The 57,671-nt window shown below is 36.0% G+C and carries 44 protein-coding genes (1 of these 44 only partly in view); 40 read left to right on the top strand and 4 right to left on the bottom strand.

Going from position 1 to position 57,671, the window contains the following annotated elements:
• From BN1243_RS22580 to BN1243_RS08460, 3 genes are all read right to left on the bottom strand, one after another.
• Window positions 1-805: the 5' portion of a sulfatase-like hydrolase/transferase gene (locus BN1243_RS22580; RefSeq protein ID WP_062105926.1), read on the bottom strand. It extends 233 nt beyond the left edge of the window; only the first 805 of its 1,038 coding nucleotides appear in the window; its start codon is at window positions 803-805; the stop codon falls past the left edge of the window.
• A gap of 144 nt (window positions 806-949) precedes the next feature.
• A complete protein-coding gene (locus tag BN1243_RS08465) occupies window positions 950-3,166 on the bottom strand; it encodes a helix-turn-helix domain-containing protein (RefSeq protein ID WP_062105924.1) in 2,217 nt (738 codons plus the stop codon).
• Between the two features lie 39 nt (window positions 3,167-3,205).
• Window positions 3,206-3,823 (bottom strand): YesL family protein, encoded by a 618-nt coding sequence (locus tag BN1243_RS08460; protein WP_062105922.1) that lies wholly within the window; start codon window positions 3,821-3,823, stop codon window positions 3,206-3,208.
• A 269-nt stretch (window positions 3,824-4,092) separates the two neighbouring features.
• Here BN1243_RS08460 and BN1243_RS08455 point away from each other — a divergent pair, with 269 nt between their 5' ends.
• From BN1243_RS08455 to BN1243_RS08425, 7 genes are all read left to right on the top strand, one after another.
• Window positions 4,093-5,478, top strand: coding sequence for an alpha-L-fucosidase (locus tag BN1243_RS08455; protein WP_062105919.1), 1,386 nt, complete (start codon window positions 4,093-4,095; stop codon window positions 5,476-5,478).
• A gap of 27 nt (window positions 5,479-5,505) precedes the next feature.
• Entirely contained in the window at window positions 5,506-8,622 is a 3,117-nt protein-coding gene (locus BN1243_RS08450; RefSeq protein ID WP_062105917.1) for an alpha-mannosidase, read from the top strand.
• A gap of 152 nt (window positions 8,623-8,774) precedes the next feature.
• Entirely contained in the window at window positions 8,775-11,063 is a 2,289-nt protein-coding gene (locus tag BN1243_RS08445; protein ID WP_062105915.1) for a glycoside hydrolase family 3 N-terminal domain-containing protein, read from the top strand.
• Between the two features lie 311 nt (window positions 11,064-11,374).
• Window positions 11,375-12,337 (top strand): ABC transporter permease, encoded by a 963-nt coding sequence (locus BN1243_RS08440; protein ID WP_062110512.1) that lies wholly within the window; start codon window positions 11,375-11,377, stop codon window positions 12,335-12,337.
• Between the two features lie 20 nt (window positions 12,338-12,357).
• On the top strand, window positions 12,358-13,251 hold the full coding sequence (locus tag BN1243_RS08435; protein WP_062105913.1) for a carbohydrate ABC transporter permease: 894 nt from the start codon (window positions 12,358-12,360) through the stop codon (window positions 13,249-13,251).
• A gap of 102 nt (window positions 13,252-13,353) precedes the next feature.
• A complete protein-coding gene (locus BN1243_RS08430) occupies window positions 13,354-14,931 on the top strand; it encodes an extracellular solute-binding protein (RefSeq protein ID WP_062105911.1) in 1,578 nt (525 codons plus the stop codon).
• Between the two features lie 147 nt (window positions 14,932-15,078).
• Window positions 15,079-15,909 carry an amidohydrolase family protein gene (locus BN1243_RS08425; RefSeq protein ID WP_062105909.1) on the top strand — a complete coding sequence of 277 codons (831 nt, stop codon included), beginning with the start codon at window positions 15,079-15,081 and terminating at the stop codon, window positions 15,907-15,909.
• A 61-nt stretch (window positions 15,910-15,970) separates the two neighbouring features.
• On the opposite strand, the gene BN1243_RS08420 is transcribed toward BN1243_RS08425, so the two are convergent.
• On the bottom strand, window positions 15,971-16,993 hold the full coding sequence (locus BN1243_RS08420) for a LacI family DNA-binding transcriptional regulator (RefSeq protein WP_062105907.1): 1,023 nt from the start codon (window positions 16,991-16,993) through the stop codon (window positions 15,971-15,973).
• Between the two features lie 386 nt (window positions 16,994-17,379).
• Here BN1243_RS08420 and BN1243_RS08415 point away from each other — a divergent pair, with 386 nt between their 5' ends.
• The 33 genes from BN1243_RS08415 to BN1243_RS08260 all read left to right on the top strand — a co-directional run.
• Complete coding sequence (locus tag BN1243_RS08415; RefSeq protein WP_062105905.1) at window positions 17,380-18,720, top strand: ABC transporter substrate-binding protein; 1,341 nt, start codon at window positions 17,380-17,382, stop codon at window positions 18,718-18,720.
• Window positions 18,721-18,901: 181 nt separating this feature from the next.
• Complete coding sequence (locus tag BN1243_RS08410; protein ID WP_230200144.1) at window positions 18,902-19,876, top strand: sialidase family protein; 975 nt, start codon at window positions 18,902-18,904, stop codon at window positions 19,874-19,876.
• Between the two features lie 572 nt (window positions 19,877-20,448).
• Entirely contained in the window at window positions 20,449-21,804 is a 1,356-nt protein-coding gene (locus BN1243_RS08405) for an ABC transporter substrate-binding protein (RefSeq protein WP_062105902.1), read from the top strand.
• A 680-nt stretch (window positions 21,805-22,484) separates the two neighbouring features.
• Window positions 22,485-23,795, top strand: coding sequence for an alpha-L-fucosidase (locus BN1243_RS08400; protein ID WP_062105900.1), 1,311 nt, complete (start codon window positions 22,485-22,487; stop codon window positions 23,793-23,795).
• A gap of 288 nt (window positions 23,796-24,083) precedes the next feature.
• Window positions 24,084-24,956 carry a sugar phosphate isomerase/epimerase family protein gene (locus tag BN1243_RS08395; RefSeq protein WP_062105898.1) on the top strand — a complete coding sequence of 291 codons (873 nt, stop codon included), beginning with the start codon at window positions 24,084-24,086 and terminating at the stop codon, window positions 24,954-24,956.
• Window positions 24,957-25,223: 267 nt separating this feature from the next.
• Window positions 25,224-26,195 carry an ABC transporter permease gene (locus tag BN1243_RS08390; RefSeq protein ID WP_062105867.1) on the top strand — a complete coding sequence of 324 codons (972 nt, stop codon included), beginning with the start codon at window positions 25,224-25,226 and terminating at the stop codon, window positions 26,193-26,195.
• Between the two features lie 26 nt (window positions 26,196-26,221).
• Complete coding sequence (locus BN1243_RS08385; RefSeq protein ID WP_062105865.1) at window positions 26,222-27,115, top strand: carbohydrate ABC transporter permease; 894 nt, start codon at window positions 26,222-26,224, stop codon at window positions 27,113-27,115.
• 108 nt (window positions 27,116-27,223) lie between these two features.
• Window positions 27,224-28,867 carry an extracellular solute-binding protein gene (locus BN1243_RS08380; RefSeq protein ID WP_062105863.1) on the top strand — a complete coding sequence of 548 codons (1,644 nt, stop codon included), beginning with the start codon at window positions 27,224-27,226 and terminating at the stop codon, window positions 28,865-28,867.
• Window positions 28,868-29,220: 353 nt separating this feature from the next.
• On the top strand, window positions 29,221-30,192 hold the full coding sequence (locus BN1243_RS08375) for an ABC transporter permease (RefSeq protein WP_062105867.1): 972 nt from the start codon (window positions 29,221-29,223) through the stop codon (window positions 30,190-30,192).
• 26 nt (window positions 30,193-30,218) lie between these two features.
• The gene (locus BN1243_RS08370; protein ID WP_062105865.1) at window positions 30,219-31,112 is read left to right on the top strand and encodes a carbohydrate ABC transporter permease; all 894 of its coding nucleotides are present in this window, start codon (window positions 30,219-30,221) and stop codon (window positions 31,110-31,112) included.
• Between the two features lie 108 nt (window positions 31,113-31,220).
• Window positions 31,221-32,864: an extracellular solute-binding protein gene (locus BN1243_RS08365; protein ID WP_062105863.1), complete on the top strand. Its 1,644-nt coding sequence runs from the start codon at window positions 31,221-31,223 to the stop codon at window positions 32,862-32,864.
• A 281-nt stretch (window positions 32,865-33,145) separates the two neighbouring features.
• Window positions 33,146-34,093: a sulfatase-like hydrolase/transferase gene (locus BN1243_RS08360; RefSeq protein WP_456061825.1), complete on the top strand. Its 948-nt coding sequence runs from the start codon at window positions 33,146-33,148 to the stop codon at window positions 34,091-34,093.
• Window positions 34,094-34,108: 15 nt separating this feature from the next.
• Window positions 34,109-34,894, top strand: a complete 786-nt coding sequence (locus BN1243_RS08355) for an ABC transporter permease (RefSeq protein WP_062105894.1) — start codon at window positions 34,109-34,111, stop codon at window positions 34,892-34,894.
• A 26-nt stretch (window positions 34,895-34,920) separates the two neighbouring features.
• Window positions 34,921-35,814 (top strand): carbohydrate ABC transporter permease, encoded by an 894-nt coding sequence (locus BN1243_RS08350; protein WP_062105865.1) that lies wholly within the window; start codon window positions 34,921-34,923, stop codon window positions 35,812-35,814.
• A 108-nt stretch (window positions 35,815-35,922) separates the two neighbouring features.
• Window positions 35,923-37,566, top strand: coding sequence for an extracellular solute-binding protein (locus tag BN1243_RS08345; RefSeq protein WP_062105863.1), 1,644 nt, complete (start codon window positions 35,923-35,925; stop codon window positions 37,564-37,566).
• Window positions 37,567-37,883: 317 nt separating this feature from the next.
• Window positions 37,884-39,365, top strand: coding sequence for a sulfatase family protein (locus tag BN1243_RS08340; RefSeq protein ID WP_069201842.1), 1,482 nt, complete (start codon window positions 37,884-37,886; stop codon window positions 39,363-39,365).
• A 718-nt stretch (window positions 39,366-40,083) separates the two neighbouring features.
• Window positions 40,084-41,055, top strand: coding sequence for an ABC transporter permease (locus BN1243_RS08335; RefSeq protein WP_230200142.1), 972 nt, complete (start codon window positions 40,084-40,086; stop codon window positions 41,053-41,055).
• Between the two features lie 28 nt (window positions 41,056-41,083).
• Window positions 41,084-41,980 carry a carbohydrate ABC transporter permease gene (locus tag BN1243_RS08330; protein WP_062105890.1) on the top strand — a complete coding sequence of 299 codons (897 nt, stop codon included), beginning with the start codon at window positions 41,084-41,086 and terminating at the stop codon, window positions 41,978-41,980.
• A 102-nt stretch (window positions 41,981-42,082) separates the two neighbouring features.
• Window positions 42,083-43,687 (top strand): ABC transporter substrate-binding protein, encoded by a 1,605-nt coding sequence (locus BN1243_RS08325; RefSeq protein ID WP_062110505.1) that lies wholly within the window; start codon window positions 42,083-42,085, stop codon window positions 43,685-43,687.
• Between the two features lie 71 nt (window positions 43,688-43,758).
• Entirely contained in the window at window positions 43,759-43,989 is a 231-nt protein-coding gene (locus BN1243_RS22575) for an alpha-L-fucosidase (protein ID WP_326569863.1), read from the top strand.
• Window positions 43,986-44,225, top strand: a complete 240-nt coding sequence (locus BN1243_RS08320) for an alpha-L-fucosidase (RefSeq protein ID WP_062105888.1) — start codon at window positions 43,986-43,988, stop codon at window positions 44,223-44,225. The genes BN1243_RS22575 and BN1243_RS08320 overlap by 4 nt, the downstream gene beginning before the upstream one ends.
• Window positions 44,226-44,324: 99 nt before the next feature.
• On the top strand, window positions 44,325-45,953 hold the full coding sequence (locus tag BN1243_RS08315; protein WP_062105885.1) for an ABC transporter substrate-binding protein: 1,629 nt from the start codon (window positions 44,325-44,327) through the stop codon (window positions 45,951-45,953).
• A 1,008-nt stretch (window positions 45,954-46,961) separates the two neighbouring features.
• Entirely contained in the window at window positions 46,962-48,362 is a 1,401-nt protein-coding gene (locus BN1243_RS08310) for a sulfatase family protein (protein ID WP_062105884.1), read from the top strand.
• Between the two features lie 244 nt (window positions 48,363-48,606).
• A complete protein-coding gene (locus BN1243_RS08305; RefSeq protein ID WP_062105881.1) occupies window positions 48,607-48,945 on the top strand; it encodes a UxaA family hydrolase in 339 nt (112 codons plus the stop codon).
• Entirely contained in the window at window positions 48,932-50,092 is a 1,161-nt protein-coding gene (locus BN1243_RS08300; RefSeq protein WP_062105879.1) for a UxaA family hydrolase, read from the top strand. Before BN1243_RS08305 ends, BN1243_RS08300 begins: the two co-directional genes overlap by 14 nt.
• 30 nt (window positions 50,093-50,122) lie before the next feature.
• The gene (locus BN1243_RS08295; protein WP_062105877.1) at window positions 50,123-50,941 is read left to right on the top strand and encodes an SDR family NAD(P)-dependent oxidoreductase; all 819 of its coding nucleotides are present in this window, start codon (window positions 50,123-50,125) and stop codon (window positions 50,939-50,941) included.
• Entirely contained in the window at window positions 50,938-51,711 is a 774-nt protein-coding gene (locus BN1243_RS08290) for an SDR family NAD(P)-dependent oxidoreductase (protein WP_062105874.1), read from the top strand. The genes BN1243_RS08295 and BN1243_RS08290 overlap by 4 nt, the downstream gene beginning before the upstream one ends.
• A gap of 22 nt (window positions 51,712-51,733) precedes the next feature.
• Window positions 51,734-52,624, top strand: coding sequence for a fumarylacetoacetate hydrolase family protein (locus tag BN1243_RS08285; protein ID WP_062105871.1), 891 nt, complete (start codon window positions 51,734-51,736; stop codon window positions 52,622-52,624).
• A gap of 17 nt (window positions 52,625-52,641) precedes the next feature.
• Window positions 52,642-53,070: an L-fucose mutarotase gene (gene fucU / locus BN1243_RS08280; RefSeq protein ID WP_062105869.1), complete on the top strand. Its 429-nt coding sequence runs from the start codon at window positions 52,642-52,644 to the stop codon at window positions 53,068-53,070.
• Between the two features lie 161 nt (window positions 53,071-53,231).
• A complete protein-coding gene (locus tag BN1243_RS08275; RefSeq protein ID WP_062105867.1) occupies window positions 53,232-54,203 on the top strand; it encodes an ABC transporter permease in 972 nt (323 codons plus the stop codon).
• A 26-nt stretch (window positions 54,204-54,229) separates the two neighbouring features.
• A complete protein-coding gene (locus BN1243_RS08270) occupies window positions 54,230-55,123 on the top strand; it encodes a carbohydrate ABC transporter permease (RefSeq protein WP_062105865.1) in 894 nt (297 codons plus the stop codon).
• Window positions 55,124-55,231: 108 nt separating this feature from the next.
• Complete coding sequence (locus BN1243_RS08265; RefSeq protein ID WP_062105863.1) at window positions 55,232-56,875, top strand: extracellular solute-binding protein; 1,644 nt, start codon at window positions 55,232-55,234, stop codon at window positions 56,873-56,875.
• A gap of 281 nt (window positions 56,876-57,156) precedes the next feature.
• A partial coding sequence (locus BN1243_RS08260) for a sulfatase-like hydrolase/transferase (protein WP_230200140.1) occupies window positions 57,157-57,671 on the top strand: 515 nt, incomplete at its 3' end.

The following is a 57,671-nucleotide window of genomic DNA, read 5'->3' as shown; positions in this document are numbered from 1 at the left end:
AGCTAACGCTTGCAAAATAATGTTTCACATAAGGCTCGAACGTATTCCATTCGGATGAGCGAGCTCTTTTAACATTATGAATAGATGGTTTATTAGTAGAATCATCATAAAAGTTTGGCCACGGTTCCAGGTCCAAATCGCGGTATAAATCTAAATGTTTAGTAGGTGCTATATAGGGTTCGTGCGGCCCCCAAAAGTTTAATTGAAAATAAAAGGGATTCTCCTCGTGTCGAAATTGGTCAATGTAATGAATAGCTTGATCAACTAAAAAATATTCAACGGTCGTTTCGATTGGAGAAACAACCTCTGCAGCAGAATGACCTTGATAATGGCCAGATATTATATTTTTGAGTTGAACATTAAGCCCTTTTTCCTGCAGATAGTCATGGTATTGAGAATAACTATGTCCGCCAGCACCATGTCCTGGAAAATCATCGCCTTCATAACCGACAGAAGTTGGACCGGAACCAAGATGCCACTTGCCTGTATAGCCAATCTTGTAATTTTGCTTTTTCAATTGATTGCTAAGTAACTCAGGGGTATTCGGTAATTCATCATAACGGCAACCAGGCTCTGACGTATTGTTTCTCATTTCATGATTGTGAGGGTATAGCCCTGTTTGTAAGGAGGCGCGAGCAGGTGTACAAACAGGACAGCTTGCATATGTATTGTTAAAAATTACACTTTCTTTCGCTAACTCGTTAATATTTGGAGTTTGACATACTTTTCCGCCATAAGCTTTTAAAGTATCAATACGCTGTTGATCGGTGAGAATAAAAAGTATATTCGGCTGTGAGTCTTTCATCGTTCTCCGCCTAAAAAAGTAACTCAATTTTATTATTTTATGATAAAAATTGAGCCTCAAACCTACAGTCATAAACTTGAAGCTCAATTTTTTATAATAAAGCTAATGTTTACTCTAAATTACTTCAGTCTTACTTGCTCTTTTTCATGTCTTCGAATGAATATTCCGATACTCACTAGGCGTTAAACCAACAGACTTTTTAAACTTCCTTGTAAAATTCGGAGCATCAATATAGCCGACATTTGAAATAATATCCTTAATAGGAAGGGCAGTTTCAATTAGCTGTTTCTTTACTTCGTTTAAACGTAATTCCCAAACATACTGGGAAAATGTTTGCGTTGTTTCTTCCTTAATGAATCGACTTAAATAGGAAGCGGACAAATTAAAATCTTTAGCGATATTTTCTAAACTTAGATCGTAATCGCGATAACGGTTGTTAATATATTCTAGTATATCTAGCTGTAACTGATTCTTTTGATCTTCTTTCTTTTCAGAAATTTTCGCGCAGATTTCATTAGTTAAATCAGATAATGTTTTCTTGAAATGTTGTAAGTTTGTTTCATCCATTTGATAATAAACGTTTTTTAGATTTAAAGAAATTCCTGTTTCACTAGCGATTTTTATAATTGTATTCATGATGTCATATTTCATATGTTTCACCAGATGAATAGGGGCTTTATTCGTTTGTAACCAAGTTATAAGTGAGTTGATCGCTTCGTCAGCTACTTCAGTATTTCCCTGTTTACAGCTCTGGGTTAACTTTAGTAAATCTGTTTTTGGCAGCCAAATAGTTTCTTGTTGCTCTTTAATTTCTTCAAAGTAGACTAGATCACCTTTTTGGTTGGCTGTTCCATATTCAAAAGCGGCAGATGCTTCTATAAAAGAACGATTGATGAAATTCTTACCTTGGTAAGTTTTCCCAATCCCGATGCAAGAGAATGTCTCGGTTGTTAACAGCTCTTTAAAATGAGATAAAAACTTATTTTTTTCCGCATTCGTTTTAATCTTACCATTAATAATAAAAGTCATGACTTTATCATTGATTAATTCGACACCGTAAATTTTAGCTGATTTTAATAATTGGCTTGCCGCTAATTCCAAGCCTTTCATATCCATATCCCTTAATTGTTCATTAGAAAGAGCAGTCACTACTACAAAGGATTGTGGTCCGCTGAAATCTAATTGAAGAGAATCGAATAATTCTTTTGATTGATTGACTGTTTTCGTTTGGCCCTTTAATAAAGTAGTTAAACATTGATCACGAATTAGAGGTTCCTGTTTACTATATTTGTTATTTAAGTCGTCATGCTCCGAATATAAGTTTTCAATGGCAGTACTTAAATTCAATAAATCATTTTTATTATTAAATTGGTAGTTTTTGTCCGTACGATTGATTGTATCGACCATTTTCTGGATAGGATGGAAATTTTTTAATGCAACATATATCGTGAAAATGGAAGCTGCAACGGCAATACATAATAATATTAGTAACATTAAGGTTTTAAATTCAGATACTTTACTGAAAAACTGTTTAGTTGGTAAAGCCATAACGTATGACCAGTTACTCATTTCCGATTTTACTTTTACGATTGAATAATTGACCTTATCTATTTTCAATTCTTGAATAGCGGTTTCATCATTAAGAATATCTTGGATTTGTGTCGAAGTTAATTCAGAATTATTGTTAGAATAAGTTGAAATAGGCTGATCGTTTTGATCAAAAATAAATACGTTACCGTCATAACTACCCAAAATATTATTGATCATATTATGAAAAAATGTGTTTTCTAATTTCATAATAACAATTCCGTGAGAACTAACGGATCCAGGTGGCAACGGATACAAAAAAGTTGGACTAGAGCCAAATGGTTTAATGTCAGTTGAAATGCTTGGGTATTCAATACTATGGAGAGTCTTCGTAAATGAGTTCCATGAAGATTCGCCTAAACTTGATCGATATTCCAAAAAAGTATCAATACTCATATGACCATCTGCAGAGAATAGATTATCCTGATTAAAATAATATAGATATAAATCATCGATAATAGAACTATTATTTTTGTATTTCTCTATTTCATCTATTGCCTCGGGGCGAAACTCGTGTTTACTAACCCGATAGGAAGATAATTTTGGGTCAATTGAGATAAGTGCACCGATATTATTCAACTCATTGATCCTGCCATCAATCATACTTTTTATATTGTTTAGGTTATTAATATTGGCTAATTCCGTTTCTGCTCGTAAACTTTTTACAGAATTAAAGTAGAAAATCATGGAAATCATGGAGAACGGAACTATGAAAATTAATAAATATGAAAAAATATAAGATAAAAGTAATCTGTAAGTAGATTTATATTTCATAGAATGGTGCTCCTTTAACCATATTTCCTAAGATGTCTCTTATTTGTTCTTTTGTTCTAACTTTGTAAAGGCCATAAAACAAAACCACATAATGGGAAGCGATACAATCGGTACTCCCATAAAAAAGTAAATAACAGGTATTTTAATTAGTAAAATATAAGCACAAAAACTCCAAAGTAAAAGTGCAAGTGTATTGATCGGTTGAGCTAAAGCAAGTAAGAATGATTGTTTAATATATTGCAATGGTTTTAGAGCATAGTGAGACATGACTGGAAATAGGTACAAACATACGACGAAAAAAACGAAACATAAAATCAATAATAAAACATGAAGGGGAGCAAATTTCAAAAACTCTTGTGAAATTTTGAGATCAATATAAAGGAAGCCACCCACTAAAGCCATAACAAGCCCAACGATATTAGCACTCTTCCATGAATTTTTAAAGAAGTGAAAGAAATTGGGGATGATGGAGAGATCCGTTTCTTTCTTTAGCCATCTTCTTACAATTGAAAAAACCGCTACAGTAGCCGGCATGAATCCCAATATACCCAGTCCTAAGACGGTAAAAACTACCCAAAGTATTTGAAGTAGCATGAACCGAAAAATCCATTCTGCTACTGTGTAAAAGACCCCTATAAAGCCCCTTCTATCAAGCATTTATCATCACCATATCTCTCAGAAGATTATTAAACTATGTAATTTTAATGGTAGAAAATAAAAAAAAAATTGTCAAGTTAACAATTCTTCCAATAGGTCAAAACAACGACTTTCGAATGTGTAATATATGTCTTTACTATGTATTATATGTTTTTAGTTTACTAGGTTGCAATAATATTTTTTAAGTATGTAAGTATTTTACACATTTACAATGTAAGCGTATGTACTTATGATGAAACTGTAGAAGACTATTTATTGGAGGGAAGGGTATGTCAGAGACTGTTAATGAACAGGTAGAAGAAAAAGAAGTCGAGAACGGCGTTCATAGTTTTAGTAACGAGAAAAAATGGGTGAAACCAGAAGATCCAGCGCTACTAGAGCAAATTGAATGGTTTAAAGATCAAAAACTAGGATTTATGATGCACTGGGGACCTTATTCCCAATTAGGATTAGTTGAATCTTGGGCACTTAGTGATCATGATGCTGACTGGTCACGTGAAGATGTTGACTGGGAAACAGATCCAGAGGTCTTCAAACGTCAATACTTCGATTTAAATAAAAGCTTTAATCCGATTCGCTTTCAACCTGAAGAGTGGGCAGAACTTGCTTATGAAGGCGGTTTTAAATACTTTTTGTTCACAACGAAACACCATGATGGCTTTTGCATGTGGGATACGAAGACGACTGATTATAAAGTAACTGATCCAAGTTGTCCTTTCCATACCCATAAAAATGCTGACATTGTTAAACATGCTTTTGATGCATTCCGTGCAAAAGGTCTGCCAATTGCTGCTTATTTCTCGAAAGCGGACTGGCATACACCGACGTATTGGGCACCAGGAATGGAACGGGGAAATCATATGTGGAGAGGTCCTTCCTATGATCCAGAAAAAAATCCTGAATTATGGGAGCAATTTGTTCACTTTACACACGAACAAATGTTAGAATTATTAACGGATTACGGTAGAATTGAAGTGCTTTGGCTAGATGCAGGTTGGGTATCACCTCGGAGTAAACAAGATATTAGGCTTGGCGAATTGGTTGATAAGGCACGAGAGAAACAACCATGGTTACTTTCAGCTGATCGACTTATTGGTGGACCATATGAAAATATCATCACTCCTGAGCAAGCTGTTCCGGCTAAACCAATGGACGTACCTTGGGAAAGTTGCATTACAATGGGATCAGCCTTTTCTTTCCGGTATGAGGATGATTATAAGCCAACAAGGGAACTCATTCATTTATTAATTGAAGTCATTTCAAAAGGTGGAAACCTTGCTTTGAATGTTGCGGCTCAACCAGATGGAAGACTTCCACGCGGTGCAATTAAGAGAATGAAGGAAATGGGTGCATGGTTGAAGGTACATGGAGAAGCAGTATATGGTACTAGAATGTGTGCTCCTTATTATACTGGGAATATTGGATTTACTAAAAAAGAGAATACAGTGTTTACCTTTTACATGTATGAAAACGAAGAAATTCCGGTAAAAGCAGAAGTTTATATTCCTTATACAGAAAAGGTTAACAGTGTTGACCTTGTTGGAGGAGCAGAAAATTTAAGCTTTACTCAGAATGAAATGGGCTTGACGATTACACTTCCGGAATCCGAAATTAAGGACAAATCCCCGATTGCACATGTATTTAGAATCAAATAATTATTATAATAAAAGGAGTTAGTACAGGTGAATAGAATTTATCGCTTCATAAACTTTCTAAATGGACACCTAGCAATGGAAACGATTACGATTCACGACTGGCAAGTTAAGCGGGCAATATACACAGAACCTGTAAAGTATGTTGATAAAAGTTCAGAGACAGAGATCATCAATGTTGGTGATCATTTAATAGTTTCTGGTGAAACGATGTTTCTAAAAAATACTATTACAATTCCAGCTGAATGGAAGAGAGATGCGGTAGGGTTAGTATTTGGGGTTGGACAACATGGGATTAAAACCAATCACGAAGCTCTCGTTTCATTAGATGGCGTTCCTTATCATGGTGTTGATCGAAACAGAAGTTTAGTTCCACTTCCTGAAATTTCAGGAGATAAGCTATCTTATGATATAAAGATTGAGTTATTTAACCCTGTTGCTCAAGTTGTCGATCGCTTGAACTTTCAAAATGAGCCTGCTGAACATAGCCCAGCTCCATTGTCCCTTTTACAAAGCGAGCTAATACGGATGAATAAAGCTGTAGAAGATTTACTTTTTACAGTTAAAGTATACTTTGAAACAGCAAGACTTTTACCAGAAGGTGACTTAAGAAGGTCCCGTATTTATAAAACTTTATCTGAACTTGCTGATATGTTTTTGAACAAGGATCCGAAACAGTTAGAAGATCAAGAATGGGTGTCGCAGGTAGAAGCAGAGCTTCTTCATTCCATGAAAGATCTAGAAGAACATTCGAATGGAAAAATTCATATGGTCGGTCAGTCGCATATCGATTTAGCGTGGTTATGGCCGGCAAAGGAAGCTGTTCGTAAATGCAGTCGGACTTTTTCAACGATGAGCACATTGCTAGATCAATTTCCTGATTTTGGCTATGCGCAAAGTCAACCGCAAAGTTTTGAATATATTAAGACTCATTATCCTGAACTTTATGAAAGAGTGAAAAAACATATTGCTGCAGGTAAATGGGAAATCGTTGGCGGCATGTGGGTAGAGCCAGATTTAAACATTCCATCTGGTGAATCACTTGTAAGACAATTGCTTTATGGAATGAATTTTTATCAAGAAGAATTTGGAGTACAGCCCCGAATTGAATGGCTGCCAGATACTTTCGGTTATTGTGCGTCCTTACCGCAGTTACTTAAAAAAGCAGGTCTTGAGTATTTCATGACAACGAAAATGAATTGGAACGATACGAATAAATTCCCATATGACTTATTTAATTGGGTTGGAATCGATGGAACTAGTATCATTTCATATTTAAATCACGGCGTGAATGAGTATACACACCCGAAAGAAATAAAGGACCATTGGGATAGTTATCGAGAAAAGTCCGAACACCCTGAACAAATGCTTTTATACGGGCATGGTGATGGCGGAGGTGGAGTTACAAGAGAGATGATTAAGTATGTGGAGCGCTCTCAACATCTGCCAGGTCTTCCAAGTACTGAATTTAGTACAGCCCATAAATTCTTTGACGGGATTAAAACAGCTAATCCAAATTTACCTACTTGGCATGGTGATATGTATTTGGAACTGCATCGCGGTACTTATACAACACATGCAAAGAATAAACTATGGAACCGGAAAGCTGAAGTTTTATATAGGGATGCTGAAGTTTGGGGAAGCTTTGCCTCTATGTTTGGTCAAAAATTGGAGTCTCTAGAAGATGGCTGGAAATTATTACTCTTTAACCAGTTCCATGACATTATTCCAGGTACTTCGATTCCAGAGGTTTATGTAAAATCTGAGTCCGATTATAAAGAAATCTTTGAAGTTGGAAATCATGCAAAGAATCAAGCTCTTCATACTTTAGAAAAGCAAATTAACACGATTGGTGAAGGAACACCAATTATATTATTTAACAGTTTATCTTGGTCGAGAACCGAAACTATTAAAGTTCAAGGTGGTTCAGAACTTGTTGGAAAAAGGGCGTTTGATGATCAAGGAAACGAGCTAGAAAGTGACATTATATTAACGGGTGATCAAAACGTAGAAATGTCCATATTCGTTCCATCTATTCCAGAAATGGGTTATTGTACGATTTGGTTGCGAGAAGATAAGCAAAACAGTGAAAACGAAAATATAGAGTATACTGGGAAATGGGAAACAGAATTTTATCAAGTAGAATGGAATGCAAAGGGTGAAATCTCACGTTTATTTGATAAAAAGAGAAACCGTGAAGTATTAAAGGCAGGAGAAACAGCGAATCAATTGCAATTTTTCCATGACCGACCAACTTATTGGGATGCTTGGGATGTAGATCCGCGATTTGAAGACCAACTAGCTGGTCAAGCGGAACTTCAATCAGTTGAGGTCGTTCAAAGAGGTAAAACAAAAGATGTTCTCCGCTTTAAATGGTCAATTTCTCAATCTGTCATCGAACAGGATATAGTCTTTTATCATCATTCGCATCGAATTGATTTTGAGACGAAGGTAGAATGGAAAGAAGATCATAAACTATTGAAAGTGGCATTCCCTGTTGATATTTTGGCAAACACAGCTACTTTTGAAATACCTTTTGGTGCAGTGGAAAGAGCTACACATAATAATACAAGCTGGGAAACTGCCCAATTTGAGGTATGTGGCCATCGCTTTGCAGACTTATCAGAAAGCAATTATGGGGTAAGCTTATTGAATGATTGTAAATATGGTTATGATGTGAAAGGCAATGTAATAAGATTATCGCTTTTACGTGCACCTAAATGGCCTGATCCAGGTGCGGACCAAGGATCGCACCAGTTCACATATTCTTTATATCCTCATAGTGGTAATTGGCAAGAGGCTAATGTAACAAGAAAAGGGTATGAACTAAACCATCCAGTTAGTATTTTATTGTCTACTGGACATGAAGGTAGTTTACCAAGTAATTACAGTTTTGTTGAAACAGAGGCCCAATCTGTTATTTTAGATACAATCAAACCTGCAGAAGACAAGAATGGGCTAATTTTCAGATTGTACGAACCTGCTGGAGGAAGAGAGCAAGTCAAAATGCAGTTGCGGACAACCTTAAGTTCAGCAGAGGAAACCAATTTGTTGGAAGAGCCTGTTGCAGCTCTAGTAGTTGAGAATGATCAAGTAGAGGCTGATTATAAACCTTTTGAAGTTAAAACAATCCGTGTGAACTTGTAGATGACAAAAAGCTTTGACTCAAATAGTGCCAATGAAGACAAAGAAAATTAATCAATTAGAATTCAGTTTTCATGGAACTAAAAAACAAAAATACCAATTCATCAAGAATGTTGAATTGGTATTTTTACTATGTAGAATGGACGTGATATTCGATGAAATATAAAGATAGCTCATTATCTATTGATGAACGAATAGAAGATTTATTATCGCGAATGACTTTAAAGGAAAAAGTGGGGCAGTTAAATCAAAAGATGTACGGATGGGATGCCTATAAAAAGACGGAAAAGACAATAGAATTAACCGATGCTTTTAAAGAGCAGATCGCATTTGGTGATGGAATGGGAGCGTTATATGGTCTATTTCGTTCTGACCCTTGGTCTGCTGTTACTTATGAAAATGGTATTCCAACTCATGAAAATGCAAAAATTGCTAACGAGATTCAACGATATGTAATTGAAAATACGAGACTAGGAATCCCGGTGCTTTTATCGGAGGAATGCCCACACGGCCATCAAGCGTTGGATGGTACGATGATCCCTACCAACATTGGAGCTGGCAGTACTTGGAATCCAAAGTTAATGGAAGAAGCTTATTCACACGTTGCAGCGGAAGTCCGCTCTAGAGGTGCTCATTTAGGGTTAATCTCTACTTTAGATCTTTTACGTGAACCTAGATGGGGCCGATCAGAAGAATGCTATAGCGAAGATCCATTTCTTGCTGCAAAATTCACAGAAGCAGCAGTTAAGGGATTACAAGGGGATGGAACTAATCTAGATAAACAAAATAAAATTATTGCCGTTCTTAAACATTTCGCAGCACAGGGTGACGGAGAAGGTGGTCACAATGCTGGTCCTGTAAATATCGGAGAAAGAGAACTGCGTGAGATTCATTTACCTGGTATGAAGGCAGGTGTAAAGGCAGGAGCTTTAGGTTGCATGGCTGCTTACAATGAAATTGATGGCATACCTTGTCACGCTAACTCTAAGTTATTAACAGATATTCTCCGTAATGAATGGGGGTATGAAGGAATTGTTATGGCGGATGGTGTTGCCATTGACCGGCTAAGAATGCTTGTCGGAGATTATGAAGCAGCTGCAGCGATGGCGCTTTCTGCAGGAGTCGATTTAAGTTTATGGGATACATCTTTTACAACATTAGAAAATGCGGTCGAACAAGGAAAGGTGACCGAAGACCTTGTCGATCGAGCAGTGCGAAGAGTTTTACGAATTAAGTTTTCACTAGGTTTATTCGATCAACCTTATACAGATGAATCTCTTTCAACTCATGTTGTAGGAAATGTAACATTCCGAAGGGTTAACTTGCAAGTTGCGAGAGAATCTGCTGTTTTATTAAAAAATGATGCAAACATTCTCCCATTAAGTAAAAGCACAAGGAAGATTGCTGTGATTGGCCCTAACGCTGATCAAATTTATAATCAATTAGGCGATTATACAGCGATTCAACGAGAAGGGAAGGGCGTTACCGTTCTTGAGGGAATAAGAGGGCTTTCCGAAGGAGAAGTTGTTCATGTGAAAGGCTGTTCAGTTCGTGGAAATTCGAAAGCGGAATTTAAAGAGGCAGTCGCCGCTGCAGAAGCTTCTGATGTTGTCGTAATGGTACTCGGAGGAAGCAGTATGCGCAATTTTGATATTGAATTTGATTCTAATGGAGCTGCAATTGTATCTGGTAATCCAACGGATATGGATTGCGGAGAAGGTGTGGATTTAGCGAATTTGCAGTTAGGTGGAGTACAGGAGGAGCTTGTCAATGAAATAGCTGCTACTGGAAAACCGATAGTTACAATCTTAATTCAAGGTCGTCCACATGCAATCAGTAATATCGTTGATCAGTGTGAAGCTATACTCTGTGGATGGTATCCTGGTGAGGAAGGTGGACAAGCACTTGCAGAAATTATCTTTGGAGAAGTCAATCCTAGCGGCAAGCTTGCAGTTTCACTACCAAGGTCATCTGCCCAATTGCCTGTCTATTACAATCAGAAAGATCAAGGCAGACAATTAGATTATAGTGATGAAAGTGCATCACCTTTGTTCCCATTTGGATATGGATTAAGTTATACACAGTTTGAATATAGTAATCTTCAACTTGTACAACCAGAAATTTCACTAAATCAACTCGATAATGGCCATAAGGTAGAAGTACAAGTTGACATCAGAAACACAGGTGATGTTGCTGGTGCGGAAGTTGTTCAACTCTATTTAAAAGACATACAAGCAAGTGTTACAAGAAGAGTGAAGGAATTAAAGGCTTTTAAGAAAGTTTGGCTAGAGCCAGGCGAGGAGAAAAAAGTTCAGCTTTATTTGGGGAAAGAGGAGCTGGCCTTATGGAATTCGACCATGGAATGGGTTGTAGAACCTGGAACAATGAAGGTAATTATTGGATCAGAAAATAGTATAGACACTCAATTTACTATAATTAAGTAAAATAAATTCTTCTTTTAGGTAGGGTAAATATGCGCTATCTGAAAGAAGAGTTTTTTATTTCCAAAATATATTTTTCTATGAAACCCCTTAATTTAAGGCTTTACGGATATGTTGTATTTGATAAACATGTGTAAAATATGATTTTCATTGAAAACACAGTGCTTGTAAGTGGTTACTTATTAGAAAAATTTACACATTTACACTATTCGACAAAAAATACTATGATGTGTTTACGGACAAACAAACAAAAACAACTGAAGGAGGGGGCATCATTGAGCGCTGTAAAAGACGAGATGAATAATCAAGTTATAATGAAAGATTACAAATCAGACTTTCGCTTAGATGATCGAGAAATAAAAAGAAAACGCAAACAACTTAGAAGAAAGATGATTGTTCAAAACTGGGAGCTTTATCTCTTAGTACTTCCTTTAATGCTGTACATTATTGTTTTCGCTTACTTTCCAATGTATGGAATTCAAATTGCCTTTAAAGATTTTAATCCAGTAGATGGAATCCTAGGGAGCGATTGGGTAGGCTTTAAACATTTTCTCAGGTTCTTTGAGTCTTATTATTTTTGGGATTTGATTAAAAATACGATAGGTATCAGTTTATATAGCCTTTTAGCTGGATTCCCAATACCAATCATTTTGGCTCTATCGCTTAATGAAGCAAAGGACGGGATTTTTAAAAGAGTAGTACAAACTGTAACATATGCACCTCATTTTATTTCAGTCGTTGTTATGGCTGGTATCATTATTACATTCTTAACACCTTCGACAGGGATTATTAACTATTTTATTCAAGCATTAGGATTTGAACCAATCTCCTTTATGACTGAACCGGGCTGGTTTAAAAGCGTATACGTTTGGTCTGGAATTTGGCAAAGTGCAGGATGGGGTACGATTATATATTTAGCTGCGTTAGCCGGAGTTGATCCTCAATTGCATGAAGCTGCTATCATGGATGGTGCTTCAAGATGGCAAAGAATTTGGCACATCAATATTCCAGCTATTACACCAACAATCGTAATCTTGTTGATTTTAAATATGGGAAGCTTTTTATCAGTAGGATTTGAAAAAATCTTATTGTTACAAAACGCCTTGAATATGGAATCATCAGATGTTATTTCTACCTTTGTGTATAGGGTCGGACTTGTAGAAGGTCAATATAGTTTTGGTACCGCGGTCGATATATTTAACGCAGTAATCAATGCAGTCTTGCTTATCACAGTCAACTATATTGCAAGGAAGAAATCAGAAGCCAGCTTATGGTAAGAAAGGAGTGTAGATTCTAAATGATTAAGGATACTTTTTCAGATAAAATTTTTAAAGTTTGCAACTATATATTTCTAACAATTGCATTACTGATCGTTTTATACCCAATTATCTTTATTGTAAGTGCATCCATCAGTAATCCAAGATTTGTGAACAGCGGCGAAATGTGGTTATGGCCGAAAGGTTTTAATATTGAAGGTTATAAAATGGTATTTGAGAATAAGTCCATCTGGAATGGCTATAAAAATACGATTATTTATACTTTAGTAGGAACAGCGATTAACTTATTTGTTACTATTCCAGGAGCTTATGCATTATCGAGGAAAGACTTAGTTGGTCGGGGATTTATGATGGCCATTTTGGTTATCACTATGTTTATAAGTGGTGGATTAATTCCGAGTTATTTATTGATTAAGAATTTAGGAATGATTAACACGATTTGGGCTTTAGTTATTCCAGGCGCTGCTTCAGTTTATAACGTTATTGTTTGTCGGACTTTCTTCCAAACATCTATTCCAGGAGAGTTAGCTGAATCAGCTAAAATAGATGGGGCAAGTAACTTTACATTATTTACTAAAATTGTTGTTCCACTATCAGCTCCGATCATTGCGGTAATGGGTTTATTTTACGGGGTTGGACATTGGAATAGTTATTTTGGGGCAATGATTTATTTGAAGGATCAAGATTTATATCCATTACAACTAGTTCTTAGACAAATCCTTGTTTTGCAAGAAATGAGTGGTGAGATGACCATGAATTCTGCTACAGCAGAATTAATGGAACATCAGGCGACTGTTGCCGATACGGTCAAATATGCCGTCATTATCATTGCCACATTACCACTTGTTGTGATTTATCCATTCATGCAACGCTTCTTTGTTAAAGGTGTCATGATTGGATCTGTAAAAGGGTAATTTAGGATTTGCTACTTAAAGGAGGTGATACACTAGTAGATTATTGGATTTATAAGGAAATTAAATGCTATTCACACTAATAAAAGATTAAGGGGGATCACAATGAAGAAAGGTTTATCAATCTTTGCGATTATCTTGTTGCTAGTCGGCTTTTTAGCAGCATGTGGATCAAAAGATAAAAGCAATGAATCAGCTGGTAAAGATGGAGAATCCGCAGCTAAAGTAAACAAAGAGGGATTTCCGATTGTAGATGAAAAAATTGAACTTGAAATGTTTGGGCCGAACGTAGGTGTAGCTAAATGGGAAGAAATGAAATTCTTCCAAGTAATGGAGGAAAAAACTAACGTTAAGTTTAAGTTTAATACTCCTCCAAACGATAGTTTAGAAACTCAAAAGAACTTATTGTTTGCAAGTAATGAACTTCCTGATGTTTTCTATGGCGCTGCATTAACAAACAGTGATGTAACAAAATATAGTCAATCAGGCCAAATCATACCTTTAGATGATTTGATTGAGCAATATGCTCCAAATATCCAAAAAATGTTTGAAGAATATCCAGATGTTAAGAAAACTATCACGGCACTTGATGGGCATATCTATACTTTGCCTTCTCTAGATCGTAACCTGCCTTGGAATATTCATCCGGTATGGTACAATGGTCATTTCCTAGAAGCTTTAGGTGTAACTGAATTACCAAAAACGACAGATGAACTATACGATTTGTTGAAAAGAATTAAAACAGAAGATCCAAATGGCAATGGAGAAGCAGATGAAATTCCATTAACTGCGACAGAGATGTGGGATATTAATCAATGGTTTATGGGCTTCTTCGGTCTTAAATCGATTGCACAAGCAGAATATGATGGAACAATTAAATATGGTGCTATTCAACCAGAATTTAAAGAATACCTTCAATTTATGAATAAACTTTGGGAAGAAGATCTATTCGATCATGAAGCATTCTCTCAAACTGGTGAGCAAAAAGGTGCTAAAGGTAAAGCGAATAAAGTAGGGGTATTTGCAAACTGGGGACCTGGAATGTTCTTAGGTGAAGAAGAAAGCACTAAACATCCTATGATGCAACCTGTTACAGGACCAAATGTAGACAAGCCAGTTATTCCAATTAGCCCTGGCCAAAGTATTAACCAATTTGCTATCTCGAATACGAATAAATATCCTGAAGCAACAATGCGTTGGATCGATTATTCTTACTCTGAAGAAGGAAATGCATTCTTACACGGTTTAGATGAAGGTGATGTATGGAATTTCACCGATGATTCTAAAACAAAGAGAAAGATGAACGAAGGTGGAGAAGATAAACGTGGTACGATGACTCCAGCATACGGAATTCCAGTTCCGACTTGGTCTCACGAAGAATATGCTAAGAGCTTCTACAGCGATTATGAAAACTTCAGAGATACAGAAACTCAAGAAAAAATCGTTGCAAATGGTGAAGTTGCATTGCCACAATTGTTCTTGACTCCTGAAGAACTTGATCAAATTGCTGGTATCAACGCTGATATTGTTGCATATGCGGAACAAATGGAAGCTAAATTTATCACAGGCGCAGAATCATTTGACAACTGGGATAAATACGTGAAAACGGCAGAAGATATTGGTATTGAAAAAATCGTTGAAGTATACCAAACAGCTTACGATCGCTTCGCAGAAAAAGAATAACGAATAAATAAAAAATACAACCACCGAGAAAGGGTCAACGGTGGTTGTATTTTTATTTGAAAAAGGGCTGTCAAGACTTCACACTTACCTAATCTTGGAAAGATGGATATAATTCAAAATAGAATTCTAATTAAATGGAGTGATAGTATGAGAATTGATGCACATCAGCACTTTTGGGATTTAGGGAATGAATTTACACATTGGCCAACATCTGATTTGAAAGCGATTTATCGTAATTTTCTTCCTGAAAATTTAAGAAACCATTTAAAAGAGCATAAAATTGATAAAACTGTTTTAGTTCAGGCTGCACCAAATATAGAAGAAACTGATTTTTTACTTGAACTAACTGAAAAAAATGATTTTATTGGTGGGGTAGTTGGTTGGTTTGACATGGATAATGAGCGTTTTTTAGAGGAATTTGCTAACTATAGCAAACATCCTAAACTCGTTGGGATTCGGCCAATGCTACAAGGATTAGCTGATGACCGCTGGATATTGCGACCAGAAGTAAAAAGAAGTATTCAAATTTTAATTGATCACGATTTTCCTATTGATATATTAATATATCCAAAACACTTACCCCATATTGTGGAATTACTAGAAGAATTTCCAACTTTACGAGCGGTTATCGACCATTGTGCGAAACCAAATATTAAAGACCGCCAATGGGATGAATGGGCTAAAGGAATGGAGAAAATATCTCAATTCGATTCGGTTATGTGTAAGCTTTCGGGATTAGTAACCGAGGCTGATCATCAAACGTGGAATTTGGAAGATTTTAGGCCTTATATTGAAAATATATTCAATTGCTTTGGGCCTAAACGTGTAATGTTCGGTAGTGATTGGCCAGTATGCCTACTAGCAGCTTCGTATGATGAGGTAATGGAAATTCTGCAAAAAAACATACCTGCTAATATTACAGATCAAGAGAAAGAACTCCTTTTTGGAGGAAATGCTAAAAAGTTTTATAAACTATAAAAAGAGAGGAATCAAAAACGTCATCAAGTACATGACTTTTTGATTCCTTTTTACGTATATCCTATTTTTTTCTGTTAAAAGTAGAGGATTTCCTAATATGAATTTCGGATGGAAGTACAATTTTTCTTGGTGTCTCAGGCGCGGTCTTTTCAATTCGCTCAATCAATAATTGTGCTCCTAAATAGCCAAAATTATAAGATGGCTGTTCAGCAGTAGTTAAAAAAGGTTCCGTTTCTGAATAATTCGGTACTTCGTCGTAACATACAACAGCAATATCCTCTGGAACTTTTACATTATTTGCTTTTAGTGCTTTAACAGTATTAATACCGATAAAATTACTAGTAGCAAAGATGGCTGTAGGTTGTTCCTCTTTAGGTAATTCAAGCATCTTTTTGATTGTATTTGTCACATCACTGTCCCGAAAAAAGTGACTTTGGTGAATCCAATTCTCATTAACGGGCAGTTCATGCAAAGTCAGTGTATCGTAGTATGCTTGATGGCGTTCCTTGGCAGTAGCAATATCTAACGGTCCGTTAATGATCGCGATTCTTTCATGTCCCTGTCGAATTAAATGTTCTAATAATTTTCGGGTCGTTGTTTCGTTGTCACTTAACACTTGATCACATTCAAGTTCTTTTATATATCGATCGACTAATACATAGGGAATTCGATACTTTGTTAGTTTTTGCAAATTTTTCTTAGATAAGTCATTGGCAGGGGCAACAAGCACACCATCTGTTCCCGCCGATATTAACATATCTATATATTTCGATTCCTTTTCAACATTCTCATCACTATTACAGAGCATTAATTGATAACCCATCTGCATAGCCTTATCTTCTGCTCCCCTAGCAATATTCGTAAAAAAGGGATTGGCGATATCTGTAACCATTAAAGATAATATATTTGTTTTTTTAGAAGTTAAGCTTCTTGCAGAGCTATTGGGAATATACCCGAGCTCTTCAATGATAGCCTCAACTTTTTTTCGAGTTTTCGGACTGATGTTCCCCGCATTATTAATGACTCGTGATACAGTCATGGCGGAGACATTAGCCTTCTTGGCGATATCGTAAATTGTAACCATTTTTTCTAACCTCCTCTTAACTGTTGCAAACAACAATATCATTAAAACATTAACTGTTACGTTCAGAATGAAACTGTATTTTTCTATTATACGAGAAAGTATGGAGTATTTCATTATTATACTTAGTAATAAAGAAAATTTCTAATTATTAAAATGGAATACTCGGTAGAAAACAAACTAGAAATACTATTCGAAAAAGTGTGCATTGACACAATTGGTTAAATTTGTTAAATTCATATTATCGGTAACATAAAAATTCCTAATTACGATACCCGTGTTATGATTGATTGTTTCTCAAACTATTAAACTTATTAATGTTATCGCTTTCAATTATTCACGAACATAATTTGGAAAATATATCTTAAGTTGTTAGGAGGATTTTTAGAATGAAAAAGAATATTAAGTTGTTGATGTTATTGATAATAGCTGTGTTCACTTTATCTATCATTGCGGCTTGTAGTAGTTCGTCTGAACCATCTGACACTCCTGAAAAAGAGGAAAATAATAATGGGAAAGAAGAACAGGAACAAAAAAAAGAGCCGGAAGAAGTTAATCTAATATGGGCTTATCAGGGTAATGAGGAGCAATATCAAGCGGATGTTGGTCGATTTATTGAAGAAAAATTTCCGTATGTGAAAGTGGAAGTATATGATGCTGGAACGGATCATCCAGAAACATTGGAAGAGTTAATTGCAAAAGGAAAAACGCCTGATATTGTTACAATGGGTGCTATTACTCATACAAGCCATTTAGCTACATACGAATTAGATTATGATATTAGTAATCTTATTGAACAAACTAGCTTTGATCTAGAGCGTTTCGAACCTTCTTTTATTGAATTTGCAAGGAATCAAGATCCAGATCAAGAAGGTCGCCTTGTTGTATTCCCAATGACTCGCCCAACTTATTCTTTGCATTACAATAAAGATGTCTTTGATATTCTAGGCGCTGAGTATCCAACAGATGGGATGACTTGGGAGGAAGTTGTCGAACTTGCTAAAGATTTAACTCGTGAAGTGAATGGGGTTCAATATCGAGGATTAGACCTTGATACACCATATGATGCTTACACTCAATTTAGTCAGAATTCAATAGATCCAGAAACAAATGACGTTTTGATTACTCAATCCGAGGCCTATAGAAGATATTTAGGTCTAATCGGAGAAGTAACATCTATCCCAGGAAATTATCCTGAAGAAAACCCAGGGGACCTTCTTCACAATTGGGGCGCAGAATTTGACAAAGAAAATGTTGCTATGACCGCTATTGGTACAAACTTTGGATGGTTAGAAAAAGATAATATTGATATTGTGACATACCCTGTTTGGGAAGGATATGAAGGTATCGGTCCACAACCTCGTGGAAGAGGTCATGCCATCACAGCACCAAGTGAAAATAAAGAAATCGCTTTAGAAATTATCGATTATTTACTATCTGATGAAGTGCAAATCATCAAATCGAAGGAAGGGGTAGCTTCACCATTAAAAAGTCAGGAAATCAATGATGTGTATAATGCGGATAACCCCCAATTCAATGATAAGAATCTAGCATCTCTTTTTATACATGGATATGCAACTGGAGCACCTAAGCGTTCAAAATATGGTGACGGAGTCATAACGATGGCTGGTATCAACTATGTTAACTCAGGGAAAGAGTTAAATGAATATTTACGTATTCTTCAAGAAGAAGCAGAAGAAAATGTACGTTCTCAAATGGAAAGTGAGTAAGGGAAAACGAGAATTTGAGTGGGAGAACTGAAAGTCAAATGTCCGAGCGGTTCAATCCTGTACGAAACAGGATGCAAAGGCAGTGCAACAAGCTGTAGTTAATTAGCCCTTTGTTCCTAAACAAACTAGTGGGGGATAAAAGCCCCCACTGTATGGGCTTTCTACTATTGGGGGTGGAAATTTGGATATTATCAAAATGCAAAAAGAATATATTTTTGGGGATGATCGGCCTTTTAAGAGCTGTCACGCTTCTACAATTATAAATCTACTAAATGATGAATTCTTGGCAGCATGGTTTGCTGGAACTGAAGAAGGTGCACCAGATGTTGATATATGGTGTGCACGAAAAAGCGATGGAAAGTGGTCAACTCCATATCGAATTTGTGGAGAAAAAGGACTTCCACACTGGAATCCAGTTTTATTTAAAGGGAATAATAACATTTTGTATCTCTACTATAAGGTAGGTCATACAATCCCCAATTGGTATACTCGGGTAATAGAATCAGAGGATAATGGAGTGACATGGTCAAAACCAAAAGAATTAGTAATCGGCGATATTGGAGGAAGAGGACCAGTTAGAAATAAACCCATTATCCTGCAAAATGGAAATTGGTTGGCACCAGCGTCACTTGAAAAAGATCAATGGGCGGTATTTGTTGATATTTCTAGGGACCAAGGAAAAACTTGGGAAAGGTCTAAATTAATTGATGTTGATCTTTCCGAAATAAAAGGAGAAGGTTTCATTCAACCTAGCCTATGGGAATCAGACCCAAATAAAGTTCATATGCTTATACGTAGTAGTGAGGGAGCCATTTTTAGAAGTGATTCGGAAGACGGAGGAGAGACTTGGAATATAGCGTATCGAACCGCATTACCAAACAATAACAGTGGCATTGATTTAACTCAGATGGATAATTCTTCTCTAGTTTTGGTCTACAATCCAGTCCCAATAAATTGGGGACCGAGAACACCATTAATTTTAAGTTATTCAGCGGATAATGGTGACAATTGGAAAGGGAAAATTTCTTTAGAGATGAATGATGGTGAGTACTCGTACCCTGCTATTGTATCGGAGGGAAGAAAGACTTACATAACGTATACTTGGAATAGGGAAAGGATTGTTTTTTGGGAGATTGAATGGGAAGAAAAAATATAAGTTGACGAAGCGTTAAATAGAAAATAATCAATAAATAATAAGGGAAATTCTAAAAAAAGTTAAAAAATTATTTATTTTTCTAATACTATTGTTATTAGTCGTTCTTGCTAGGGAAGAAGCTGTGGAAATTGCTAAGGTTTTAACTCGAGAAGTAAATAGAATTCAATATATAGAATAAGAATAATAGATAACCATGAGGAAAATAGCCTTATGATTATCTTTTTATTCAATCAAAATAGTGGGTTAAATTTGAGAATATAATTTAATGTTAATTTTCTAAATAGTGTTGACAAATATGTTTATTAAGGTTACTTTATTGTTATCGGCAACATGCAAACTATTCGATACAATGTAAATACTTACCAAAGGAGGGGCAATATTTAGGGGGGATTATTTAGATTTTTTGTTATCGTTTACATATTATTATTCTATGTAGTCTTAGCTCTAGAATTAGAATGTACTGAATTCAAGGTTATAGATGGCAGATTCAGCCATTTTTTTCGAATAGTTTGTAAGCGCAAACACCTATGCTCTTTATATAAAAACAGTAAAAGCAAAAAAGGGTGAAAAAGATGAAAATAAAACGTAATACCTTATTGATTGCATTATTTGCTTTGATTTTATCGTTATTGGTAGCATGTTCTAGTGAAACATCTGATGGTCCTACGGAAAAGGAAAAAGAAGGAACACCTAAAACAGAAGAAACTGAAGGGAAAGATGATATAGTTTTGCAACAATTTTCCGATGAGGAGGTAACGTTAAAAGTCGCTACTCCTTGGGGGGTAGATTATTTTATGGAGCGTGTTGGCAATTATGTGGAAGAAAAGCTCCCGTTTATGACATTGGAGCATATTGATTGGGATGGATCAAAGGAAAGTTTAGAAGAACTTTATGCCAATGAAGTTGTCCCTGATGTCTTTTTGGCCTTTTCCGGTCAAAAGCCCTTGGAGGAAATGGATTCCGTCTTTCCACTAGATGAAATGATTGAATCATACAGTGTTGATTTAAGCCATATTTCAAGTGAAGCATTACAAGTAATGCGTTCTAGAGATAAAGAGAGGAGACTTATTGGAATTCCTCAGGAAACGAGTGTAGTAGGTTTATATTATAATAAAGAAGTTTTTGACTTGTTTGGAGAAGAATATCCAAATCCGGACGAAAGTATGACATGGGATGAAGTAATGGGGTTGGCTGCTAAATTAACGGGTATACGTAATGGAACGAACTATTGCGGATTGGAAATGGAAAGTCTGGAAACTATACCATTAAGCCAACTATCCGCAGCTAAAACAGATGCTGAAACGGGTGAAGTTCTGCTTACGAAGGATCCAAAGTTTACAAAGTATATGGAATTAATGGACAGGTTCTATCATATACCTGGAAATTTTGAAGAGGGATGTAGCTTTACTGCCAAAACAACAGCAATGAAAATTGGTTGGCAGGGGGTACTTGCGCAGTGGAATTACGGTGATACTCTTGAAGAAACTATTGAATATATGGCAAACACGGATATTGCTCCTCTTCCAACTTGGCCAGATCTACCTGGGGTTGGTATTGGGATGGGTGGACATCCATGGGCAATTAACAGCTATAGTGAACAAAAAGATGCGGCATTGCAATTTATTTTGGCTGGGACATCTGTGGAATATCAAACTATTCTTGCCCGCATAGGGACACCAGCTGCATCAAGCACGGGAGAACCTAATGAACAATTTGGTGCGGACAATCCAAAATTGGAAGGTAAAAATGTCGCAGCGCTTTTTGCTCTTAAACCAGCGGAACCACTTGCGGTACAAAGCGATTGGGATCAATATGTTGGGTTTGATTTTGAAAAATTCGTCGAGTCTGGTGTAGACATTCAAGAATTCTTAAGGATCACCCAAGAAGAATCAGAAATCAAAATAAAAGAGGCAATGGCATCTCAATAAAGCTAGACGTGAGTAGTGTTCAAAAATGTGAATAATCAGTGAAAAAAGTGGTCTCAATCATTTGATAGTTACCACTTTTTTCATTAACAAATCTTAGTCCTTTATTTAAAATACTAAAATGATTTTTAAATAAATTGAAAAGCACTCTGGATCTTGCTATCAAAAGGATCAACCTGCACAACCACCAATCCTTTGAAAATATATAAATCCTATGAAATAAGGTAATCCCAGTTGAGCTTGCCAGGAGCGCCTTCATTAGTACAGAAAATCTTAGAATAGGAAACATTGAGATTAGGTAGAATGTAAAAGAGAGGTTTCTTTTTTTTTGAACTATTTTAATAGCGCAAGTCTAAGAGAAATCTACTTGCAAATGGTAACGCTCAGATGGGATTAAAAAAGTCCTTGGATCGGTTTTGATCACTTTGAGCTTTTTTAAAATCACATGTATTTTGGCGTGTTATGAAAAATACGATAATACTAAGTTTTAACCAATTATCAGCTGGTTATCCGTTTCCGATCTTCTTAGCGCTTAATAATCATTAAACAACTAAGAGTGTAAAGTCACAACTTTTATAGTGATGATTTTACACTCCTTATTCTATCATTATAGTGGACTATGAAATGAACTATGATATTCTAGACTAGAACTATAACTTTGGAAAAAAGGGAGATGAAAATTCATGAAAGTTAATAGCGAAAATTATAATAATTGGCCATCCCACTATGGTAATCCAGAATGGTTAATTCATGACAGATTTGGACTATTTATTCATTGGGGGCTGTATTCGAGTGCAGCACGTCACGAGTGGGTAATGAACCGAGAGAAAATTCATCCAGATACATACTCCAAATATTTTAAATTTTTTGAACCTGATTTGTATAATCCAAAAGAGTGGGCACGTGTTGCTAAAGGAGCCGGGATGAAGTACTTCGTCATTACAACAAAACACCATGAAGGGTTTGCTCTTTGGGATTCCCAATATACTGATTATAAAGTGACGAACACGCCTGCTAAACGTGATCTACTATTAGAAATGGTTGATGCATTTCGTGAAGAAGGTCTTAAAGTAGGATTCTATCATTCTTTAATTGATTGGCACCATCCTGAATTCCCAATTGACGGGTTGCATCCACAAAGGAATGACGAGGAATTTAAACAAGGTGCGGCCAATCGGAAAATGGAAAACTATGTAGAATATTTGCATGGCCAAGTACGGGAGTTATTAACGAATTACGGTAAGATTGATTATTTATGGTTCGACTTTTCTTATCCTAATGCAAATTGGGGTTGGGCAACTGGAAAAGGTGCTGTAGATTGGCAATCAGAAAAACTAGAAAAAATGATATTGGAATTGCAACCTGATATTATTCTTAATGACCGGCTTGATTTAGGACGAGGGGTTGTAACACCTGAACAATACCAACCTCTTGAAGCCATGACAAAGGATGACAGTCCTGTCATTTGGGAAGCTTGTCAAACACTTAACGGCAGTTGGGGGTATGACCGCGATAACCTTGATTGGAAGTCTGCAGACATGCTTATTAAAATGCTGATTGATAGCGTCTCCAAAGGCGGGAATTTATTAATGAATGTAGGACCCAACGCTCGTGGGGAATTTGATCAAAGATCCCTTGATCGATTACGTGAAATCGGGGCATGGATGAGACTTCATTCACGTTCCATATATGGTGCCACAAATAGTGACTTTACCGCACCAATCGATTGCCGCTATACACAAAAAGGAAACCGCTTATATTTGCACATTTATTCTTGGCCTTTTAGACATATTCATTTGGAGGGCCTTGCGGGAAAAATTGAATATGCACAACTTCTGCATGATGCTTCAGAGGTGTTTTATAAGGAACATGACCCTAATCTCGAGCTTTCCCATATGGTAGCGAATGTGAAGCCTGGTTCAGTCACCTTGGAACTACCTGTCCAAAAACCTAATGTGGTCGTTCCAGTTGTCGAGATATTCCTAAAGAACTAATAAATTAATTGCTAAAGTTAAAAATATATTAAAGAAGGAATCGGATGTCGCTTTTTAGTGAACACTCCGATTCCTTTGTTTAATTTAAAATATTATAACGAATCAATTGACAGGATTCGACAATGGTGTTATTTTTGTATTACCGATAACACAAAAATAACGGAAATAATGAAATCCCTTTCCTTTTTTAAAAGATCTAAGGTGAGGATGATTCAATACAATATCGGTTGCAAAACTACCAAGATAAAAAGAGAATAAGAAATTTCTAATAAAGAGGGTTGAAGACTTATGAAACTTGGTTTAAGTACTTATAGTTTACTAGGTGCCATTAATAAAGGCGAAATGACTGTATTAGACGTTGTTCAATGGATTGCCGACAACGGTGGGGAACATATGGAAATCGTACCTTATGGTTTTACACTTGTGGACAATCTCGAACTTGCAGATGCTGTTCGTGAAAAAGCTAAGGAAGTTGGCATTGAACTATCCAACTACTCGATGCCAGCCAACTTTGTCCAAGAAACGGAAGAAGAATTTAACAAGGAAGTAGCACGTATTAAAGAACACGTTGATGTATGTCATCGAATGGGTATTAAACATATGCGCCATGACGTAACTGCTTTTACACTTCCTCCTGAAAAAATCACAATTGAATGGTTCGAAAAGAATCTACATTTGATGGTAGAAGGAAGCCGTCAAATTGCTGATTATGCAGCGCAATTTGGGATTACAACAACAATTGAAAACCACGGACAATGTGTACAACACAGTGATAGAGTCCAACGTGTCGTTTTGGAAGTAGACCGACCTAACTTTAAGACAACATTAGATGTTGGTAACTTCCTATGTGTGGATGAAGATCCAGTTGTAGGAGTAAAAAAGAATCTACCGTTTGCATCGCTTGTTCATTTTAAAGATTTCTACATCCGTCCATATTACGCAAATCCAGGCGGCGGGGATTGGTTTACATCTGCTAACGGTAACTATTTAAGAGGCTCAATCGTTGGACAAGGGGATGTCAACATTCCACAAATTGTAAAACTAATCAAAGACTCTGGTTACGATGGCTACGTTTCACTTGAATTTGAAGGAATGGAAGAGTGTAAAGAAGCCTCAAAAATTGGCTTGGAAAATTTAAGACGCTTTTGGGATGAGGCTTAAATAGTAATGAAAACCCTTATACAGTAAAGGATAGAACATGATGAGAATAATTTTTTCATCACGTTCTATCCTTTTTTTATGGAAAGTTAACCATTACCTAATATTTGTGCACAAGATAAATAATGAATTAAGATCGAAGGTAATACGGAAGAGTAAGTAATTTTAGAAATCTCAATTACTTATATTGACCAATATTCTGACATATGTTATGTTATTGTTATTGGTAACATATGAAAGCGGTTACTATTAAACGGAGGGTGAGTGAAAATGGGGTTTTCGAAAACATCAATATCAGACTCGGAAATTAATAGGCAATTAAAAACTAGCCGAAAAGTTGCTTTTTGGAAAGATGTTAAAAATGGTTGGCAGTTATACATTATTTTTTCTTTACCATTATTATATCTTTTATTATTTAAATATTATCCGATGTATGGGGCCATAATTGCATTTAAGAATTATAATCCTGTTCAGGGAATCCTAGGAAGTCCATGGGTAGGATTTGAACATGTCATTGAGTTTTTCGATTCTTACGAGTTTTGGAGAATTATGAAAAACACAATAGTTTTAGGCATTTATCAAGTAATTGCTACTTTCCCGCTTCCTATTGTGTTGGCTCTAAGTTTAAATTACATCTATAACAAAAGGTTTAAAAGAGCTGCACAAATGATTACTTATGCCCCGCATTTTATTTCAGTTGTTGTTATGGTAGGAATCATTTTTGTCATATTAGATCCCAGAGGAGTACTAAATCAATTCCTAGCTAACTTCGGTATCGAAGAAATTAACTTTATGGCAAAAGCAAGTTATTTTAAATCAATTTTTGTTTGGACGGACGTGTGGCAAAATGTTGGTTTCGGTTGCATTATTTATTTGGCAGCATTAGCAGGTATCAGCCCAGAACTCCATGAAGCAGCAATCATTGATGGAGCCTCGAAGTTAAGAAGAATTTGGCATATTGATATCCCGGGGATTTTACCTACAGCCGTCATTATTTTAATTTTAAATATGGGCGGATTTCTAGATACTGGATTTGAAAAAGTGTTGTTAATGCAAAATTCACTCAATATATCATCTTCGGAAGTAATTGATACATATGTTTATAAAATCGGTTTAACATCAATGATTCCACAATACTCGTATTCAGCTGCAATAGGATTATTTAAAGCAATTGTAGGCCTAATTCTTATTGTAGGTGCTAATAAACTAGCAAAGGTAGTTACAAAACAGGGACTATGGTAATTAATTAGAAAGGGAGGAATTGTTACATGAACACATCCATCCGAGAATCAAAGGGTGATAGGATATTTACTATTTGTAATTACATTTTATTATCACTCTTTGTAGCATCCGTTCTCTATCCGCTTATTTTTGTTGTAAGTGCGTCTTTTAGCTCGGCTGAGGCAATTTCGAGTGGAAAAGTATGGTTATGGCCGGTTGACATAAGTATAAAAAGTTATCAAGAAGTATTTAAACATGAGGCAATTTGGACAGGTTATGCTAACTCATTATTTTATATGGTCGTCGGGACGTTAATTAACGTTTTCCTTACTGTACTGGCAGCCTATCCCTTAACTAGGAAAGATTTTCGAGGAAGAAATATATTTCTGTTTATGTTTGTGTTCACTATGATGTTCAACGGTGGATTAATACCTATGTATTTGCTAGTTAGGGATTTAGGAATGCTAAATACAAGATGGGCATTAATTGTTCCGAATGCGATGGCAACGTTCAATGTAATCGTTACAATGACATTTTTTAAATCAACAATTCCAGACGAACTTTTAGAATCTGCAAAAATGGATGGTTGTAATGATTTTAAGTTTTTATGGAAGATCGTGTTGCCATTATCGGCTCCTATCATTGCAGTTATGTCCTTGTTCTATGCAGTAGGGCATTGGAACCAATATTTTAGTGCGCTAATTTATTTAAGAGATACTAGTTTGTTTCCACTACAACTCGTACTGCGAGATATTTTGGTTCAAAACGAGGTTGACCCTTCGATGATGAGTGATGTAACAAACCTTGAAGAGAGAATTGGGTTACAACAATTATTAAAGTACTCGACAATTGTTGTTGCATCTTTACCAGTATTAATTATTTATCCGTTTGTACAAAAACATTTTGTTAAAGGAGTAATGATAGGCTCTTTAAAAGGTTAATAGAATGGCATTATAAAATCCTTGCTTGAAAGGGGGGATGAGCTTCAACCTGTTGGCATATGAAATATTGTGTATTGTGCTTTTGAAAAATTTTAAGGAGGGTCTTTTATGTCCAGAAAGAAAATTGTTCTCGTATTACTTTTGCTCTTAACGTTATTAATCGCAGCATGTTCTAAGGATAAAGATGTGACAACTGAAGGTAATAAAGGTGGCGGTGATGCAGCCCAACAAGGATCTGATTCCATTGTTACAGATGCAGGAGAATTCCCAATTGTGAAAGAAAAAGTTGAGTTAAATGTTTTGATCCCAGCTAATTCACTAGTTAAAGATTTTAATACTAATGAATTTACTAAATGGTATGAAGAAAAGACTGGTGTTCATATTAATTGGGAAGTTCTTCCAAGTGAAGGAGCACAAGAACAGCTTAATCTAATTCTTACAAGTGGCGAGTATCCAGATGTAATTATGGATATGGGGCTACAGCCTGCTCAATTAAGGTTGTATGGTGATAATGGTACGTTTTTAGCGTTAAACGATCTAATTGAAAAGTACGGGATCGAAACTAAAAAAATGTTTCAGGAAATACCGGTGGTTAAGGATGCGATTACTTCACCAGATGGAAAAATTTATGCTTTACCTCAAGTAAATGAGTGTTTTCACTGTACAATGCCACAAAAGATGTGGGTTTATAAACCTTGGTTAGATAAACTAGACATGGACATACCGCAAACCACTGAGGAATTTAGAGAACTATTGCTTGCAATTAAAAATGGCGATCCTAATGGAAATGGCAAAGCTGATGAAATTCCGTTATCTGGACAGTACAATGGATGGCATACTTCATTAACAGGGTTTTTAATGGATCCTTTTATTTATAGTGATGTCCATGTAGTAGATGGAAAGATTATTGCTCCTTGGGATAAAGAAGAATATAAAGAAGGGCTCAAATATTTAAATAGTTTATATAAAGATGGGTTGATTTATTCTGGTACATTTACTCAAAATGGGGAGCAGTTTAAGCAATTGGGAGAGAATCCAGAAATACCTATTTTAGGAACAGCTTTATCTGCAACTCTAAGTTCATTTACCGAAGGTGACAGTCGTATGAAGGATTACGTTGCTATTCCTCCACTTGAAGGACCTGATGGTCAACGTATAACGTTCTATCTTCCAAACCCAGTTACTCGTCCAGCGGAATTTATTATTACGAATAAAGCGAAAAATCCGGAAGTTGCTTTCCGCTGGGCTGATGCAATGTATCAAGAGGAAATAACTATGCGCTCAGTAATTGGCAGGGAAGGAGAAGAGTGGAAAATACCTGAAGAAGGTGTACTTGGATTAGATGGTAATCAAGCAAAATATGAAACTATAGAAAAAGAAGAACCTGTTCACAATGATTATTGGGATCAAACAGGCCCTTCATTAAGAACAAAAGAATTTAGGGCTGGTCAAGCAGTTCCTGAAGGACATCAAGAACAACTCTTATGGGCAGCTACTGAACAATATGCCCCTTATATTTCAGATACAATTGAGCCGCTGCCACCGTTATTCTTTAGTGAAGAGGATTCAAATAAAATGGCTAAAATTGAACAGTCGTTAACAGATTATGTTGATGAAATGGCATCTGCTTTTATTACAGGACAATCTGATATCGATAGTTCATGGGATAAATATATTTCTACTTTGCAAGAAATTGGTATTGAAGAATATGTGGCTATACATCAAAGGTCATATGATGAAAAATATAAATGATTAAATTGGAGAGGTGAGAAGCTAAATAAGATGCTTCTCCTTTTCCAATTATGAATCATAGCAGATAATGCCACTTTACAAATCGCGGAATCTATTTAAGGGGAAAGAACTTTTAAAATAACTTAGTTTAATTCATTAGAAGTTGATAGGCTTCCGTCCTTAGGAATCTCGCGACTTTAGTCGTGAAAAGTTCAAGAACGTGCTAAGAAAACTTATGTAAATGAGGCAAATTCAGAAGTCTTGTAAGCCGACTTTTTTTGCTAAAAAGTATTGTGACTATTATGTTACTTAATANTGTTATTGTTATTGGTAACATATGAAAGCGGTTACTATTAAACGGAGGGTGAGTGAAAATGGGGTTTTCGAAAACATCAATATCAGACTCGGAAATTAATAGGCAATTAAAAACTAGCCGAAAAGTTGCTTTTTGGAAAGATGTTAAAAATGGTTGGCAGTTATACATTATTTTTTCTTTACCATTATTATATCTTTTATTATTTAAATATTATCCGATGTATGGGGCCATAATTGCATTTAAGAATTATAATCCTGTTCAGGGAATCCTAGGAAGTCCATGGGTAGGATTTGAACATGTCATTGAGTTTTTCGATTCTTACGAGTTTTGGAGAATTATGAAAAACACAATAGTTTTAGGCATTTATCAAGTAATTGCTACTTTCCCGCTTCCTATTGTGTTGGCTCTAAGTTTAAATTACATCTATAACAAAAGGTTTAAAAGAGCTGCACAAATGATTACTTATGCCCCGCATTTTATTTCAGTTGTTGTTATGGTAGGAATCATTTTTGTCATATTAGATCCCAGAGGAGTACTAAATCAATTCCTAGCTAACTTCGGTATCGAAGAAATTAACTTTATGGCAAAAGCAAGTTATTTTAAATCAATTTTTGTTTGGACGGACGTGTGGCAAAATGTTGGTTTCGGTTGCATTATTTATTTGGCAGCATTAGCAGGTATCAGCCCAGAACTCCATGAAGCAGCAATCATTGATGGAGCCTCGAAGTTAAGAAGAATTTGGCATATTGATATCCCGGGGATTTTACCTACAGCCGTCATTATTTTAATTTTAAATATGGGCGGATTTCTAGATACTGGATTTGAAAAAGTGTTGTTAATGCAAAATTCACTCAATATATCATCTTCGGAAGTAATTGATACATATGTTTATAAAATCGGTTTAACATCAATGATTCCACAATACTCGTATTCAGCTGCAATAGGATTATTTAAAGCAATTGTAGGCCTAATTCTTATTGTAGGTGCTAATAAACTAGCAAAGGTAGTTACAAAACAGGGACTATGGTAATTAATTAGAAAGGGAGGAATTGTTACATGAACACATCCATCCGAGAATCAAAGGGTGATAGGATATTTACTATTTGTAATTACATTTTATTATCACTCTTTGTAGCATCCGTTCTCTATCCGCTTATTTTTGTTGTAAGTGCGTCTTTTAGCTCGGCTGAGGCAATTTCGAGTGGAAAAGTATGGTTATGGCCGGTTGACATAAGTATAAAAAGTTATCAAGAAGTATTTAAACATGAGGCAATTTGGACAGGTTATGCTAACTCATTATTTTATATGGTCGTCGGGACGTTAATTAACGTTTTCCTTACTGTACTGGCAGCCTATCCCTTAACTAGGAAAGATTTTCGAGGAAGAAATATATTTCTGTTTATGTTTGTGTTCACTATGATGTTCAACGGTGGATTAATACCTATGTATTTGCTAGTTAGGGATTTAGGAATGCTAAATACAAGATGGGCATTAATTGTTCCGAATGCGATGGCAACGTTCAATGTAATCGTTACAATGACATTTTTTAAATCAACAATTCCAGACGAACTTTTAGAATCTGCAAAAATGGATGGTTGTAATGATTTTAAGTTTTTATGGAAGATCGTGTTGCCATTATCGGCTCCTATCATTGCAGTTATGTCCTTGTTCTATGCAGTAGGGCATTGGAACCAATATTTTAGTGCGCTAATTTATTTAAGAGATACTAGTTTGTTTCCACTACAACTCGTACTGCGAGATATTTTGGTTCAAAACGAGGTTGACCCTTCGATGATGAGTGATGTAACAAACCTTGAAGAGAGAATTGGGTTACAACAATTATTAAAGTACTCGACAATTGTTGTTGCATCTTTACCAGTATTAATTATTTATCCGTTTGTACAAAAACATTTTGTTAAAGGAGTAATGATAGGCTCTTTAAAAGGTTAATAGAATGGCATTATAAAATCCTTGCTTGAAAGGGGGGATGAGCTTCAACCTGTTGGCATATGAAATATTGTGTATTGTGCTTTTGAAAAATTTTAAGGAGGGTCTTTTATGTCCAGAAAGAAAATTGTTCTCGTATTACTTTTGCTCTTAACGTTATTAATCGCAGCATGTTCTAAGGATAAAGATGTGACAACTGAAGGTAATAAAGGTGGCGGTGATGCAGCCCAACAAGGATCTGATTCCATTGTTACAGATGCAGGAGAATTCCCAATTGTGAAAGAAAAAGTTGAGTTAAATGTTTTGATCCCAGCTAATTCACTAGTTAAAGATTTTAATACTAATGAATTTACTAAATGGTATGAAGAAAAGACTGGTGTTCATATTAATTGGGAAGTTCTTCCAAGTGAAGGAGCACAAGAACAGCTTAATCTAATTCTTACAAGTGGCGAGTATCCAGATGTAATTATGGATATGGGGCTACAGCCTGCTCAATTAAGGTTGTATGGTGATAATGGTACGTTTTTAGCGTTAAACGATCTAATTGAAAAGTACGGGATCGAAACTAAAAAAATGTTTCAGGAAATACCGGTGGTTAAGGATGCGATTACTTCACCAGATGGAAAAATTTATGCTTTACCTCAAGTAAATGAGTGTTTTCACTGTACAATGCCACAAAAGATGTGGGTTTATAAACCTTGGTTAGATAAACTAGACATGGACATACCGCAAACCACTGAGGAATTTAGAGAACTATTGCTTGCAATTAAAAATGGCGATCCTAATGGAAATGGCAAAGCTGATGAAATTCCGTTATCTGGACAGTACAATGGATGGCATACTTCATTAACAGGGTTTTTAATGGATCCTTTTATTTATAGTGATGTCCATGTAGTAGATGGAAAGATTATTGCTCCTTGGGATAAAGAAGAATATAAAGAAGGGCTCAAATATTTAAATAGTTTATATAAAGATGGGTTGATTTATTCTGGTACATTTACTCAAAATGGGGAGCAGTTTAAGCAATTGGGAGAGAATCCAGAAATACCTATTTTAGGAACAGCTTTATCTGCAACTCTAAGTTCATTTACCGAAGGTGACAGTCGTATGAAGGATTACGTTGCTATTCCTCCACTTGAAGGACCTGATGGTCAACGTATAACGTTCTATCTTCCAAACCCAGTTACTCGTCCAGCGGAATTTATTATTACGAATAAAGCGAAAAATCCGGAAGTTGCTTTCCGCTGGGCTGATGCAATGTATCAAGAGGAAATAACTATGCGCTCAGTAATTGGCAGGGAAGGAGAAGAGTGGAAAATACCTGAAGAAGGTGTACTTGGATTAGATGGTAATCAAGCAAAATATGAAACTATAGAAAAAGAAGAACCTGTTCACAATGATTATTGGGATCAAACAGGCCCTTCATTAAGAACAAAAGAATTTAGGGCTGGTCAAGCAGTTCCTGAAGGACATCAAGAACAACTCTTATGGGCAGCTACTGAACAATATGCCCCTTATATTTCAGATACAATTGAGCCGCTGCCACCGTTATTCTTTAGTGAAGAGGATTCAAATAAAATGGCTAAAATTGAACAGTCGTTAACAGATTATGTTGATGAAATGGCATCTGCTTTTATTACAGGACAATCTGATATCGATAGTTCATGGGATAAATATATTTCTACTTTGCAAGAAATTGGTATTGAAGAATATGTGGCTATACATCAAAGGTCATATGATGAAAAATATAAATGATTAAATTGGAGAGGTGAGAAGCTAAATAAGATGCTTCTCCTTTTCCAATTATGAATCATAGCAGATAATGCCACTTTACAAATCGCGGAATCTATTTAAGGGGAAAGAACTTTTAAAATAACTTAGTTTAATTCATTAGAAGTTGATAGGCTTCCGTCCTTAGGAATCTCGCGACTTTAGTCGTGAAAAGTTCAAGAACGTGCTAAGAAAACTTATGTAAATGAGGCAAATTCAGAAGTCTTGTAAGCCGACTTTTTTTGCTAAAAAGTATTGTGACTATTATGTTACTTAATAAAACAATAAAATGGGGTGATAAAATGAAACCAAATATTTTATTTATTATGTCAGATGATCAAGGTTACTGGTCAATGGGTTGTGCGGGAAATCGGGATGTCAAGACTCCAAATCTTGACATGTTAGCCAAAAACGGTATTAGATTTGAAAATTTCTTTTGTGCATCCCCTGTATGCTCACCCGCCCGGGCGTCAATTATGACAGGTCAGATGCCGTCTCGTCACGGGATACAGGACTGGATTGCGGAAGGACATGTAGAAAAATCGCAACTTGATGACGATTTGGTTCGCCATTTTAATGAAGAAAACCGTGAGTGGTTTTATGACTGGCCGAAGAATCAACTTAATGAAACTAAAGCGACTGATTATCTTGGTGATAGGCGTTGTTATACAGAAGATCTGGTAGATGCAGGGTACACGTGTGCGCTTTCTGGTAAGTGGCACATAGGTAACGCTGGCATACCACAGAAGGGATTTACATATTGGCGAGCCCTTGCTATGGGCGGTGAAAATTATATGTATCCTGTTACACTTGATCCTGTTACAAACAAATTTACCTTGCAGCGAGAAACGTATGTTACTGATTGGATTACCAACAATGCGATAGAGTTTCTTGATACACACAATATGGAGACACCTTTTTATTTACAGGTAAATTACACAGCACCTCATGCACCATGGGATGAAAGGCATCATAAACCTGAACTTTGGACGGAATTTGAGGGGTGTGAATTTAACGATTTCCCAAATGAGCAACCCCACAAATGGTCCGGAATGTCATTTCCGTCTGAAGAAGCTAGGTTAGCCCAAAGGCTTACATGGAATAGAGGGTACTGTGCTTCACTTTTAGGCATGGATCTGGGAATTGGCCAAATTATTGNGGTCAGATGCCGTCTCGTCACGGGATACAGGACTGGATTGCGGAAGGACATGTAGAAAAATCGCAACTTGATGACGATTTGGTTCGCCATTTTAATGAAGAAAACCGTGAGTGGTTTTATGACTGGCCGAAGAATCAACTTAATGAAACTAANTTGGAGAATTATGAAAAACACAATAGTTTTAGGCATTTATCAAGTAATTGCTACTTTCCCGCTTCCTATTGTGTTGGCTCTAAGTTTAAATTACATCTATAACAAAAGGTTTAAAAGAGCTGCACAAATGATTACTTATGCCCCGCATTTTATTTCAGTTGTTGTTATGGTAGGAATCATTTTTGTCATATTAGATCCCAGAGGAGTACTAAATCAATTCCTAGCTAACTTCGGTATCGAAGAAATTAACTTTATGGCAAAAGCAAGTTATTTTAAATCAATTTTTGTTTGGACGGACGTGTGGCAAAATGTTGGTTTCGGTTGCATTATTTATTTGGCAGCATTAGCAGGTATCAGCCCAGAACTCCATGAAGCAGCAATCATTGATGGAGCCTCGAAGTTAAGAAGAATTTGGCATATTGATATCCCGGGGATTTTACCTACAGCCGTCATTATTTTAATTTTAAATATGGGCGGATTTCTAGATACTGGATTTGAAAAAGTGTTGTTAATGCAAAATTCACTCAATATATCATCTTCGGAAGTAATTGATACATATGTTTATAAAATCGGTTTAACATCAATGATTCCACAATACTCGTATTCAGCTGCAATAGGATTATTTAAAGCAATTGTAGGCCTAATTCTTATTGTAGGTGCTAATAAACTAGCAAAGGTAGTTACAAAACAGGGACTATGGTAATTAATTAGAAAGGGAGGAATTGTTACATGAACACATCCATCCGAGAATCAAAGGGTGATAGGATATTTACTATTTGTAATTACATTTTATTATCACTCTTTGTAGCATCCGTTCTCTATCCGCTTATTTTTGTTGTAAGTGCGTCTTTTAGCTCGGCTGAGGCAATTTCGAGTGGAAAAGTATGGTTATGGCCGGTTGACATAAGTATAAAAAGTTATCAAGAAGTATTTAAACATGAGGCAATTTGGACAGGTTATGCTAACTCATTATTTTATATGGTCGTCGGGACGTTAATTAACGTTTTCCTTACTGTACTGGCAGCCTATCCCTTAACTAGGAAAGATTTTCGAGGAAGAAATATATTTCTGTTTATGTTTGTGTTCACTATGATGTTCAACGGTGGATTAATACCTATGTATTTGCTAGTTAGGGATTTAGGAATGCTAAATACAAGATGGGCATTAATTGTTCCGAATGCGATGGCAACGTTCAATGTAATCGTTACAATGACATTTTTTAAATCAACAATTCCAGACGAACTTTTAGAATCTGCAAAAATGGATGGTTGTAATGATTTTAAGTTTTTATGGAAGATCGTGTTGCCATTATCGGCTCCTATCATTGCAGTTATGTCCTTGTTCTATGCAGTAGGGCATTGGAACCAATATTTTAGTGCGCTAATTTATTTAAGAGATACTAGTTTGTTTCCACTACAACTCGTACTGCGAGATATTTTGGTTCAAAACGAGGTTGACCCTTCGATGATGAGTGATGTAACAAACCTTGAAGAGAGAATTGGGTTACAACAATTATTAAAGTACTCGACAATTGTTGTTGCATCTTTACCAGTATTAATTATTTATCCGTTTGTACAAAAACATTTTGTTAAAGGAGTAATGATAGGCTCTTTAAAAGGTTAATAGAATGGCATTATAAAATCCTTGCTTGAAAGGGGGGATGAGCTTCAACCTGTTGGCATATGAAATATTGTGTATTGTGCTTTTGAAAAATTTTAAGGAGGGTCTTTTATGTCCAGAAAGAAAATTGTTCTCGTATTACTTTTGCTCTTAACGTTATTAATCGCAGCATGTTCTAAGGATAAAGATGTGACAACTGAAGGTAATAAAGGTGGCGGTGATGCAGCCCAACAAGGATCTGATTCCATTGTTACAGATGCAGGAGAATTCCCAATTGTGAAAGAAAAAGTTGAGTTAAATGTTTTGATCCCAGCTAATTCACTAGTTAAAGATTTTAATACTAATGAATTTACTAAATGGTATGAAGAAAAGACTGGTGTTCATATTAATTGGGAAGTTCTTCCAAGTGAAGGAGCACAAGAACAGCTTAATCTAATTCTTACAAGTGGCGAGTATCCAGATGTAATTATGGATATGGGGCTACAGCCTGCTCAATTAAGGTTGTATGGTGATAATGGTACGTTTTTAGCGTTAAACGATCTAATTGAAAAGTACGGGATCGAAACTAAAAAAATGTTTCAGGAAATACCGGTGGTTAAGGATGCGATTACTTCACCAGATGGAAAAATTTATGCTTTACCTCAAGTAAATGAGTGTTTTCACTGTACAATGCCACAAAAGATGTGGGTTTATAAACCTTGGTTAGATAAACTAGACATGGACATACCGCAAACCACTGAGGAATTTAGAGAACTATTGCTTGCAATTAAAAATGGCGATCCTAATGGAAATGGCAAAGCTGATGAAATTCCGTTATCTGGACAGTACAATGGATGGCATACTTCATTAACAGGGTTTTTAATGGATCCTTTTATTTATAGTGATGTCCATGTAGTAGATGGAAAGATTATTGCTCCTTGGGATAAAGAAGAATATAAAGAAGGGCTCAAATATTTAAATAGTTTATATAAAGATGGGTTGATTTATTCTGGTACATTTACTCAAAATGGGGAGCAGTTTAAGCAATTGGGAGAGAATCCAGAAATACCTATTTTAGGAACAGCTTTATCTGCAACTCTAAGTTCATTTACCGAAGGTGACAGTCGTATGAAGGATTACGTTGCTATTCCTCCACTTGAAGGACCTGATGGTCAACGTATAACGTTCTATCTTCCAAACCCAGTTACTCGTCCAGCGGAATTTATTATTACGAATAAAGCGAAAAATCCGGAAGTTGCTTTCCGCTGGGCTGATGCAATGTATCAAGAGGAAATAACTATGCGCTCAGTAATTGGCAGGGAAGGAGAAGAGTGGAAAATACCTGAAGAAGGTGTACTTGGATTAGATGGTAATCAAGCAAAATATGAAACTATAGAAAAAGAAGAACCTGTTCACAATGATTATTGGGATCAAACAGGCCCTTCATTAAGAACAAAAGAATTTAGGGCTGGTCAAGCAGTTCCTGAAGGACATCAAGAACAACTCTTATGGGCAGCTACTGAACAATATGCCCCTTATATTTCAGATACAATTGAGCCGCTGCCACCGTTATTCTTTAGTGAAGAGGATTCAAATAAAATGGCTAAAATTGAACAGTCGTTAACAGATTATGTTGATGAAATGGCATCTGCTTTTATTACAGGACAATCTGATATCGATAGTTCATGGGATAAATATATTTCTACTTTGCAAGAAATTGGTATTGAAGAATATGTGGCTATACATCAAAGGTCATATGATGAAAAATATAAATGATTAAATTGGAGAGGTGAGAAGCTAAATAAGATGCTTCTCCTTTTCCAATTATGAATCATAGCAGATAATGCCACTTTACAAATCGCGGAATCTATTTAAGGGGAAAGAACTTTTAAAATAACTTAGTTTAATTCATTAGAAGTTGATAGGCTTCCGTCCTTAGGAATCTCGCGACTTTAGTCGTGAAAAGTTCAAGAACGTGCTAAGAAAACTTATGTAAATGAGGCAAATTCAGAAGTCTTGTAAGCCGACTTTTTTTGCTAAAAAGTATTGTGACTATTATGTTACTTAATAAAACAATAAAATGGGGTGATAAAATGAAACCAAATATTTTATTTATTATGTCAGATGATCAAGGTTACTGGTCAATGGGTTGTGCGGGAAATCGGGATGTCAAGACTCCAAATCTTGACATGTTAGCCAAAAACGGTATTAGATTTGAAAATTTCTTTTGTGCATCCCCTGTATGCTCACCCGCCCGGGCGTCAATTATGACAGGTCAGATGCCGTCTCGTCACGGGATACAGGACTGGATTGCGGAAGGACATGTAGAAAAATCGCAACTTGATGACGATTTGGTTCGCCATTTTAATGAAGAAAACCGTGAGTGGTTTTATGACTGGCCGAAGAATCAACTTAATGAAACTAAAGCGACTGATTATCTTGGTGATAGGCGTTGTTATACAGAAGATCTGGTAGATGCAGGGTACACGTGTGCGCTTTCTGGTAAGTGGCACATAGGTAACGCTGGCATACCACAGAAGGGATTTACATATTGGCGAGCCCTTGCTATGGGCGGTGAAAATTATATGTATCCTGTTACACTTGATCCTGTTACAAACAAATTTACCTTGCAGCGAGAAACGTATGTTACTGATTGGATTACCAACAATGCGATAGAGTTTCTTGATACACACAATATGGAGACACCTTTTTATTTACAGGTAAATTACACAGCACCTCATGCACCATGGGATGAAAGGCATCATAAACCTGAACTTTGGACGGAATTTGAGGGGTGTGAATTTAACGATTTCCCAAATGAGCAACCCCACAAATGGTCCGGAATGTCATTTCCGTCTGAAGAAGCTAGGTTAGCCCAAAGGCTTACATGGAATAGAGGGTACTGTGCTTCACTTTTAGGCATGGATCTGGGAATTGGCCAAATTATTGAGCATCTGAAGGATCTAGGAGTCTATGATAATACCATTATCATATTCACATCGGATAACGGAATGGCAATGGGGCATCATGGAATATTCGGCAAAGGCAACGGAACGTTTCCGATGAATATGTATGAAACAAGTGTCAAGGTACCGACTATTATAAGTATGCCTGATAGAAAAAGTGGTGTTTGCGATAGTTTACTTAGCCATTATGATATTATGCCAACTATTCTCGAACTTATCGATTCAAATGAGAAGTTGAATGAATCGCTCCCCGGAAAAAGTTTCCTGCCGATTCTTAAAGATGAAGAGCATGATTCTCACGATATGGTTGTTGTTCATTCTGAATATGGACCAGCAAGAATGATTCGAACGAAGGAATGGAAATATATACATAGATACCCATATGGTGAAAATGAACTTTATGATATGGTAAACGATCCGAATGAACGGAACAATCTTGTTGGACAGAAGGAATTCGCCGTAATCATAAGTGATTTGAAGTATAAAATGGAGCTTTGGTTTGACAAATATACAGATCGAGAGACAGACGGCAGACTTGAGGCAAATCGTGGGATTGGGCAGATAGGGCCAGTAGGTCTGAGGGCAAAAGGAGAACGTTCATTTAGATAGATTAATTAATAATAATTAAACAAAATGAATGGATTGAATACTGATTGAATAGTTCTATAGGTAAATCCTATTGTATTAGAGTTTGTCAATGACTCTTAGGGAAAGGGGCATTGACGGTTAGACAAGGATTTCACATGTAAAGGTTTATGCAAACATAAAAAAGGAAATCAAAGTGTTATTAAATACACCTGATTTCCTTTTTTGTTTATCCAATGATATTCATTACTTCTTATTGATAACTCAACTATCGTTGTCGGATATAGGCAAGTATGATTGATGTTATTAAGAAAAGCCTGCAATCAACTATAGTAGTTGACTTTGATTAACTTTTGCATTTTTTTGTTACTATCCTTGGATGGTATCTTTTGAAGGTATAATTAATTGTCTGAGTGTTTTGATAAATCAACTATACCAACTGTTGGGCTGCATTTTATACTTATTTTTCTTGTGAATTCTGAATATATTTATTTAAAACAAATTTATTTAATTTCCCTTAGCTTTCTCAGAAAATCCTCTAATAGATAGAAATTGACGTGTTTCTAAAAAATATGCAAATGTTATTATCAAAAAATAGTATGAAGTGTCGGAAAATTTGGAATAAAAATAATTGACAGTCTTTGGAGGTAGTGTTATTTTGATATTACCATTAACATGCGAGAGTAAAGTTAATACTGTTCTAACTATTGTAAGTAATATCAAAAAATAAGGGGGAGAAAATTTGGAGATAAGAAATTCGCCAGTTAATAAACCCAAAAAATCAGTAATTATTAAAGCAAATAAACGGAAATCAGTGTTAAAACAAATTAAGAACAGTTGGCAACTATACGTTCTCTTTTTATTGCCACTAGCATATATACTTATTTTTCACTACATACCAATGTATGGTGCAACAATTGCTTTTAAACATTTTAATCCAGTTAACGGGATTCTAGGGAGTCAGTGGATCGGATTTGATCATTTTGAAAGGTTTTTTAAATCACATGAATTTTGGCGAGTAATCAAAAATACAATTGTTTTGGCGTTTTATCAATTAATTGCTGGTTTTCCATTTCCTATTCTATTGGCATTAAGCCTAAATTACGTAAACAAAAAATATTTTAAAAAGACAGTACAAATGGTATCTTATGCTCCCCACTTTATATCAGTTGTCGTAATGGTAGGAATCATTTTTGTATTCTTAGAGGCTCGGGGGCCTATTAATAGTCTTTTAACATCAATGGGATTTGAGTCTATCCATTTTATGGGGAACGCGACTTATTTTAAATCCATTTATGTATGGTCAGGAATCTGGCAAAGTGTTGGTTTTGGCTGCATTATATATCTTGCAGCTCTCTCCAGTGTAAGTCCAGCATTACATGAAGCAGCTATTATTGACGGTGCTTCCAAACTCCAAAGGATTTGGCACATTGACATTCCAGGAATTTTACCGATAACAATCATTTTATTAATTCTTGATATGGGGAACATATTGAACATTGGTTTTGAAAAGGCCCTTTTATTACAAAACCCTCTCAATTTAAGAAGTAGTGAAATTATTGACACTTACGTTTATAAAGTAGGTTTAGTTTCAGCTATCCCTAACTATTCTTATGCTGCTGCAATTGGATTGTTTAAATCAATTATAGGTTTAATTCTAATTTTTTTAGTCAACAAATTCGCCAAAAAAATTGGACAAGAAAGTTTATGGTAATGACCCAAAAGGAAAGAGGTGAATAGATTTGAATGTTCCTAGAATTAAAGACACAAAGATAGATAGGGTTTTCAGCATTTTAAATTATTTTATCTTAACTATCCTGCTCGTTGTGTTTCTATATCCGCTTATATTTATTGTAAGTTCCTCTTTTAGTTCAACTGATGCGGTTGTCGCTGGAAAGGTTTGGTTGTGGCCTGTTGATTTTAGCCTTGAAGGTTATAAAGCTGTTTTTGCATATAAACAGATATGGACAGGGTACGGAAATTCCCTTTTTTATATGATAGTCGGGACAGCCATTAATATTACGTTAACGATATTGGCCGCTTATCCATTATCCCGTAAGGATTTCTATGGACGAAATTTTTTTATGTTTCTTTTCTTATTTACAATGCTTTTTAGCGGTGGGCTCATCCCAAATTATTTACTTGTAAAAGAACTTGGAATGTTGAATACACGGTGGGCAATGATGATACCAAATGCAATGTCTGTTTTTAACGTCATTATTACTAGAACATATTTTAAAATGACGATTCCAGATGAATTACATGAAGCTGCAAAAATGGATGGGTGCAGTGATTTTCGCTTTTTAAGAAGTGTAGTTCTTCCCTTATCTGGTCCGATTATAGCGGTAATGGGCTTATTTTATGCCGTAGGTCACTGGAATGCCTTTTTTAACGCTCTAATATATTTGAGAGATCAACAGTTTTTTCCGCTACAGCTCATTTTAAATAATATTCTTGTTCAAAATGAAGTTGATCCAGAAATGTTTATGGATGTTGAATCCCAAGCAGCTATCGCCGGTTTAAGAGAACTATTAAAATATTCTTTAATAGTTGTGGCCTCTGTTCCGGTATTAGTTATCTACCCATTTGTACAGAAACATTTTGTTAAGGGGGTTATGATAGGTTCATTGAAGGAGTAAATAGATTTATAGAGGAATGGTAATAGAAGACTTCCAATCTATTTTGTAAGAGCGATAATAATCCTTACAGGGGGGATTTTCGTGAGAAGAGTTCCATTATTCATGTTCATACTGATTTTATTGACATTTACATTTTTGTTGTCCGCATGTACTGGCGAAAAGACAACATCAACGGAAGAAACAGGAGGCGTTAAAATAACTGAACCAGGAACATTTCCTATCACAGAGGAAAAGGTAACATTAAAAGTTTTAGTTCCTGCACATCCGTTAGTTGAGGACTTTAAAACAAATGAATTTACAAAGTGGTATGAAGAAAAAACAAATGTTCATATCGAGTGGGAAGTTATGCCCACACAAAATGCAGAAGAAAAGTTAAATTTGATTTTATCTAGTGGTGACCTCCCAGACGTCATCATGAATAGTCCTGTGACACTTTCACAACTAATGATTTATGGAAATCAAGGGATGTTTTTACCGCTTAATGATTTAATTGAAGAACATGGTACGGATATAAAGGGATTTTTGAATGAAAGAACGGATGTATTAGACTCTATTACAGCCCCGGATGGTAATATTTATTCTTTACCTTATATAAATGAGTGCTACCATTGTACAATGGCTCAAAAGTTATGGGTCTATCAACCTTGGCTTGATAAATTGGGCTTGGACATGCCAGAAACAACCGAAGATTTTTATCAAGTACTAAAAGCGTTTAAAGAAAAAGATCCGAATGGTAATGGTAAACAAGATGAGATTCCAATTGCTGGTAATAAAGATCTTTGGCCTTTCCCTAGTTACTTAATGGATCCGTTTGTTTATAACGTGATGTATGTAGAAGACGGAAAAATTCAAGTTCCGTATACAAAACCAGAATGGAAAGAGGGACTAAAGTACATTCATCAATTATATAGCGAAGGTTTAATGGCTAAGGAATCATTGACACAAGATCAGGATCAAATGAAGCGTCTTGGAAATCAGGAAGAAACTATTCTTGGCATGGCTATGGGGTATTGGCAAGGTGATATTATGACAGCTGGTGGAAATAGTGGAAAATGGCTAGACTATGTCGCTGTACCACCATTGAAGGGGCCAAATGGAAATCGAGTTTCTTGGTATCAACCGCCAGTACCTGGAAGGGCTTCCTTTATTATTACAAACCAGGCAAAACATCCTGAAATAGCTTTGCGTTGGGCAGAAGGTTTTTATCAGGAAGAGGTAACATTGAGGGCAGAAGCTGGTGAAATGGATAAGGACTGGAGATGGGCTAAAGAAGGAGAAATTGGAATTAATGGTAATCCGGCAAAGTGGGTTCGAATAGACTCCTATGGAGAAGTTCAAAATACCCATTGGGCACAACGCGGACCTTTAATTAGAACGGATGAATTTAGGTTGAGTGAAATGACTACAGATGATCAACCTTTGGAAAAAATCCTTTATGAGGAAACAAAAGAAAAGTATGAGCCATATAAACCTGATGAAGACATGGTAGTTCCTCCGCTATATTTTAACGAGGAACAATCAGCTGAACTTGCAGAGATTGAATCAACAATCGATAATTTTGTGAGTGAATCAAGTGCACGGTTTATTTCTGGTGATGAAGATATTGTTAAGGGCTGGGAGAAGTATTTAGAAACTCTCAAAGGTATGAATTTAGATCGGTATATTGAAATATACCAAGAGACATATGATGCAAAATATAAGAAATAGTTATTTAGTAGTGGATGTGTCTAATTACATCTAAATTACGTTTAAGCTGAACTGGGGGGAGTAACAATCAAATTATTAATCTTATAAATTGGCCATCTCATTATGGCAATCCAGAATGGTTAATTCATGATCGCTTTGGATTATTTATTCACTGGGGTCTATATTCCAGTGCTGCGCGTCATGAGTGGGTGATGAATCGGGAAAAAGTTCATCCTGATACGTACAATAAGTATTTCGAATTTTTTGATTCCGACTTGTGTGGTCCAAAAAATGGACGCGTGAAGCTAAAGAGGCTGGAATGAAATACTTTGTGATTGCGACAAAACACCATGAAGGGTTTGCTCTTTGGGATTCCGAATATGATTATAAAGTGACGAACACGCCTGCATCAGAGGTAATTTATAAGGAACATGATTCCAACTTAGAACTCACACATACGATTGCTAATGTTATGCGCGGATCTGTAACGCTTGAACTTCCTGTCCAAAAGCCAGATGCAGCTGTTCCAGTTATTGAAATATTTTTGAAGAACGAATAATGGGGAATTATATTAACACGCGTTTAATTATTCCATATGTAATATTATAGATATACGGTTATAGGGAATTTAAGATAACTTTCATTTGGGAGGAATATAATGGCAAAGTTAAGATTGCCCTTACTGATGGCTATTGTATTAATATTATTATCTTCTTTATCAGGATGTAACAGCACTGAAAATACAGGAGCAGAAAATGTTGAGGGGAAAATTGAACTTACAGAACCAGGCACTTTTCCAATAACTAAAGAGAAAGTTACCTTAAGAGTTTTAGTTCCATCTAACCCTTTAGTTGAGGATTTTAAGACAAATGCGTTTACAAAATGGTATGAAGAAAAAACTAATGTTCATATTGAATGGGAAGTCATGCCCATGCAAAATGCAGAAGAGAAATTAAATCTGATATTATCAAGTGGTGACTTACCAGATGTTATAATGAGTAGTCCAGTAACATTGTCGCAATTAATGATATATGGAAGCCAAGGAATGTTTCTAAATTTAAATGAGTTAATTGAAGAAAATGGAACTGAATTAAAGAAATTAATAGATGTAAGACCTGATATCGAGGATGCAATTACAGCTCCTGATGGAAATATTTATTCCCTCCCCTCGATTAATGAGTGTTACCATTGTACAATGGCACAAAAGTTATGGATCTATCAGCCATGGTTAGATAAATTAGGTTTAGATATGCCGGAAACAATAGAAGATTTTTATCATGTACTTAAAGTATTTAAAGAACAAGACCCTAATGGAAACGGTAAACAGGATGAGATTCCAATTGCCGGTAGTAAAGATCTATGGCCATTTCCTAGTTTTTTGATGAATCCTTTTATTTACAGTGAAATGTACTTGGAAAATAGTGAAATACAAATTCCTTATACAAAACCGGAATGGAAAGAAGGGTTAAACTACATTCATAAATTATATAGTGAAGGATTACTAGATAAAGAATCTTTGACACAAAGTCAAGATCAGTTAAAACGTCTTGGAAATCAAGAAGAAACTATTCTCGGTATGGCCATGGGGTATTGGCAAGGCGATTTTATGACAGGCGGAGGAAATAGCGGGAAATGGATGGATTATGTTTCTGTCCCTCCGTTAAAAGGTCCAGATGGTAATCAAGTTGCTTGGTATCAACCATCCGTTCCATCAAGAGCATCTTTTATTATTACAAATCAAGCAAAATATCCTGAAATTGCACTCCGTTGGGCCGAAGGATTTTATCAAGAAGAAGTGACGTTAAGAGCTGAAGCTGGAGAACTTGATAAAGACTGGAGATGGGCTAAAGAGGGGGAAATTGGTATCAATGGGGAACAAGCTGTATGGGCAAGGCTAACCTCCTTTGGGGAAGTACAGAATACCCACTGGGCACAAACTGGGCCATTAATTAGGACTGATGAATTTAGACTGGGTGAGGTTGAGTCAAAAGAATTACCCCTTCCAGTAATATTATATAATGAGACTAAAGAAAAATACGAGCCTTATAAACTTGATGAGAAGAAAGTAGTTCCTCCACTGTATTTTAATGAGGAGCAATCAAGGGAACTTGCAGAAATAGAAACAACTATTGAAAACTTTGTAAATGAATCCAATGCTCGCTTTATTTCTGGAGATGATAATATAGAGTCTGGGTGGGGAAAATATAAAGAAGCATTAAAAGGAATGAACATAGATCGATATATAGAAATTTACCAGGAAGCATACGATGCTAAATATAAAAAGTAAAGATTTAGAGGAATGATATTAATCCACTGTTTCAGTTGAGGAATATTTTTTTGATTTTCTGATTCGCTTGTTTTAATGTAGCTGGATTAATTGCTGTAAAGCGAAGCCTACTAATTTCATTCCTTTCATCACATAATTTGTAATACAGACCACCGATTTAGGTGGTCTGTATTACAGTGGCTCTGTCATGACAGTACGATAGGTAGGTGAAACACAAGTTGTCTGGCAAATAAGAGCATTATCAACAAGTTTTATGTTGGATTATGAAACATAAAATGAGTAGAAATAGGTAAGAACAGCTAAAAATCAAATGTTTTCGAATTCATGCCTTGCTAGAAAAACGCAGGAAAACTGCATAAGTTCTTTTGATAGTTGATTGTATTGGTTATTTTAGTCTATCATATAGAGAGCACCTTTTCCATGTGGTAGTGTTTTCTTGACAATTACACTATACCAAAAGAACGAGGTGTTTTTCATCTTTTATTAACATAATCAATGCTGTTACTTATTATTTTTAGTGTGTAAGTTGAGTAATTCAAAAGATAAGAATTCTTGTTAAAGGATTTTAGGGACTTGAACGGAAAAGAGCCCTACTGATATGGTAGAGGTGTCGATTTGTATGAAATGATTCCGAACTTGTAGCAAAGGGGGACTCCATATCGGAATAAACTCAATCAAAAGATAAATCAAGTTTCCTAGAAAAGACTAGTTATCGGAATTGATATTACCAAGCACATATTACATGCACTATCAATGTGTTCTGGATGCTATGGAGAATCAAAAAAACGGAAGTTATTGTCGGAATAGAATTTGCTGGTCATTTCTGGCGTAATTTGCTTACTTTCTACTGAACGAAAGAATGTAGGCGCTTAGATTCCAGAAGACATGGGACTGTATGTCATCATTGCTTCCTAGAGTCCGTGTGTTGGAAATTATGAAAGTGTTGTAAGAATACGTGTCGAAAAAATTTTCGGCACCCTGTAAACATAATTATAGAGGGAGATTATGATGAAACCGAACATTATATATATTTTAACAGATGACTTTGGCTATGGAGATTCAAGTTGTTATGGTGCCACTAAAATTAATACTCCAAATATCGACCGACTAGCTAGTGAGGGGGTTTTATTCACAAATGCCCATTCACCTTCAGCTGTCTGCACACCTACGAGGTATAGTATTTTAACAGGAAGATATTGTTGGAGAAGCAGACTGAAGAAGGGAGTGTTAGTAGGTGATTCAAATCCTTTAATCGAAAAGGACAGAACAACCGTACCATCTTATCTTAAGCAAAATGGCTATAAAACTTCTTGTATAGGAAAATGGCATCTTGGTTTAGAGTGGTCTAAAGATGGAGATGAAATTAATTTTGAAGAACCTATTAAGCACGGACCTTTACAAGTAGGGTTTGATTATTATTATGGTATTTCTGCATCATTAGATATGCCGCCATATTGTTTTATAGAAAATGATCGAAGTGTAGGAATCCCTAGTATAGAAAAGTACCCAATGGATTTTAGCCAAAGGGGACGGGGGGGGTTAATGACACCTGGATGGGAAGATAAAAAAGTAAATAAGGTCCATACACAAAAGGCTACCGAATGGATTAAAAGGCATATCGAAAAAAGTAGTGAACAACCATTTTTTATGTATCTTGCATTAACAGGTCCCCACACGCCATGGACTCCAGATGACGAATTTATTGATAAAAGTGGAATTGGCCCAAGAGGAGATCTTATCTTAGAAATGGATTGGACTGTCGGAGAGGTAATGAAGACACTAGAAAGATTAGGAATAAGGGAAAATACTCTTTTGATATTTACAAGTGATAACGGCCCACATCCAAAAACCGAGGAAATAACTAAATATGGCCACAAACCTGTACGTGAATTACGTGGACAAAAGGCAGATATTTGGGATGGTGGACATAAGGTTCCTTTTATTGCCAGTTGGCCCCAATATATTAAACCGGGCTCAATCAGTAGTGAATTGATTTGTTTAACAGATTTAATGAGTACATGTGCCGAGATGTTAGGTGAGACTCTTCCAAAAGATATTGGTGAGGATAGTTTTAATATTTTACCAGCTTTATTAGGTGAACAATCTCAACCAATCCGCGAATCGATTGTTCACCATTCTTATTCCGGGATGTTCTCTTTTCGGAAGGGCGAATGGAAGTTAATTGTTGGAGAAGGATCTGGCGGTTTTGGAATCCCAGATGAACCCCAGATCATAGGAATACCGTTACAAGGGGGATATAAACAGGATGGGAAACCTTGCCAATTATATAATATAAAAAATGATCCGGAGGAAGAGTATAACTTATATACGGAAAGAAATGAGATTGCAAAGGAACTTGAAAGAGAATTACAGGAAATAACTCAATCAGGCTATAGCAGAACGAGCTAAACAAAATGAAATATAAGTACTAAACATAAGTATTGTTGTTTTTGTAAAGTATATTAGAATTCAAATAAGATGTATAAAAATAGCTTAATATGGATAGAGCCCCCTTTATTATCCAGATTGAAAAATGCTTCGGAGTAAAGGGTGGATTATGCCGAAATCACATAATAGATTTTAAATTGACAAAAAACTCAATAACTTGGTATCATTATGATATCGGTAACAATCAATTTATGGAGGGAAACAGATGGAAAAAAGTTTTTACGAAGGAATCTCGTGTATTGTCATGGATGATAAAGACAACTTGACGACACTTCTCAAGGATGTTAGAAAGGGTGAAACATTGATTTATACTCAAAACGGTGAAACTCATCAAATTGTATTAAAACAAGATATAAATTTTGGGCATAAGGCAGCTATATCTCCCATACCTACTGGAAAAGAGGTTTTAAAGTACGGTGAGGTAATCGGTGCTGCTACAACTGATATTCAAGTTGGAGAACATGTCCACGTTCATAATATCGAGGGTATCAGAGGCCGCGGGGATAAAAAAGTAGAAGGTGAAAAAACAAATGCAAACGTTTAAAGGATATCGTAGAGAAAATGGAAAAGTCGGCGTTCGGAACCATTTATTGATCCTCCCTACTGTTGTTTGTGCCAATCAGGTTTGTGCGAGAATTCAGCAACAAGTACCAGATTCGGTTGCTATTCCTCATCAACACGGATGTAGCCAAGTTGGCGATGATAAAGAGAGAACACATAAAGTGTTAGTTGGTATGGGGAAAAACCCGAATGTTGGAGCGGTTCTTATCGTTAGCCTTGGATGCGAAGTTATTAATGCCGAAGATGTTAAGGCGGAAATTGAAGAAACTGGTAAACCCGTTATATGGATTGATATCCAAACAGAGGGTGGCTCGATTAAAACCATCCAAAAAGGTGTACAAGAAGCAAAAAAATTGCTGGCTCTAATCCAAGATACTCCTGTGGAAGATGTGCCTATTTCCGAATTAATTGTTGGAGTTAAATGTGGCGGGTCAGATTTCACATCAGGGCTTTGCAGTAATCCAGCACTTGGAAAGGCAGCCGACCTTATTTTAGGTGAAGGCGGAACCATCGTTATGGGAGAGACAACGGAAATTATCGGTGCAGAACATCTCGTCGCTGCTAAAGCTGTTAACGAACAAGTAAAGGACAAACTTTATCAGGCGATTCAACGATTCGAAAATGAAATTGAGCGGATGGGCGTTGATATGCGCGGCGGAAACCCAAGCCCTGGTAATATTGCAGGCGGTTTATCGTCCATTGAGGAAAAATCACTTGGTTGCATTAGTAAAGCAGGAACAGCACCACTACAAGATGTCATTGATTTTGCCGAAGAAATTCCTGGAAAAGGATACTATTTTATGGATTCCCCAGGAAATGATATCGAATGTGTGACAGGCATGGCAGCAAGCGGTGTTCATATTGTTTGCTTTACAACTGGAAGAGGTACTCCAACAGGAAATCCAATCGTTCCAGTTATTAAATTAACAGGTAATGAAGTAACTGCAAAACGAATGGAAGACAATATTGATATTGATACAAGTGGTGTTCTCCACGGAAAAGAAACCTTTGATCAATCTGGAGAAAAAATCTATCAATTTATTAAAGAAATTGCTAGCGGAGAGCAAACAAAAGCTGAAATTTTAGGTCATACAGAGTTTAGCATTAGCCGGATTGGTATTAGTTTATAAGATTTATATACTCGATAAAGGGGCAGTGACATGAATAGATTAGCAAACAAAGTAGCACTTGTAACTGGAGGCAGCAGAGGGATTGGTGCAGCGATTGTAGAAAGATTAGCTGAAGAAGGCGCACATGTAGCGATTAATTATAACTCTCCCTCTAGCCGTGAAAAATCAGAGACATTGAAAAATAAGCTGCAAGAAAAATATAATGATCAAAAGTTTATGATTGTACAGGCAAATGTCGGAAACAAGCAAGAAGTCGATGGAATGATTGATGAAGTAGAAAAAACACTTGGTAACGTTGAAGTACTTGTTAACAACGCCGGAATTGCACCTTTTGAACCGTTCTTAAAAGTCACAGAAGAAGTTTGGGATCAAACGTACCAGACGAATGTGAAGTCAATATTTCTAACAACACAACGTGTAGCCAAAAATATGATTAAGAATCGATATGGGAAAGTTATCAATATTACGTCTACTGCTAGTTTGCTAGTGACAAGTCCCGTCATCCCTCACTATATTTCGTCTAAAGCGGCAGCACATCAATTGACGAAGGCATTAGCTATTGAACTCGGTCAGTACAACATTAACGTTAATGCAGTTGGTCCAAGTACAGTGGCCACAGATATGTGTACCGATTATTTAAGCGACCCTGCTATTCTAGAAAAGGAAATTCAGGCCAATCCGATGAAGCGACTAGGAACTGAAAAACAAATTGGCGATGCAGTCGTCTTTTTAGCATCCGAAGAAGCAATGCAAGTCAATGGTCACTTGCTTATGGTTGATGGTGGGTTAACAGTAAAAGCAGCACAGCCGGAAGATCATATGCAAGAAGAAAGAAGTGAACTTGTATGAGATTAAAAGATAAAGTTGCAATTATTACTGGATCTGGGAGCGGAATAGGGCGGGCAACTGCCCTTCGTTTCGCTTCTGAAGGTGCGCATGTAATTGTCAACGACATTAATCAAGAACATGGTGAAGAAACCGTTCAGCTTATTAAGGAAAATGGTGGAAGTGCATCATTTATTCTAGCTGACGTCACAAATCCTCAAGATGTTCAGGCATTAACAGACAACGTTATCGGTGAGTTTAAGAAAATTGATATTCTATTTAATAATGCTGGTATTAGTAATGTTGGGCGTTTGGATGAAGTAGAGCCGGACGTTTGGGACAAGGTTATGTCTGTCAATGTCAAAGGTGTCTATCTATTAAGCAAGTATATTGTGAAACATATGATGGAACAAAAAAATGGCTGCATTATTAATATGTCTTCCTGTGCTGCCGAAATGGGACTTGCTCAACGGGCATTGTATTCTGCGACAAAGGGAGCAGTATTATCGCTTACTAAGGCAATGCAAGTCGATTACGCCCCTTATAATATTCGTGTAAATGCTTTGCTCCCAGGAACGATCTATACTCCATTTGTAGAAAATTATTTAAAAACATCATATAGCGATCCAGAAGTAGCTATTGAAGGCATTAAGAAAAGACAATTGAGCGGTGATCTAGGACTTCCAGAAGATGTTGCAAACGCTGCTTTGTTTTTAGCATCAGATGAAGCGAAATTTATGATGGGCTCTCCATTATATATTGATGGCGGAGTAGTCTTTGGTAAAAATGCATAAGGAATGAAAGGGGAATATTTTCTTGAAATTATTAACTTTTGAAGATAAGGGAATTTTAAAATTAGGAATTCAAACGGAAAAAGGTATTGTTGATGTAGCAGCTACTGCCGAAAAACTTAGTGTAGATGCTGATACAGATATTATGAATGTTATCGCTGGTGGTGCAGAAGCTACTAGTAAACTACATGATTTGGTACAAAAGGCTGTGGCTGATGAAAAGGTTACATATGTTGATTATGAGAGCCTTGAATGGGGACCATGTGTAACAAAGCCCCATAAAATTATTTGTGTTGGATTAAACTATCGTAAACACGCCGATGAAACAAATGCGCCATATCCAGAATTTCCGATTCTGTTCAATAAATTCGATAATACTTTGACAGGACATAAAAAGGAAATTGCTGTTCCTAAGACGACGGAAAAACTTGACTATGAAGTAGAGTTAGGAATCGTCATTGGAAAAAAGGCGAAGTATGTAAGTGAAGAAGATGCTCTAGATTACGTATTTGGTTATTGTGCAGCCAATGATTTATCTGCACGTGATTTACAAATGCGAACTCCACAATGGATGCTTGGAAAAATTGGCGATGACTTTAGTCCAGTTGGCCCATACTTAGTCACAGCGGATGAAGTAGGAAATCCCAATGATTTGCAATTAAAAACCATTGTAAATGGTGAAGTAAGACAAGACTCCAATACATCCGATATGATTTTTAACTGTAAAGAAATCGTTAGCTATATTTCTCAATATTTAACACTTGAACCTGGTGATATTATTTTAACTGGTACTCCTGAAGGGGTCGTTCTAGGACTACCTGAAGACAAGCAAGTTTATATCCAACCAGGTGATGTGATTACTTGTGAAATTGAAAAATTGGGATCTATTACAAACTATTTTGTTGAAGAAAAGTAAAGGTCGGGTGTGTTGTTATGCTTAAAGGAATACCTTCTATTATTTCACCAGACCTTATGAAAATTTTAATGGAAATGGGTCATGGTGATGAAATTGTTTTGGCAGACGGTAATTTTCCGTCTGCCAGCCACACCCAGCGCCTCATACGTTGTGATGGTCATGGTATACCGGAATTGTTAGAAGCAATTTTGAAATTTCTACCAATCGATACATATGTGGAAAAGCCCATAGCACTAATGAAAGTTGTTCCAGGTGATCCAATTCAACCGACTATCTGGGAGGAATATGAAGAAATCATTCAAAAGGAACATCCCACATCAGTTACATTTAATTATATGGAACGCTTTGAATTTTATGAACGCACTAGAAAAGCATTCGCTGTTGTAGCAACAGGTGAAAAGGCTCAATATGCCAATATTATTTTGAAAAAAGGTGTAGTTAAGTAACTTTTATATTCATAATNTGAATTAAGATCGAAGGTAATACGGAAGAGTAAGTAATTTTAGAAATCTCAATTACTTATATTGACCAATATTCTGACATATGTTATGTTATTGTTATTGGTAACATATGAAAGCGGTTACTATTAAACGGAGGGTGAGTGAAAATGGGGTTTTCGAAAACATCAATATCAGACTCGGAAATTAATAGGCAATTAAAAACTAGCCGAAAAGTTGCTTTTTGGAAAGATGTTAAAAATGGTTGGCAGTTATACATTATTTTTTCTTTACCATTATTATATCTTTTATTATTTAAATATTATCCGATGTATGGGGCCATAATTGCATTTAAGAATTATAATCCTGTTCAGGGAATCCTAGGAAGTCCATGGGTAGGATTTGAACATGTCATTGAGTTTTTCGATTCTTACGAGTTTTGGAGAATTATGAAAAACACAATAGTTTTAGGCATTTATCAAGTAATTGCTACTTTCCCGCTTCCTATTGTGTTGGCTCTAAGTTTAAATTACATCTATAACAAAAGGTTTAAAAGAGCTGCACAAATGATTACTTATGCCCCGCATTTTATTTCAGTTGTTGTTATGGTAGGAATCATTTTTGTCATATTAGATCCCAGAGGAGTACTAAATCAATTCCTAGCTAACTTCGGTATCGAAGAAATTAACTTTATGGCAAAAGCAAGTTATTTTAAATCAATTTTTGTTTGGACGGACGTGTGGCAAAATGTTGGTTTCGGTTGCATTATTTATTTGGCAGCATTAGCAGGTATCAGCCCAGAACTCCATGAAGCAGCAATCATTGATGGAGCCTCGAAGTTAAGAAGAATTTGGCATATTGATATCCCGGGGATTTTACCTACAGCCGTCATTATTTTAATTTTAAATATGGGCGGATTTCTAGATACTGGATTTGAAAAAGTGTTGTTAATGCAAAATTCACTCAATATATCATCTTCGGAAGTAATTGATACATATGTTTATAAAATCGGTTTAACATCAATGATTCCACAATACTCGTATTCAGCTGCAATAGGATTATTTAAAGCAATTGTAGGCCTAATTCTTATTGTAGGTGCTAATAAACTAGCAAAGGTAGTTACAAAACAGGGACTATGGTAATTAATTAGAAAGGGAGGAATTGTTACATGAACACATCCATCCGAGAATCAAAGGGTGATAGGATATTTACTATTTGTAATTACATTTTATTATCACTCTTTGTAGCATCCGTTCTCTATCCGCTTATTTTTGTTGTAAGTGCGTCTTTTAGCTCGGCTGAGGCAATTTCGAGTGGAAAAGTATGGTTATGGCCGGTTGACATAAGTATAAAAAGTTATCAAGAAGTATTTAAACATGAGGCAATTTGGACAGGTTATGCTAACTCATTATTTTATATGGTCGTCGGGACGTTAATTAACGTTTTCCTTACTGTACTGGCAGCCTATCCCTTAACTAGGAAAGATTTTCGAGGAAGAAATATATTTCTGTTTATGTTTGTGTTCACTATGATGTTCAACGGTGGATTAATACCTATGTATTTGCTAGTTAGGGATTTAGGAATGCTAAATACAAGATGGGCATTAATTGTTCCGAATGCGATGGCAACGTTCAATGTAATCGTTACAATGACATTTTTTAAATCAACAATTCCAGACGAACTTTTAGAATCTGCAAAAATGGATGGTTGTAATGATTTTAAGTTTTTATGGAAGATCGTGTTGCCATTATCGGCTCCTATCATTGCAGTTATGTCCTTGTTCTATGCAGTAGGGCATTGGAACCAATATTTTAGTGCGCTAATTTATTTAAGAGATACTAGTTTGTTTCCACTACAACTCGTACTGCGAGATATTTTGGTTCAAAACGAGGTTGACCCTTCGATGATGAGTGATGTAACAAACCTTGAAGAGAGAATTGGGTTACAACAATTATTAAAGTACTCGACAATTGTTGTTGCATCTTTACCAGTATTAATTATTTATCCGTTTGTACAAAAACATTTTGTTAAAGGAGTAATGATAGGCTCTTTAAAAGGTTAATAGAATGGCATTATAAAATCCTTGCTTGAAAGGGGGGATGAGCTTCAACCTGTTGGCATATGAAATATTGTGTATTGTGCTTTTGAAAAATTTTAAGGAGGGTCTTTTATGTCCAGAAAGAAAATTGTTCTCGTATTACTTTTGCTCTTAACGTTATTAATCGCAGCATGTTCTAAGGATAAAGATGTGACAACTGAAGGTAATAAAGGTGGCGGTGATGCAGCCCAACAAGGATCTGATTCCATTGTTACAGATGCAGGAGAATTCCCAATTGTGAAAGAAAAAGTTGAGTTAAATGTTTTGATCCCAGCTAATTCACTAGTTAAAGATTTTAATACTAATGAATTTACTAAATGGTATGAAGAAAAGACTGGTGTTCATATTAATTGGGAAGTTCTTCCAAGTGAAGGAGCACAAGAACAGCTTAATCTAATTCTTACAAGTGGCGAGTATCCAGATGTAATTATGGATATGGGGCTACAGCCTGCTCAATTAAGGTTGTATGGTGATAATGGTACGTTTTTAGCGTTAAACGATCTAATTGAAAAGTACGGGATCGAAACTAAAAAAATGTTTCAGGAAATACCGGTGGTTAAGGATGCGATTACTTCACCAGATGGAAAAATTTATGCTTTACCTCAAGTAAATGAGTGTTTTCACTGTACAATGCCACAAAAGATGTGGGTTTATAAACCTTGGTTAGATAAACTAGACATGGACATACCGCAAACCACTGAGGAATTTAGAGAACTATTGCTTGCAATTAAAAATGGCGATCCTAATGGAAATGGCAAAGCTGATGAAATTCCGTTATCTGGACAGTACAATGGATGGCATACTTCATTAACAGGGTTTTTAATGGATCCTTTTATTTATAGTGATGTCCATGTAGTAGATGGAAAGATTATTGCTCCTTGGGATAAAGAAGAATATAAAGAAGGGCTCAAATATTTAAATAGTTTATATAAAGATGGGTTGATTTATTCTGGTACATTTACTCAAAATGGGGAGCAGTTTAAGCAATTGGGAGAGAATCCAGAAATACCTATTTTAGGAACAGCTTTATCTGCAACTCTAAGTTCATTTACCGAAGGTGACAGTCGTATGAAGGATTACGTTGCTATTCCTCCACTTGAAGGACCTGATGGTCAACGTATAACGTTCTATCTTCCAAACCCAGTTACTCGTCCAGCGGAATTTATTATTACGAATAAAGCGAAAAATCCGGAAGTTGCTTTCCGCTGGGCTGATGCAATGTATCAAGAGGAAATAACTATGCGCTCAGTAATTGGCAGGGAAGGAGAAGAGTGGAAAATACCTGAAGAAGGTGTACTTGGATTAGATGGTAATCAAGCAAAATATGAAACTATAGAAAAAGAAGAACCTGTTCACAATGATTATTGGGATCAAACAGGCCCTTCATTAAGAACAAAAGAATTTAGGGCTGGTCAAGCAGTTCCTGAAGGACATCAAGAACAACTCTTATGGGCAGCTACTGAACAATATGCCCCTTATATTTCAGATACAATTGAGCCGCTGCCACCGTTATTCTTTAGTGAAGAGGATTCAAATAAAATGGCTAAAATTGAACAGTCGTTAACAGATTATGTTGATGAAATGGCATCTGCTTTTATTACAGGACAATCTGATATCGATAGTTCATGGGATAAATATATTTCTACTTTGCAAGAAATTGGTATTGAAGAATATGTGGCTATACATCAAAGGTCATATGATGAAAAATATAAATGATTAAATTGGAGAGGTGAGAAGCTAAATAAGATGCTTCTCCTTTTCCAATTATGAATCATAGCAGATAATGCCACTTTACAAATCGCGGAATCTATTTAAGGGGAAAGAACTTTTAAAATAACTTAGTTTAATTCATTAGAAGTTGATAGGCTTCCGTCCTTAGGAATCTCGCGACTTTAGTCGTGAAAAGTTCAAGAACGTGCTAAGAAAACTTATGTAAATGAGGCAAATTCAGAAGTCTTGTAAGCCGACTTTTTTTGCTAAAAAGTATTGTGACTATTATGTTACTTAATAAAACAATAAAATGGGGTGATAAAATGAAACCAAATATTTTATTTATTATGTCAGATGATCAAGGTTACTGGTCAATGGGTTGTGCGGGAAATCGGGATGTCAAGACTCCAAATCTTGACATGTTAGCCAAAAACGGTATTAGATTTGAAAATTTCTTTTGTGCATCCCCTGTATGCTCACCCGCCCGGGCTTCAATTATGACAGGTCAGATGCCGTCTCGTCACGGGATACAGGACTGGATTGCGGAAGGACATGTAGAAAAATCGCAACTTGATGACGATTTGGTTCGCCATTTTAATGAAGAAAACCGTGAGTGGTTTTATGACTGGCCAAAGAATCAGCTGAGTGAAACAACAGCGACTGATTATCTTGGTGATAGGCGTTGTTATACAGAAGATCTGGTAGATGCAGGGTACACGTGTGCGCTTTCTGGTAAGTGGCACATAGGTAACGCTGGCATACCACAGAAGGGATTTACATATTGGCGAGCCCTTGCAATGGG

Origin of the sequence: Bacillus niameyensis (assembly GCF_001375535.1) — a bacterium.
Taxonomy (GTDB): domain Bacteria; phylum Bacillota; class Bacilli; order Bacillales; family Bacillaceae_C; genus Lederbergia; species Lederbergia niameyensis.
The sequence above is the reverse complement of the archived record's forward strand: the minus strand, read 5'-3'. Positions and strand labels throughout refer to the sequence as shown.

Coding starts and splice junctions, on each gene's coding strand:
- BN1243_RS08465 (WP_062105924.1), bottom strand. CDS start 3,166: ATGAAATATAAATCTACTTACAGATTACTTTTATCTTATATTTTTTCA.
- BN1243_RS08460 (WP_062105922.1), bottom strand. CDS start 3,823: ATGCTTGATAGAAGGGGCTTTATAGGGGTCTTTTACACAGTAGCAGAA.
- BN1243_RS08455 (WP_062105919.1), top strand. CDS start 4,093: ATGTCAGAGACTGTTAATGAACAGGTAGAAGAAAAAGAAGTCGAGAAC.
- BN1243_RS08445 (WP_062105915.1), top strand. CDS start 8,775: ATGAAATATAAAGATAGCTCATTATCTATTGATGAACGAATAGAAGAT.
- BN1243_RS08440 (WP_062110512.1), top strand. CDS start 11,375: ATGAAAGATTACAAATCAGACTTTCGCTTAGATGATCGAGAAATAAAA.
- BN1243_RS08435 (WP_062105913.1), top strand. CDS start 12,358: ATGATTAAGGATACTTTTTCAGATAAAATTTTTAAAGTTTGCAACTAT.
- BN1243_RS08430 (WP_062105911.1), top strand. CDS start 13,354: ATGAAGAAAGGTTTATCAATCTTTGCGATTATCTTGTTGCTAGTCGGC.
- BN1243_RS08425 (WP_062105909.1), top strand. CDS start 15,079: ATGAGAATTGATGCACATCAGCACTTTTGGGATTTAGGGAATGAATTT.
- BN1243_RS08420 (WP_062105907.1), bottom strand. CDS start 16,993: ATGGTTACAATTTACGATATCGCCAAGAAGGCTAATGTCTCCGCCATG.
- BN1243_RS08415 (WP_062105905.1), top strand. CDS start 17,380: ATGAAAAAGAATATTAAGTTGTTGATGTTATTGATAATAGCTGTGTTC.
- BN1243_RS08405 (WP_062105902.1), top strand. CDS start 20,449: ATGAAAATAAAACGTAATACCTTATTGATTGCATTATTTGCTTTGATT.
- BN1243_RS08400 (WP_062105900.1), top strand. CDS start 22,485: ATGAAAGTTAATAGCGAAAATTATAATAATTGGCCATCCCACTATGGT.
- BN1243_RS08395 (WP_062105898.1), top strand. CDS start 24,084: ATGAAACTTGGTTTAAGTACTTATAGTTTACTAGGTGCCATTAATAAA.
- BN1243_RS08390 (WP_062105867.1), top strand. CDS start 25,224: ATGGGGTTTTCGAAAACATCAATATCAGACTCGGAAATTAATAGGCAA.
- BN1243_RS08385 (WP_062105865.1), top strand. CDS start 26,222: ATGAACACATCCATCCGAGAATCAAAGGGTGATAGGATATTTACTATT.
- BN1243_RS08380 (WP_062105863.1), top strand. CDS start 27,224: ATGTCCAGAAAGAAAATTGTTCTCGTATTACTTTTGCTCTTAACGTTA.
- BN1243_RS08375 (WP_062105867.1), top strand. CDS start 29,221: ATGGGGTTTTCGAAAACATCAATATCAGACTCGGAAATTAATAGGCAA.
- BN1243_RS08370 (WP_062105865.1), top strand. CDS start 30,219: ATGAACACATCCATCCGAGAATCAAAGGGTGATAGGATATTTACTATT.
- BN1243_RS08365 (WP_062105863.1), top strand. CDS start 31,221: ATGTCCAGAAAGAAAATTGTTCTCGTATTACTTTTGCTCTTAACGTTA.
- BN1243_RS08350 (WP_062105865.1), top strand. CDS start 34,921: ATGAACACATCCATCCGAGAATCAAAGGGTGATAGGATATTTACTATT.
- BN1243_RS08345 (WP_062105863.1), top strand. CDS start 35,923: ATGTCCAGAAAGAAAATTGTTCTCGTATTACTTTTGCTCTTAACGTTA.
- BN1243_RS08340 (WP_069201842.1), top strand. CDS start 37,884: ATGAAACCAAATATTTTATTTATTATGTCAGATGATCAAGGTTACTGG.
- BN1243_RS08325 (WP_062110505.1), top strand. CDS start 42,083: ATGTTCATACTGATTTTATTGACATTTACATTTTTGTTGTCCGCATGT.
- BN1243_RS08320 (WP_062105888.1), top strand. CDS start 43,986: ATGAAATACTTTGTGATTGCGACAAAACACCATGAAGGGTTTGCTCTT.
- BN1243_RS08315 (WP_062105885.1), top strand. CDS start 44,325: ATGGCAAAGTTAAGATTGCCCTTACTGATGGCTATTGTATTAATATTA.
- BN1243_RS08310 (WP_062105884.1), top strand. CDS start 46,962: ATGAAACCGAACATTATATATATTTTAACAGATGACTTTGGCTATGGA.
- BN1243_RS08305 (WP_062105881.1), top strand. CDS start 48,607: ATGGAAAAAAGTTTTTACGAAGGAATCTCGTGTATTGTCATGGATGAT.
- BN1243_RS08300 (WP_062105879.1), top strand. CDS start 48,932: ATGCAAACGTTTAAAGGATATCGTAGAGAAAATGGAAAAGTCGGCGTT.
- BN1243_RS08295 (WP_062105877.1), top strand. CDS start 50,123: ATGAATAGATTAGCAAACAAAGTAGCACTTGTAACTGGAGGCAGCAGA.
- BN1243_RS08290 (WP_062105874.1), top strand. CDS start 50,938: ATGAGATTAAAAGATAAAGTTGCAATTATTACTGGATCTGGGAGCGGA.
- fucU (WP_062105869.1), top strand. CDS start 52,642: ATGCTTAAAGGAATACCTTCTATTATTTCACCAGACCTTATGAAAATT.
- BN1243_RS08275 (WP_062105867.1), top strand. CDS start 53,232: ATGGGGTTTTCGAAAACATCAATATCAGACTCGGAAATTAATAGGCAA.
- BN1243_RS08270 (WP_062105865.1), top strand. CDS start 54,230: ATGAACACATCCATCCGAGAATCAAAGGGTGATAGGATATTTACTATT.
- BN1243_RS08265 (WP_062105863.1), top strand. CDS start 55,232: ATGTCCAGAAAGAAAATTGTTCTCGTATTACTTTTGCTCTTAACGTTA.